Below are 57,671 nucleotides of genomic sequence, written 5' to 3' on the forward strand. Positions count from 1 at the left end.
GATGCAAAGGGCGCCGTCGATCCCCTCACGCTGATCAAGTCTCTAGGGAGGCGGTGCCTGGTAGCTGGTCGCCACCGGCGGCGGCGCCGTGATGTGAAGTCCGAGCAGCGACCCACCGTTCGTCAGCAAGAATGCCCGTCTCTCGTGGGCAACCGGCGTCGTGGAAAGCGCGCCGCCGGTGTCGATTCCGTCGATCACCGCCCCGTCCAGTGGCGAGAACAGGAAGATCCCGTAACGGGAGGTCGTCACCAGGATCGCCCCTGCCACCGCCACGGGCGCCGACATGCCTCCCTCCGGCAGGTTCCGCCGCCACACCGTCCGGCCATCCTCCGGATCGATGGCCCACAGGCCCGAGAGCCCTGAGGCCGCGATGAGCAGCTTGCGCTCCGGCACCATCGGGCCCTTGCCGTTGCGCGGCTGGTGCGCCGGCTGGCGCCAGAGCAGCATCTCCGTCACGCCCACGGCCTTGTCGTTCGACCAGACGCGCGTGCCGTCCTCCGCATCGAGCGCGAACACCCCGGCCGCATAACCCGCGACGAACACCACCTCGCCCGTCGCCGTCCGGTCCACCACCGGCGTCGAGTCGACGTCCAGGTACTTCGGAGCCTCGCCCGTGGCCTGCTCCGCCTCACCGGCCAGATCCACGGCCACCCACTCCTCGGACCCATCCTTGATGTCGTACGCCATCACGGTCCCATCCGAGAATGCCGTGAACACCCGATCCTTCCCGAGCGCAGGCCCCGCGTAGCCCGATACCTCCATCCCGAAGGCCGGCGTCCGGTGCTGGTACCAGCGCATATTGCCGGTCTCCGCATCCAGGGCCACCAGCGTGTCATTCGCGTTCGTCGCGTAGATCACGCCGTCGCGCAGCACCGGGCGCCGCGACACCTCGGCATTCGTCATGAACCGGAACAGGAGCTTCCCGTCCGACGCGCGCACCTTGTAGAGCGCCCCGTCGTTCGATCCGAAGTACACCGTGTCCGTCGCGGCGTCGTAGAGCGGCTCGCTCTGCACCGGCCCCATCGTCTCGAAGCGCCAGAGCACGTCGCCCGTATCCGCACGCACCGCGTACAGGCCCCAGTCGCTCGACCCCACGAAGAGCCGCCGGTGCACGGGATCGAGCGCCGGTTGCCCGTGCTCGTACATCTCGCCCACCTTGCGCGTCTCCGCCGTGATCTCCCGGCGCAGCTCCACCGACAGCGCCGATCCCGGATGGTGGAGCCACAGGGGTGCCTCGGGCGCGCCCAGGGTCCCGATGCTTCCGCAGCCGCCGAGCACCGCTGCGCACGCTGCCCCGAGCGCAGCAGCCTCCCACCGGATCATTCGGGCTGCCCGCCCGGCTGCTCACCCGGCGGAGGCGCCGGAGCCTCGCCAGGCGGCGGTGCAGGGACCTCGCCAGGCGGTGGGTTCATCTGCTTCTTGGCGTTCGCCTTGGCCTGCTCGATCAGCCGGTCCAGATCCTCTTTAGACAGCGCAGGCGCGTTCGCCCCGCCGCCCCCGAGCTGCGTCGGCATCGGCATCTGCGCCGGCACGGCCGACGGATCGATCTGCCGGAGCGCCTCGTCCACCATCGCCGTCAGGAACGGCGGCCCCTTTTCGGTGCTCCCCGGCGCCCCGAGCTTCTCGCGCGCCGCCTTGAGCAGCTCCTTGGCCTTCTCCTTGTCGCCCTTGGCCAGGTGGATGCGCGCCTGGTGGTACAGCCCGAGCTCCTTGTAGCCCCGGCCGTCAATCCCCTCGAGCTCCTTGAAGTGCGCGAGCGCGCCATCCAGGTCCTTCTGACCCTCCTTGGCGAACCCCATCCCTTCCACGGCCCGCCCCTTCACGTCGGGGTCGACGCCCGCCAGCGTCGACGACGCCACCGCGCTGTACGCCTCCAGCGCCGGACCCCACTCCTTCTTGTCGAGCAGCGCCCCCGCCTCACCGAGCCGCGCCAGCACCACTGCGCCGGGGCTCCCCTTCTCCTCCACCACCTTCCGGTAGGCTGCCAGCGCCGCGTCCGCGCGCTCTTCCGGCGTCTTGTAGACCTTCGTCGGATCGAGCGCCTTCTCCTCGTCGCTCCGCTTGTCCTCGGCGAGCACCCGCCCCCGGTCCGCCGCCACCGCAGCGGCCAGCGTCCCCGACACGGCGCCGGACTTCGCGTCCGAGCGGTACAGGAAGAACAGCACCACGCCCGTCACCAGCACGCCGCCGACAAGCACCATCTGGACCAGCGCGAAGTTCTGGCGGATCCACTTCCAGGAACGCGACGTCGCCCGCGCGAGCACGTCCTCGACCATCTCGCCGGTGTCGAGCTGCGACCCCACCCGGCCTTGCCGCTCCGACGCCTGCTCCTGCCGGCGCTTCAGCAGCTCCTTCGCCCGCGCATTCCGGTCCCTCGGCAGGTCCTCCGCCGACTCCCCGCGCCGCTTGCGCACGCCCTCGCGCCGCCGCACCGCCCGGTTCTGCGCGGCAGCCTTCGGCGCCTGCGCCTCCACCGCGGCAGCCTCTTCCTCCTCGGCGTCGGCCGCCTTCCGCTCGCCCTCGTCCACCCCGAGCGCTTCGGCCATCCGCGCGGCGGCCTCGTCCTGCCTCTCGCTCGGGGCGTCCTCCTTCACCCGCGCTCCCGCAGAGCCCTCCTCGGCGGAGTCCTCTGCGGCGGAGTCCTCTGCGGCGTCCTTCCGAGTGGTCTCCTCGTCCCCAGCAATCTCAGGCTTCTCGGCCTTGGGCGTACGTTCCTTGTCCGACACGGGCCGGGACTTTAGTCCCGCCCCCCGTGGCGTCAATCCGACTCTCCAGCCGGCGGCCCCTCTTTTGCTGCGTCGTCCCCTGCCCCGCCCGCATCCACGCCGCCCGCGTCTGCCCCGGCATCCTCCTCCCGCTCCTGCGCGCGCCCCCCCTCCACGCCGCCCTCACCTTCGGCGCCTTCCTCGGGCGACCACGGCTCCGGCGGCGGCGGCGGCAGCTCATCCGCGAGCGGCACCACCGCGCACGCGAACAGCTCCACGTTCTGCGTCGCGTACACCACGAAATCCCCGTGCTCCCCCGCTTTCACCCCGAGGCTCGCCGGCAGCGTCGCCATGACCTCCACCGCCTCGCCTCCCCTGGGGATCGCCAGCGACACCGACCGCTCCGGATCCAGCTCCGGCGCCGCCGCCGGCACGAACGACGACCGGTCTCGCTTCGGCGGCGGCGCCCCCAGGGGCCGCATCCCGAACCGCACCTCCCCCGCCTCGTCGTCGATCACCCGCGCCCTGCACACCACGCGCAGCCCCTTGCCGTTCCCCGCCTTGGGCACCGTGAACCCGACCCCGATCCCGCTCCGCGCAAAGCGCCTGAGCCGCCCCAGATCCCGCTCCCGCGGCCCCCCGATCAGATCCAGAATGTCGGCACGCTCCGCCAGCAAGAGCCCCCCGGGCAACGGATCCGGGATCCCCAGGAACCTCACCAGCGGCGCGCGCAGCTCCGGCCCAGCCCCGAGCTTGACCAGCGCCTCCGCCAGCGCCAGGCGCGCCGTGTGGTAGCGCTCCTCCGCGAACCGCTCCGCCAGCGCCGGACGCGCCGCATCCTCACCCACCGCCGCGAGCGCCGCCGCCGCATACGGGCGCAGCCGCACATCTCCGAGCGCCTTGATCAGCGGCCCGAGCGCCGACTTCGCCCCCAGCTTCCCGAGCGCCTCCACCATCTCCCGCACCCGCTCGAACCCGACGGTCTCCCCGCCCGTCCCCGCCCCGCCCGTCGCACTCCCGTCCCTGCTCAGCGCCTCCCGCAGCCAGGCCGTGAGCACGTCCTCCCCCCGCCGGTCCCCCGCCTCTGCCAGCGCCAGCGCCGCGAGCCTCCGGAAGCGTCGATCCGTCCCCTGGAGCAGCTCCCGCGTCAGCGGCGCCCCCTCCCCGAGCCGCGTCAGCGTCAGCGCCGACCACCGCCGCACCTCCTCGTCCTCGTCCCGCACCAGCGCGAGCCGCAGCGCAGGCGCCGCCTCGGCCCGCCGCAGCTCGAACAGCACCTCCGCCGCCTTCCGCCGGATCGCCACGTCCGCGTCGTCGAGCAGCGCCGCCACCTCCACCACCGCGTCCCCGTCCCCCGCGATCCCTCGCCGCAGCGCGTCCGGCCACCCCTTCCCCTCGCGCCGCAACCCCCGCATCTCGAACCGCCCGTGCGACGCCTCCAGCGCCCGCAGCGCCGCTCGGAGCGTCCCCAGCTCCCCCGCCCTCGCCCCCGACACGTCCCGCTTCTCCAGCGGATCGCTGGCCACGTCGTACAGCGCGCACGCCCCCACCCGCCGCGCGCACAGGAGCCGCAGCGACCCCCGCGCCAGCATCGCCTGCGCATCCGTCTCCGCGAACGCCGTGAACCGCGCCTCCTCCTCCGCGCTCACCGTGCCCGCCAGCAGGGGCCCGAGATCCGCCCCGCGAATCCGCGCCGGCCTCGGGATGGACAGCCCCGCCAGCACCGTGGGCAAGAGATCCGTCAGCCCCACCGCCGCCCCCACCCGCCGCGGCGCGAACAGCCCCGGCGCACTCACCACGAGCGGCACCCGCGCCTGCTCTTCGTACACCGTGGTGCCGTGGTAGCGCCCCCCGTGCTCGCCGAACTCCTCGCCGTGGTCCGCCGTGGCGATCACCACCGCCCCGGGCCGCACCTTCCGCACCGCCGCCACGATCGCGCCGAGCCCCACGTCCGCAGCCTCGATCTCCGCATCGTACCGGTCGACATCACGCTCCCCGAACGGATGATCCGCCCGCGCCTCGTACGGTTCGTGCGGTTCGAACAGGTGCACCCACAGGAAGACCCGCTCGCCCGCGCCGACCTTGCCGAGGTACGCCTCCACCTGCCCCACCCGCTGCGCCGCACTCGCGAACTCCACCCGCCGGTACTCGAAGTCGAGCCCCCGCTCCCGCAGCGGCCCGAACCGCTCCCCGTCGATGAAGAACACCGCCGGCGGATAGAACCCCGCCGTCTTGTACCCGTACCGGCGCAGGGCCTGCGCGAACGTCTCCGAGTCCTCCCCGAGCCCCTGCAGGAGGAGCGGCCGCATGTACTTGCCCGTCATCAGCGAGGCCACCGCATACGAGGTGTGCGGCGTCGGCGTGTACGCCGCCTCGAACACCACGCCCTCCGCCGCGAGCCTGTCGAGGTTCGGCGTCGTCGGCCGGCCATACCCGTACACCCCCACGTGGTCCGCCCGCAGCGCGTCCACGGTGATCAGCACGATGTCCCGCCCCCGCAGGTCGATCGCGTGCCCGCTCGTCAGCTCCTCGAGCGGGGCGTCATCGAGCGGCGCCGGCGGTGAGAGGAGCGTGCCAAGCTCCACCACCCGCCCCAGCACCGGTCCCTTGTCGAGGACCACGAGCCGCAGGTTGTCAGCCCGCGCGAGCCGCGCCGCCGCCCCCGGCGTGAGCGCCGCCGAGAACGCGAACAGCACCAGCGCCCCCGCCACCCGCCCGACCGATCGCCGCTGCGCCCCGAGCGCCACCGGCGCCACACACGCAAGCAGCAGGGTCAGCGCGCCAAGCCCGAGGTGAAACCCTGGATAGAGCCGCGGCAACACCCGCATGTTCACGACGCCCAGCGCCACCATGCCCGCGCCCACCACGAGCAGGAGCTTCACGTGCGCAGGGATGCGCGCCCCCCATCCCCCCCGCTTCCGCAACGCCCGCCGCTCCCGCCGCCCCGGACCTCTGCCCGGCGCCTGGGCGTGCTCCGCGTCCCCTTCCCTGCCCTCCCCGACGTCCGCGCCCCCTGCCCCGCGCTCCGCCGTCCGCAGCGCCCGCGCCACCAGCGGGGCCAGCCAGTACGCCGCGAGCCCAGCGCCAATCACCAGCGCCGCCACGAACGGGACCCTCAGCCCCTCGACCCGTCTGCCCCCCGAGACCGCGACCCCCACGACCCCCGCAAACCCCGCCGCAAACCCCGCAATCCCCACCCTGCCCCGGGGTCTGTCCGCCCACGTCGCCAGCTCGACGACGGCCCCCCCCACGAGCGCCGTCGGCGCCGCCGCCGCAAGCGCCAGCGGAAGCAGATCCCGGAACGCCCAGCCCACCTCGTACCCCCCCGCCAGCTCCCGGTGGCCGACGACGGTGACAACGCCCAGCTCCACAACCGAGAACACCGCGAGCGCGAGGTACGCGTCAGCAATCCGCCACCCGAGCGCCGTGTCAATCCGCGCCGCAAGCGGGTCGTCAGGCCCCCCCGCGCCGCGCCCCCCCTCGGGACCACTGCCAAACGGAGACCGCGGCATGCGTGGCGAGCGCGCCCCTCCACCACCCGGCGCCCGCGGCCGCGAGGGCCCCTGCCCCACCTCGGCATCACCCGCGCCGCTGCCGGAACTCCCCCGCCGCGGCGCCGCCGGAGCCGCCCCACGCTGTCCTTCCGTGATCTCGGGCTGGCTCGGGATCCGCGGCTCGCGCCCCCCATCCTGCGTCCGGGGGTCTTGCCGGCCCGAGAGGCCGCGCCCCCGGGCCCCAGGCTCCGTCATGTATAGCTGATCTCGAGGATCTCGAAGGTGCGCGGTCCCGCCGGCATGTTCACCCGCACCTCGTCACCCACCTCGCGCCCGATGAGCGCCCTCGCCATGGGCGCCGTCACCGAGATCGTCCCCTTCTTCAGATCGGCCTCGTCCGAGCCCACGATCTGGAAGCTCTGCTCCTCGTCGCTGTCCACGTTCATGAGCTTCACCCGCGCCCCGAACTGGATCTTGCTCCCCGAGAGCTTCGAAGGATCAATGACCTCGGCACGCGACAGCGTCTGCTCGAGGTACGAGATCCGCGCGACGATCATGCCCTGCCGCTCCTTCGCGGCGTGATACTCGGCATTCTCGGAGATGTCGCCGTGATCGCGCGCGACCCCGATGTCCTTCACAACCTGCGGAAGCTCAACCTCTTTCAGCCGGCGCATCTCCTCGCGGAGGCGGGCCTGCCCCTCGGGCGTCATCGGTACTTTTTCGGACATGGTGACCCCGCTTGTAGCACGCTCCGCGCGAGTCATGCAGGGGGTGGCGGCGCCTTCAAGCCCTCCACCGGACCACACGCCGGGGCGGCGGCCTGCCCGCCACACCCGCAGCTTTCACCGCCATCTTGAGGAGCGCCGCAGCCTCGCGCTGCATCTCCGCAACATCCCCCGCCCCCTCCGGCATGGTCCTCGCATCGAGCTGCGCGACCGCCGCCCCCGAGGCGCCAACACGCACCTCGAGCGGGAGAGCCGCCGCCGGGAGATACGCAAACCCGCGGTACAAGATGTCCTCCCCCTGGGCCCCCTCGGCATGCTCGACGGCATACCGAACGCCAGAACTCGGGCGGGTCGTGGTCTGGCTCAAGGGACCACCGAGACCGGATCCTGAGCCTTGGGCACGGCCACCGGTCCATCCCCGATGTCATCGAGGAACCGCTTGGCCACCGAGGCAAACGGTCCCCCCCAGTCCTTGACGACCGTCTGGAAGACACCCCGCGCCTCCGGGACCTTCTTCATCTTGAGGAGGGTCTCCCCCTTGAGGACCAGAGCCTCCGGATCGAGCCCCGAATTCGGGTAGCTGCGCAAGGCATAGTCGATGCGCGCAAGCGCCGCCTCGAACCTGTCCACCTTGAGGTAGAAGTGCGCGACATAAAGCTCATGTCTGACGAGGCGCCCCGTGACCGCCTCCAGCATGAACGCCGCTTCGTTGCTGTACCTGTTCCTCGGGAACTGGCGAAGGAAGCTTCTCAGCTCCTTGTACGCATCGAGGGTGACCGCCTGGTCCCGCTCCTCGGTCGGAGGCTGGAGGAAGCCATCATTGATGTCCTCATACAGCGCCTTGCCGATGCGGTAGCGCGCATACGCGACATCCTTGTCCGTGCGGTTGTTCTGGATCCACTCGCGGTACGCCGAGACCGCCTCCGGAAACCTCTCCAGCTCGAAGTCGACATCCGCAATGCGCAGCGCCGCCAGCTTGGCATACCTGCTGTACGGGAAGATCTTCTGGAGGTCCTGAAACAGGGCGCGCGCATCCTCCCACTCCCGCGCCCTGAACGCCGCCATCGCCTCCTGGTACGCCCGCCGCGCATCCTCGGTGTACTTGAGCGTGGCCCTGCTCCCCCCCGTCGACGGCTGGATGTCACACGCCGCGAGCCCCCCCACCGCCAGAAGCCCAGCCAGCACCAGACACCACTTCATCCGCCGCCTCCTACCCAATCCCGCCCCCCACCGCCAGTACTGCGTACCCTGGAGCAGGGACCCAGGGTCCCTACGCTCCCGATGGTCGCTACCCCCTCCAGCCACACACCACGCCCCGCGAAGAACCAGAGGCGCCCGGAAAGGCGGGTCGCCGCCCCCCCAGGGTGAGTGCCGGGCCAGTACTGCAAGGAACGGTCCCGAGACCCCTTGCCCGCAGGAAATCGACGGTCGGACCGCTCCGACCTGTCTTCCTTCTCCTGGTTGTGAGGCGGCAAACTGCGGGGAGGCGCGACCTGCCCCGCGAACGTCACAGAGTGCAGGTCGCGCTCGGGACGAGGCGCACGTCGTCAATGTTCCAGGAGGAGACGATGAACGCGTTGGCTTGCACGACCTCCACCCCGAACCGGATGCGGAAGCCCGCGTTCTTGTAAGCGGTGACGTCGTAGGTGACCTGCTGCCAGCTCGTGTCGTACACGCCACCCAGCAGCGGGTTGAGGTAGATCTGCACCCACGCCGAGCCGTTCCACACCTCGATCGTGCTCCGCATGTACTCCTGCCAGTCGGAGTTGAGCCACCGCCAGAGCTGGAGGTGCACCGGGCCGCTCACGCCGGAGAGGTTGATGGGCGGGCTGGTCAGGTAGTACGGCGCGTGAATGACGGTCGTGGTGTTGCCACCGAGGACCACGCCAGCAACGCCATTGTCGCCCGTGGGGGTGTGATCGGTCGCAGGATCCGGGCCGAACTGGGAGTGCCCCGTGGACGCCAGCGCCGGGCCAATCTGCCACTCGGTCCCGAGCTGCCAGCCGTTGGTGTTGCTGGCAAAGCTTTCGCTGAAATACACGAGCGGCGTCGTCGTGCAGCCCGACGCAGGGTTGCACGCGTCAACGGTGCAGACATTGCCGTCATCACACGAGAGCGGTGTGTGTGCGACGCCAGTCTGGGGGTTGCACGTGTCGGTGGTGCAGGCGTTGCCGTCATCCAGGTTCACCGGGACATGCGAGACGCCAGTCTGGGGGTTGCACCCATCGACGGTGCAAGCGTTGCCGTCATCCGGGTTCACCGGGACATGCGAGACGCCAGTCTGGGGGTTGCACCCATCGACGGTGCAAGCGTTGCCGTCGTCCGGATTCACCGGGACGTTCGAGACGCCGGTCACGGGATCGCACGCGTCGACGGTGCAAGGGTTGTTGTCGTTCACGTTCAGGGGAATGTGCGACACCCCCGTCACCGGGTGGCACCCGTCGAGGGTGCAGGCATTGTTGTCGTTGATGTTGACCTGCATGTGACTCACGCCGAGCACCGGATCGCAGAGGTCGACGGTGCAGGCGTTGCTGTCGCTGATGTCGATCGGGACGTTGCTCACGCCCGTCTGCGGGTTGCAGATGTCGGCCGTGCAGACGTTGTTGTCGTTGGGATTGACGGGGACATGGGTGACGCCCGTCTGGGGGTTGCACCCATCGATGGTGCAGGCATTGCCATCGTCAGGATCGATCGGGGTGTGCGAGACGCCGGTCTGCGAATCGCAAGCGTCGAGGGTGCAGGCGTTGCCGTCAGCAGGATCGATCGCGGTGTTGGCGCACATGACGCCATCACAGGAGTCCTCGGTGCAGGCGTCGTCATCGTCACAGTCGTCCGCCGAGGTGCACGCGATCCCCCCTCCGCTCCCGCCGTCGCCAGCGCCGCCAGCGCCGCCCGCGCCGCCCGCGCCGCCCGCAGCGCCGTGGCCGCCCTGGCCTCCGTGACCGCCGGTCGCCGCGCCGCTCCCCCCTTCACCCGCGCCCCCGTGGCCGCCCTCGCCGCCGTTTCCACCAGGGCCCGCCGTGGTGCTGGTGCTTCCCGGGCTTCCGGTCGTCGCCGGTCCCCCTCCATCGCTACAGCCCGCCGCGAGGCCCGCAAGGAGCCCTGCCGACGCTAGAACGCGACCGCCGAAACGGATGCCAAGCATGATGTCCCTCCAAGCAAGAACCGGGGCCCGAGGCGTACCGGGTCAGGAGGGCCCTTACAGTGGGCGCATGCCAGTGCCAAGTGTTTTGAGGGGTCCGCGTCGCCCTCCTTGACGGGTGCCTCGGGGCTGTCAGCCGTGAAGCACGGTCCCTCGTTCTGGCGGGGTCGGTCCTGCTACCGTGCGGCGCCATGAGCGGGATCGATCCCTCTTCCCAGGCCCAGTCCGATGAGGCTGCAGCCCCGACCATCCTCGTCGTCGACGATGAGCGCAACATCCGGCGGACGCTGGACATGGTGCTGACCGGAGAGGGGTTCCGGGTGGTGGAGGCCGCGAGCGCCGAGGACGCGCTGAAGCTGCTCACCCAGGGCGAGACGCCCGTGGAGATGATGCTGGTGGATCTGATGCTGCCCGGGATGAACGGGCTGGAGCTGCTCGACCGGGTGCGGCAAGACGACGCGACCCGCGATCTGCCCGTGATCGTGATCAGCGGTCACGCGACGGTCCACGACGCCGTGAAGGCCATCAAGCTCGGCGCGGGAGACTTCTTCGAGAAGCCGCTGAACCGGGAGCGGGTGCTGGTCGGGGTGCGCAACGCGCTGAAGACGAGCCGCCTCGCGCGCGAGGTGCGCGACCTGATGGCCGAGGTGCACACGCGCTACGAGATGATCGGTCAGGGGCCCGCGATGCAGCGGATGTTCAAGGAGATCGATCGGGTGGCGCCGACGAAGGCCAGCGTGCTCATCACGGGCGAGAGCGGGACCGGCAAGGAGCTGGTGAGCCGCGCCATCCACCGGCTGTCGCCGCGCGCTGACGCGCCCTTCGTGAAGGTGAACTGCGCGGCCATCCCGAAGGAGCTCATCGAGAGCGAGCTGTTCGGCCACGAGAAGGGGTCCTTCACCGGCGCGATCGGGCGCAAGCGGGGTCTGTTCGAGCAGGCGCACGGCGGGACGCTGTTCCTCGACGAGATCGGCGACATGGAGCTCACCGCGCAGGCGAAGGTGCTGCGGGCGCTGCAGTCGGGAGAGATCTCGCGGGTGGGGAGCGAGCACGTGCTGCACGTGGACGTGCGGGTGCTCGCCGCGACGAACAAGGATCTGTCGAAGGAGGTGTCGACCGGACGCTTCCGGGAAGATCTGTTCTTCCGGCTCGCCGTGTTCCCGATCCGGACGCCCGTGCTGCGCGAGCGGATGGAAGATCTGCGGCCCCTCATCGATGCGTTCCTGTCCGCTTTCTGCAAGGAGAACGGGCTGCCGCAGCGGCGGATCGATCCGGCCGTGTACACGGCCCTGGAGCGGCGCCGGTGGCCAGGGAACGTGCGTGAGCTGAAGAACGTGATCGAGCGGGCCGCCATCCTCTCCGGCGACATGGTGACCGTGGCCGATCTGCCCGAAGACCCCCACGAGAGCCCCTTCGAGGAGGACGGGAGCGGCGCCGACAGCATCCGCGCCGAGGGAGGCTCCGCAGGCGAGGGAGGCTCCGGCGAGCGCTCCATCCTGCCCGAGGAGGGCGACGGTCGGTCCGGAGCCGGGGGCGATGGTCGACGGCTGACCCTGCGCGAGTTCCGCGATCGCTCCGAGCGCGGCTACATCGTGGAGGTGCTCTCGGGCCTCGACTGGAACATCTCCCGCGCCGCCGTGGTGCTGGGCATCGAGCGCACCAACCTCCACAAGAAGATCCGCGCCTACGGCATCAAACGCGGCGAGGACGCTGGGATCCGGCGATGAGGGCGTTCCAACCGAGGGCAATCTGTGGTCCCCTGCGGCGCGTTTCGGAGGACCCACCCGGCCCATGTTGTTCCTCGACAGCTCGAACCCCGCGGAGATCAGAGAGCTTTTTGCGTGGGGCGTCCTCGGCGGCGTGACCACGAACCCGCTGATCCTGTCCAGGGAAGCGAAGGACGCGATCCTGGAAGAGCGGATGCGGGAGGTGATCGCGGCCTCGCACGGTCCCGTGTCGGTGGAGCTGATCGCCGAGACCGAGGCCGAGATGCTGGAGGAGGCGCGGGCCATCCACGCCTGGGATCCAGCGCGGATCTGCGTGAAGGTGCCGTTCGGGGAGGCGGGGCTCCGGGTGACGCACGCGCTCGCGAAGGCCGGGGTGCGCACGAACGTGACGTGCGTGATGAACTTCAACCAGGCCTACCTGGCGGCGCTCGCGGGCGGGACGTACGTGTCCATCTTCAGCGGGAGGATCCGCGACATGGGCTACGACGCGCGGGAGGTCATCGAGCAGACCCGGGCGCGGTTCGACCGGGAGCGGCTCACCGCCGAGGTGCTGGTGGGGTCGATCCGGCACATCGCAGACGTGAACGAGGCGCTGTTCGCAGGGGCGCACGTGGTGACGGTGCCGCCCCCCATCCTGCGCAAGATGCTGCACAACCCGAAGACCGACGAGACGATCCGCGAGTTCAACGCGGCCTGGGCGAACCGTGGGAAGTGACGCGATGGTGGAGGCGCCGCTGCGCTACGTGGTGGAAGAGGTGAACCGGGCCGCCGTGGCCGCGGTGGGGCGGCCGCGAACGGTGCTCGACGTGGGCTGCGGAATCGGGCTGAACGGGGCGGCCATCAAGCGCTCGGGGGCGCGGGTGACGGGGCTGGAGATCGTGCCCGGCTCGATCTCCAGGGCGACGTCGGTGCTCGATGAAGTGATCTCCTGCGACATCACCAGCGACGCGTCGGTGCAGGAGGCGCTCGGGGAAACCGCGGGCGCGCGGCAGTTCGACGTGATCCTGTTCGCCGACGTGCTGGAACACACGGTGGATCCGGCGGGGGTGCTGGGGCGGCTCCTGCCCTACCTCGCCGAAGATGGGCAGGTGATCGTGTCCCTGCCCAACGTGGCGGCGTGGACGGTGAGGCTCGGGCTCCTCGGGGGGAAGTTCGAGTACGCGCAGAGCGGGATCCTGGACGAGACGCACCTCCGGTTCTTCACGCGGGCGTCGGCGGTGCGGCTGCTCGAAGAGGCAGGGCTCGAGGTGCTGCGGATGGACCAGAACCCGATGCTGGTGCGCGCCGGCAAAGAGCTGATCCTGAAGGCGGCAGCGGCGACGGGGACGGTGAACGGGGAGCACGAGGATCCGACGGCGCTCGGTCGCTCCTTGCCCTACAAGCTGTACCAGGGGCTGGTGCGGCCCGTGGAAGACGTGGTGGCGCGGCGGGCGCCGGAACTCCTGGCGTTCCAGCACGTGCTCGTGGCGCGGAAGCCACCACGGGCGCGGGCGATGAAGCTCACGGTCGGGATGCTGACCATGAACGAGGAGGAAAGCATCGCCGAGATGATCGGGGAGATCCGGCGCTACGCACCCGACGCGGCGATCCTCTGCGTGGACAGCTCGACGGACCGGACACCGGAGATCGCGCGGAGCCTCGGGGCGCGGGTGCTGCGGCAGATGCCGCCGCGGGGACACGGGCCGGCGATGGAGCTGCTCATGTACAGCGCGGCCGCGGACAGCGATCTGCTCATCTACCTGGACTGCGATTTCACGTACCCGGCGAGCGACATCCCGCGGGTGCGGCGGCTGGTGGAGGAGGAGGGGTTCGACGTGGTGAACTGCGCCCGGACGCGGACCCGGCCGGCGGCGATGCCGATCCCGAATTACGCCGCGAACCGCACCTTTGCGGCGATGGCGCACGCGATGCACGGGATCCCCACCTGCGACGTGCACAGCGGGATGCGCGCCTACCGGGGGTCGGTGATCCGGGCCTTCGACTTCGACGGGGAGGGCGACGCGCTGCCCATCGACACCCTTCTCTTCCCGGCGAAGTGCGGCTACCGGGTGGTGGAGATCCCGATCGCGTACAACGAGCGGGTGGGGACCTCGAAGCTGCGCAAGCTGGCCGGGACAGTGTGGACGCTCGTCCGCCTGGCCCGTGCTCTCCCCGTCGGCGAGCGGCTCGGCAAGCGCTATACGCGTCGGTGAGGCGCGACGAGGGTCGCGCGGGGCGACATTCGTGCGGGAGGAGATGAAGATGCGCTTGATGAAGCTTCTCGGGGTGCTGGGTCTGGTGACGGTCGGGGGCGCCGGCATGGCGGCGGGCTGCGGGGGGAGCGAGGACGACGGGGGCGGGACGACGACCACCGACCAGGGGTGTGAGCAGACCGAGCCGGCATGTTCGGTCGGTGGGTGCGTGGCGCTCAAGGACAACGCGGGCCAGGAGAAGTTCGGGCTGCGGATGTCGCAGCTCACGGTGACCGCGCCGGAGGCCCTGACGAACCCGACGGTGCAGCAGATCGTGGGGCAAGGGGTGCTGCTGAACCTGGAGTCGTGCCGGCTGACGGGCAAGGGCACGTTCAACTGGCTGTTCGAGATGGATATGACGACGAGCATGGTGCGCACCGGGGGCGCGCTGCCCCGTCAGGACCCGCGGGCCGGAGGCTACTGCTTCCTCGACGAGCAGGAGGGGACGTTCCCCATCAAGCCGGTCACGGTGGCGTACACCTTGGCGGACGGGGAGATCTCGGCGGTCCTGGGCGACCTGCTGGTGCCGATCTACGAGGAGCTGGTGCCGACGAGCACGCCGATCCTGCTGCCGCTCAAGGCGGCGCGGGTGGAGGGGCTCAAGCTGTCGGCCGACAACAACTGCGTCGGGACGTACAACGCCGAGGGACTGCTCCCGCCGGATCGGTGCCTGCCGAGCGTCGACTACCCGGCCTTCGTGGACGGGGCCTCGCTCGAAGCGCACATCCTCCTGGAGGAGGCGGATCAGGTGGTGGTGGAGGATCTCGGCCAGAGCCTCTGCGTGCTCCTCGGCGGGAGCGGGAGCAGCGATGGGGCAAATCCCGTGAGCCGCTGCAAGCGTGACGCGCAGGGGATGATCGAGCTGAAGGGCGACTTCTGCTCGACGACGGGAGCAGCCGGGGGCTGCCAGGACTCGTTCCGGCTCAGCGCGACCTTCGCGGCGAGCGCGATCGCCATCGACGGCATCTGCCCCTGAGCGACGCTGGCGGCGCTGCGCTCGCAGTGGCCTCTCACCTTTGCGCTCTCGCTGATCTCGCGGATCTCCCGCCCCCCGTTTCCTCGCCACGCGCGCGACTGCCGCGGTCACAACGCAGCGCGCAACGAGCGTGAGGCAGGGAGAGAACCGCGAGGAACGAGGCGCTCTTCAGCCCATCCGGCGCTTGCGGCCCGCGCTACCGCGTGCGTACGATCCCACGAAAGGCTCGTTGCTTCCGGAGGGCCGCTTATGCGCCGCATTTTCAGACATCTTGCCGCACCCATTGCCATGCTCGTCGCCGGTTGCACCGCTGGGGGGAGCGGATGCGGCGGCTGTGACGGGGTGACTCCCCTCCCCGAGGGCTTCAAGCCCGAGGCCCGCATCGAGAACGCGGGCTCGGCGCGGCTGACGGCGCAAGGGCTCGACTTCCTGGAGCAGAACCTGGGCAGCCTGGCCGGGTCGGTGCTCGGCGACACGGTGAGCGGCGGCGTGGTCACCTTCGAGGTGCCGACGTCGAGCGGCGACATCGCCCTGGGCACCTCGTACACCGTATGCCCCGACGGGCCGGACGCGACCACCAACCCGCCGCGGTGCGTGGCGGAGATCAACATTGGCGCGGCGCAGCTCCAGATCACCCCGACGGCGCCGCACAACATCGTGGTGAGCGGGCCGCTGCCGATCCGGCTGCAGAACCTGCCGGTCGAGATCGATTACGGCTTCCTGGGGACCGACACGGCCAGGGTGGTGCTGAACGGCAACGGCGCCTGTCCGAACAACGAGCAGACCTACGCCAACATCGACCTCGACGTGAACGTCTCCATCGAGATCGACTCCGACCCGACCCACTCCCGCCGGGGCTACAGCAAGGTGCGGATCCTCCAGCTCAGCGTCGACGAGGACCAGCTCGCGGACCGGCTGAAGCTCAACTGCGGCGACTCGCCCTCGGGCAGCATCCTCAACGCGTTCAAGGGGATCGTGATCGGCTTCCTCCTCGACGGGCTGATCGACACCCTGACCGGGACGGTGAACGAGCAGTTCTGCCAGCAGGCGAACCCGGAGGTGTCGCCGTCGTGCCCGGTGGGGACCACCGACACCGGCGGTACGTGCATGTACCCGGACGGGTCCTGCGCCTCGATCGTTCTCGGCGCGGACGGGAACATCAACCTGGGGCAGCTCCTCGCCAGCATCTCGCCAGGGACGAAGGGGGGGCTCGACTTCCTGTTCGCGGCCGGCGGGCAGAGCGACCGCGGCGACGGGAGGGGCTGGGGTGATCTGAACCCGATCCAGGGCGGCGCGACCCTCGGGCTCTACGGCGGCGCGGAGCCGATGCCGCAGAGCAACTGCGTGAAGCTGTCGGAGCTGCCGCTGCCGGCGGGGATCCCGATCCCGGACGAGCTGCTCGCCAACGAGATCCCGAACTGGCCGGCGGAGATCGCGGGGCCGCACGTGGGGATCGCCCTCTCGGAGCGGTTCACGAACTACGCGATGAGCGGGGTGTACAACAGCGGGCTGCTCTGCCTGGCGATCACCTCGGACGCGATCCCGCTCATCAGCTCGGGGACGCTCAGCCTGCTCATCCCCGGGGTCGACTCGCTGGCGCTCCAGAAGGAGAAGCAGTCGGTGGCGATCGTGGTGCGGCCCGGGACGCCGCCGCGGCTCACGTTCGGCAACGGCACCAGCCTGGAGACCGATCCGCTGGTGAGGCTGCAGCTCGATCAGGCGTCGTTCGATTTCTACCTGTGGTCCACGGACCGGTACATCCGGTTCATGACGGCGACCTACGACCTCGACGTGCCGGTGAACCTGGAGGTGACGCCGGAGGGGCTGGTGCCGGTGCTCGAGGACATCGGGGTGAACAACGGGAAGGTGACGAACAGCGCGCTGCTCAACGCGGATCCCAACGCGATCGCGCAGGGCCTGGCGGAGCTCATCTCGGGTCAGGTGGGGCAGGCGCTCGGCGGGGGGATCGATCCCATCGACATCAACGGGTCGCTCGCGTCGCTCGGGCTGACGCTGACCATCCCGCCGACGGTGGACGGTCAGGGGTCGGCCGGTCTGCGCAAGCTGACCAAGGGGAGCGACAACTACCTCGGGATCTTCGCGAGCTTCGGCCTCGCGACGCCAGCGGCGCTCACCGTGAGCGACACGCACGCGGTGGTGAAGAGCAAGGAGGTCGAGGCCGAGGGCCTCAGGCTCCCGACCATCTCCCGCGACAACGCGCCGAAGGTGCGGCTGGTGATGGGCTCGGACCTCGACGACGGGTCGCGGGCGATGGAGTATCAGGTGCGGGTGGACAACGGGGTGTGGCGGCCGTTCACGCGCGAGCGGATCATCGACGTGCAAGATAGCTGGCTGCGGCTCCAGGGTCGGCACGTGATCTCGGTGAGGTCGCGCATCGCGGGTGAGCCGCTGACGCTCGATCCGACGCCGGCCGAGGTGGAGGTGCTGGTGGACCAGGAAGCGCCGGTGATCCAGGTGGGTGAGGTCGACGAGGCTGGCCGGGCGAAGCTCGTGATCCAGGACCACGTCTCGGGCGCGGAGCGGGCCGAGGTCCGCTTCCGGCTCGACGGCGGGGAGTGGTCGTCGTGGCAGCGCGCGTCGGAGGTCGGCGCGATCGAGGTCGGCGAGGCCGACGATGTCGAGGTGGAGGCCCGCGACGAGGAGGGCAACCTGGGGACGTCGCAGCAGGCGCTGATCCGTGGTCGGGTCGGGTCCGGCGGCGACGCCGGGTGCGGTTGCGAGGTGGCCGGCGGGACGACGCGCACGGGCGGCGCCGCGGGCTGGCTCGCGGGGCTGGTGCTGGCGGCGTTCGGGGCGCGGCTCCGGCGGCGGCGCGGCGCGGGCAAAGGCGGCGTGGGCAAGGGAGAGGCCGAGGGCGCGGAGCGCTCGGTGGTCGGGCAGGGACCGGTGGTGACGGCGGCGCGGGAGGTTCCGCGGGGGCGGCGCACGCTGGGGCGGCAGGCGACGCACGGCGTGCTCGGCGCGCTGATGGTGGTGGCCACGGCCGGCGCACAGGCGGGCTGCAACTGCGGGGACGTGGAGACACCCAACGAGGCGCAGTGCGGCGAGGGCTGCACGACGCTGGAGCCAGGGCTCATCGGGGCGTACACGTCGGTCGCCGTCGACGGGTCGACGGTGTGGGTGGCGGGCTATGCCGAAGGCAACCGGTACCTGGACATGTCGTGGGGTGACCTGGCGATCGGGAGGCTCGACGGCGACGCGGTCTCCTGGAGCGTGGTCGATGGAGTGCCGGCGGAGCCCGCGGTGGATCCGACGCGGTACAACACGAAGGGCTTCCGGGGTGGCCAGACCGAGAAGGGCGAGGACGTGGGCCTGTGGACGTCGATCGCCATCGGGCCCGACGGTCAGCCGGCGGTGGCGTACTACGACCGCACGAACCGGCGGCTGAAGTTCGCCCAGCTCACGGCCGGGAGCTGGGCGGTCAGCGTGGTGCAGGAGGTGGTGCGGGGCGACATCGGTCGGTACGCGAAGCTCGTGTTCCTGAACGGGACGCCGGTCATCGGGTACCTGGCCATCGAGCCGGCTGCGGACGGGTCGGTGGTGTCCAGCGTGCGCCTCGCGCGGGGCGCGTCGGCCGTGCCTCGGGACGGGCAGTGGACGTTCGAGGACGTGGCCTCGGATCCGGCGACCCCCTGCCGGGCGTTCATGTGCGAGATCGGGTCGGCGTGCGTGGCCGCGACGGGGCGCTGCGTGAAGCCGACCGACGAGTGCGGGGAGTGCGGGTCGGACGAGGCGTGCGCCGACGACGGGACCGGGCAGGTGAGCTGCCAGGCGGTCTTCGGCGACGACAAGCTCGACACGTACCCGGACGCGATCGGCGACTACGTGGCGATCGCGCCCGACACGCTGGGCGGGCTCGGGGTCGCTTACTACGACCGCATCCACGGCAACGCGGTGGTGGCGTCGAAGGAGAGCGGGAGCTGGGAGAGCGTGATCGCCGACGGCCAGGCCGCCGACGGGACGGACACCGGCGACGTGGGGATGGGGCTGTCGCTGTTCATCGACGAGTCCCAGGCCTGGCACCTGACCTACGCGGACGGCCTGTCCGAGGGCGTGCGCTACGTGCAGGTGCGGGACGGCATGGTCGGGCAGGTGGAGGTCTTCGATGACGGCCTGCAGATCGAGGGAGCGGCGTTCGAGGACGGGCAGCACATCGTGGGCGACGACTCGAACCTGTTCGTGACGTCGGGTGGTGAGGTGCACGTGAGCTACCAGGACGCGACGAGCGGGACGCTGCGCTACGCCGTCGGGACGCCGAGCGGCGGCGCGCACACCTGGCTCGTGCGGGAGCTCCCGCAGCAGAGCTTCGCCGGCGCGTTCTCGAAGATCGTGCAGGTGGACGGTCAGGTGAGGGTCGCGAACTGGTGGCGCGTGGGCGGCATGGAGCCGAAGGGCGACGTGGCGTTCATCTCGCCCTGACTGAGGTGCCCCGGGGGGGGATCAGGGGCGGGGGGACGGAGGCGCGGCACGCCGCGCCGTGTCGTGCAGGGCGTCAGGCAGCGGCGATGCTGCGCGCGGCTTCTGCGTGGTCGTCGTCGAGGGTGACGATCTCCCGGGTCGCGGGGCCGCTCACGCGGGCGCGCTCGTCGGACACGATGTTGAGGATCTCCATCCGGGTGGCGGTGCCCTGGTCGAGCAAGGCGCGCATGTAGCCGTCCACCTGGCCCTGGGTGCGCGCGATACGGGGGTTCAGCCCCCCTGCTGCGCGCGCCTCGAGCATCTCCCGCACCATCACCCGCAGATCCGCCAACATCTCCGCCTTCGAACGCATGCCCTGCCTCCTCGGCCGAGCCCTATCGAAAGCGGTGGTGCATGGCCAAGTTCGTGCTGGCGCTCCCGCGGCGGGCCCCAGCTCCTCGGCAAAGACGCTCGCTGCAGGCAACGGGGGTAGCGACCATCGGGAGCGCAGGGGCCGACAGGCCCCTGATTTTGGGTACGCAGTACCTAGCCAAGGGGGCGGGGTTCGGTTAATGCCGAGCCGGTTCGCGATGACGCAGGATCGATCCCCCCACGCTGTGCTCGACGAGCTTTCTGGGCATGCCCGCGGAGATGACCTGGCACGCCTGGTGCACACGGCGGCGTTTGCGGCGGCCGATGAGCGGCGGGCGAGCCTTGGGGATGGGGTGTACGAGCTGGCCGAGCTGAGTGGACTCAAGGTCGAGGACGCGGAGACCAGCTACGGGAATGTCATCCGCGCCCTGGAGCGGGGGAGCCTGGAGGCGTCGGGGAGTGCGGCGCGCACGCTGGTGTCGACCTTGCTGGCGCGGGGGGTCGCGCTCTCGCCGCCCTCTGGGGCGGAGGCGGAAGGGCGGGTCGCGGAGTCGCTGATCTGGCTCTCCACGCACACCGCGGTGGATGCCCTCTCGGCGCTGGATGCGGCGATGGGGGAGCGCGCTGCGGGGCTGTGGCACGCGGTGGCCGACCTGGTGCGCCGCGCCGACAAGGGCACGGCGCCGGGGGTGGGCCGGGCCGGCGCGGTGATCGCGGCGGTCGCGCTGCGGATGAGCACCGCGCATGCGGCCAGGGAGGAAGCGGAGGGGCTCGCCGAGGAGGCGCGGGATCCGGTGGTGCGGGCGCTCCTCCGGCAGGGACCTTCGGGGCGCGGATCAAGCGCGGGTGCGGATGATGCCGAACGGCACGGGCCGGCGGGTGCGGCCGGGAGCGAGGGGACGCTGGTCACGGGGGAGATCGTGCCGCCGCCGCGGGGGCCGGTGGTGCTGGTGCTGCTCGCGGTGACCGGGATCCTGTTCGTGGTGCGCCTCGGAAGGCTGCTGGGAAGGCTCCTGTTGCGGTACCGGAAGCCGGCGGAGCTGACCGTGACGCCGCGGGGGCTCACGGTGCGGAGCCGCACGGAGCTGTTTGGGCGCACGGTGAAGGAGCGGGAGACGCACATTCCGGCGGAGGGGCTGCAGCGCGCGACCCGCGAGGTGCGGTATCCGCGGGCGGGGCTCTACGCGGGGCTGGTGGCGCTCGGGCTGGGGACGTACGTGGGCGTGTCGCTGTTCGTCGACGGCGCGCGGTCAGGCTCGCCGGAGCTGCTGGGGATGGGGGCGCTGGTGCTGGCGCTCGGGGCGGCGCTCGACTTCGGGCTGTCGCATCTCGGCGCTGGTCGGCGGGGGCGGTGTCGCGTGGTGATCGTCCCGCGCAAAGGGCCCGCGCTGGCGGTGGGCGGTGCTGAGCCGGCGGTGGCGGATTCAGCCCTGGGTCGCCTGCTGCAGCGCTGAACCAGGCGGAAGCGCCTACCCGGAGGATGAGGGAGGAAACTGCTGTCCTCTCACGGGTTTGCGCACAGGAGTGCACCTGACTTCCAGGGGAGGCCGAAGGGTGAAGGAAACCTTTCGAGCCTGTCCCGAGGGGAGCGATGGAAGCCCTGCGGGGCGCGGGATCTCAGTCGCCGTAGGGCGTGTCGCCGTCTGATGGGCTGGGTTTCGCGGGAGAAGTCGCGGTCGGCGCGGGGGACGAGGGCGGCGCAGCCGGCGTGGGCGTGGTGGTGGTCGTCGTGGGCGGGGCAGCCGTGGGAGCGCTGGTGCTGGTGCTGCGAGGGGATGGCTCGTCGCGGGCTGGCTCGTCACGCCGGGGGCGGGCTGCTGCCTGATCCTTCAAGGCTTGCTCGACGAAGCCCATGATCAGCTTGAGCTGCTTGCTCTGCACGTGGAGGCGCGTCCAGAGGACGTCGCCGTCGGCGGTGAAGGTCACCTCGTCGAGCACGTCGACCTTCATGATGCCGAGATCGGCGGTGCGGACGGCGTTGATGTTGCGGGTGAACTCCTCGGCGTGATCGCGGGCGTCTTCGGGGGAACCGTCGCCCACGGCGAGCGCGAGATCGGCGCCGCCGTCCTTGGTGGGGGTCACGGTGAGGCGCATCCACTTCAAGGTCTTCGGGAGCTTGTAGAGGCCCCTGAAGGCGTTCTGAGGGGTGAGCATCGAGATGACGATACCGACCGCGGAGGAGCGGTTGAAGGGCTTCAGGGACTTGAGCTTGTCGAGTTCTCCTTCCTGATCTGCCGGGAGGATGACGAGGAGCTTCTTGCTGGGGACGAGGGCGAAGACGCGGTCGGCACGATCGGCGCGGGCGCGGGCCGCGGGGATGGGGGCGTCGGGGAGCCACGTGCCGTTCGTGCGCTGGACGATGCCGTCGACGGCCTCGCGGATGGCGGTCTCGGGGACGCGGTAGTCCATGACGGCGATGACGCGGCTCGAGTTGCGGAACTGGGGGCCGGCGAGGAGGAGGTGATCGAGGTCCCGGATGGGATCGACGGAGGAGCCGGAGAAGAAGCTCTGCCACTCGGGGATGAGGGTGAGCACGCGGCCGAACCACGCCCCGAGATCGTGGTTGCGGAGACGGTCGCCGGCGATGAGCACCTGGACGTTGGGGTCCTTGGAAGCGAGCTTGCCAGGGGCGCCAGCAACAGCGAGGGGGTCACGCAGACGGGGTCGGCCGTTGTCGGGCGGAGGCTTGTCGGTGGGGCCGGCGTCGAGCGGGCCGGCGTCGAGCGGGCCAGCATCGGGAGCGCCAGCGTCAGGGGCTGAGGGCTCGACACCAGCGGCGCTCGGCGCCGGGGTTGGCGCGGCCGGCGCGGGAGCTGGTGGAGGATCGGGGGGCGCGGGAGGGGCCGTGGCTGCGGGATCGGCGGAAGGGGCCTGGTTTGCGGCCGTCGGATCGCTCGCGAGCAGATCGAGGTCGAGCGGGATGATGGTCGGCTCGTCGTCGTAGTCGGTGACTTCGCCCTCGCCGAGGGAGAGCAGCATGCTGATCCAGGCAGCGAGCGGGCTCGGGACGAGGGGGATGTGGACGAGGAACGCGACGAGGAGGGCGGCGCGGAGGGCGCGGTGAGAGGCGGCGCGGACGCCCGGGAACTGGAGAGGGAGGGAGGCGCTGGAGGGAGAAACGCCCTGCGGTGTGCCCGGGAGCGCGTCATCCGAGCCACGCTGCTGGGTCGGTTCCGCCACGCCGCTACCCTAGCAGGGGTGTGGCGAAGTTCACCCGAGGAGCACGCGTCCATGCGGGAAAAGAAGGCAAAAGGGCGCGGCGAGAGGACGGCGGGGCGCAAAGATCGCGGCGGTGGCACGGAGTCTGGAAGAGAGCAGGGCGGCGTCAGCGCCACTGCGGAGAGCGCTGGTGTTCGAGGGTAGGCCCCTACGCACAGCCAAGGAGGCTGCAGAGAAGTGGATCGACACGAGAATGACCAGGTACTAAGACCCGAGGGGCCGACGTCTCCGGGGGAGACCTCGGCAGAGGCGCCTTCCGGCGCCCGGATGGATGTGGAGATGACCCGCTTGAAGGCGCCTCGCTCTCCCGCTCAGCGGGACCCCGCCCGGCCCTCGCCGGCCTCGGGCAGCACGGGAAATACGCGCCGCGTGATGACGCGCGCTCACCGTGACGAACCGGCGTCACCGCCGGTGGACGAGAAGGCGGCGGCGCGGTCGTCGCTCGCGTCGAGCGCGGTCGGGTTCGTGGTGGCCGCAGCGCTGGCAGGGGCCGTGGCCTGGGCCAGCGGGTGCCACGGAGAAGCACCTCCGGGCCCCTCCGCCGAGGAGCCGCGGCGTACGAGCGCCGTCCCTGCGCCGCCGCGAAGCACGACCGTGGCCGTGGGGCCGACCGCGCCGTCTGCGGCGAGTGCTCCGCGGGAGGTGCCCTCGGCGAGCAGCGCGGCATCAGCCGCACCCTCGAGCGCGGCGGTGGCCGTGGCGGAAGAAGCGAAGCCGTATACCGGCCCGCTGCTCGGCGCCCAGGCGCTCCAGACACCCGTGTACCCGACGATGGAGTTCTCGAACAAGCGGATCGGCTACCTCCGGCGCGGGGCCAAGGCGCCGGTGGATCCGCGGCCTCTCAAGGGAGGCAACTGCGCGAAGGGGTGGTACCGCCTGCTCGATGGCGGGTACGTCTGCGGCAAGTACTCGACGCTGGACATGTCGGATCCACAGGTGCGGCTCGGAGTCACGGCGCCGAACCTCGACGACGCCCTGCCGTACAAGTACGCCTACAACAACGCGCACGGCACGCCGCTCTACAGGTCGGTCCCCTCCCGGGAGGAGATGAACCGCTACGAGCCGTACCTGGAGGCGGCGCGGAAGAAGAAGAAAGAGGCGGCCGAGAAGAAGAAGGCCGAGGTCGCCAGGAAAGACACCGAGAAGGCCAAGGAAGGTGACGCTGCCGCCGAGGGGCCCGGCGCCGGCACGGGCGCTGCAAAGGACGGGGTGGTCGCGGCGGCTGCGATCGCGACTGCAGGCAACGACAGCGGCGCGGCGCGGAAGCCGGAGAAAGACGCGCTGGGGCCGACGGGCGCGGTGCCCACGGGCGATGGTCCGGGCTCCGCAGCGACGCCGAGCGCAGCGGTGGACGACAAGACGGCGGCGGTGGCGGCGGCGGCGTCGCTCGGGCTCGGGTTGGCCGAGCCTCCGCCGGTGGATGCCGAAGAGGACAAGCCCTGGTGGCAGCGTGAGTACGGCAAGGACAAGCCGTTGAACATCACGCTCGCGGACCTGGACAAGGACGCGGACGGTCCGGTCGCGAAGCGGATGGTGAAGGGGTTCTTCGTCGCCGTGGACAAGTCGTTCGGGTGGAACGACAGGCTCTGGTACAAGACGACCTCCGGGCTCGTGGCGCCGAGTGACCGGATGTACCTGATCAAGCCGCCGAGCTCGCAAGGGATCGATTTCCCCGAGGGCGCGAACCAGATCGGGTTCATCACCTCGACCAAGGCGAGCAAGTACGAGGTCGACCTCGCGGGTGAGAAGGTGAAGCCGGCGGGGGCGCTCCCGAAGTTCAGTGCCTTCGGGCTCACGGGAGAGTCGGCCACCATCAAGACGGTGGTGTACCGCAAGACGACCGATGGCTGGTGGATGCGGGGATCGGACGGGACGTTCGCGGAAGCAGGCCCGCCGCCCCCAGATCTGGCCCCCGGTGAGAAATGGATCGACGTGAACCTGACGCGCAAGACGCTGGTCACGATGGCCGGCGACAAGCCGGTGTTCGCGACGCTCATCTCCCCGGGGCGCCGGTCGAAGACCAAGAAGAAGGATCACCCGACGAAGACCGGGACGTTCCGGATCCGCGAGAAGCACATCGCCGTGACCATGGACGGTGACGGGACCGTCGCGGGGGATCTGCCGTACAGCATCGAGGACGTGCCGTTCGTGGCGTACTACGATGGGTCGTACGCGCTGCACGGCGCCTTCTGGCACAGCGACTTCGGGCGTGAGAAGAGCCACGGGTGCGTGAACCTGTCACCGCTCGATGCGAAGCGGGTGTTCATGTGGTCGGAGCCGAGCATGCCGCGCGGATGGCACGGGGTGTGGTCGACGCCGGAGAAGCCAGGGTCACTGGTGGTGATCCACGACTGAGCGTGCTCGCCGGGGGGGATGCGCTAGACTGGCCGAGGAGCACGAGACCGGACTCGGCCGGCTGCTGTTCGGTCGTTCCGTACCTCTCGGGGACGGGAGCGGCCGAACCAGGATAGAACGTCAGCGTACCTCTTGACTTGAGGCGCCCCTTCGCCCAGTTGTGAACCCGCGATGGACCAGTTCTCGGCACACCTGGACCGTGGTTGGGAGCTCGTGCAACGCGGCGACATCCGCGGGGCGGACGCCTCGGCGAGGAGAGCGCTGGAGCTCGATCCGAACTCACCGGAGGCCCACAACCTCCTCGGCTTCGTCGCAGCGATGGAGGGCGAAGGCGAGGAGGCCATCGAGGCCTACCGCCAGGCCATCGCGCTGGACGACACGTACCTGGAGGCGATGCTCAATGCCGCCGAGGTCTACATCCATCCCATGGGCGAATACGACCAGGCGATCGACATGTGTGACCAGGCGCTGGAGCTGGCCGAGGTCGACGAGGAGCTGATCGACGCCCTGCTGTTGAAGTTCGACGCGCTGCTCGGCAAGGGAGATCTCGACGAGGCGGCGCGGGTGGTCACGAAGATCCCGGAGAGCCCCTACGACAACCCCAACCACACGTTTCTCGTGGGGCGCGCCAACTACGAGGTGGGGCAAGTCGACAAGGCGGCGGAGCTGATCGAAGAGGCCGTGCGGAAGGATCCGCGGCACGCCGAGGCCCACTACTACCTCGGGCTGATCCGGGACGAACGAGGCGACATCCGAGGGGCGACGCAAGCGTTCCTGCGCTCCCGTGATCTCGACGTGGAGCTGGGGATGCCGCCCTGGGCGCCGAGCCGGGAAGGGCTGGTCCAGATCGCGCAGCGATCGATCGCGGTGCTGAACCCGGTGCTCAGACGCTACGTCGAGGACGCGGAGGTCTATGTATCCGACGTGCCGGGCATGGAGCTCGTGGCCGAGGGGGTGGACCCTCGTGCCCTGGTGCTGCTCGACGGGATCGCCTCGGAGGAGCGCGAACGGGGACACCGAGGGCCCGTCGACAACAGGCCATGCGCGCGCGTGTTCGTGTACGCGCTGAACGTGGCGCGCCTGGCGGGGAGCGTCGAGGGGATCGAGCGGGAGATCACCCTCGCGCTGGAGCGGGAGATCACCGCGACCTTCCTCGAGGCGGAGCAAGCCGAGCGAAGCGACAAGGAACTGAACTGAAGGGCAGACAGGCTGGTCGCGCGAACGGCTGGCAGGGAGCCACGCTTCTCGACGCCTCCCCTCCCCTTCGCTCCTGACCGCGGGCCGTGATCGCGACGATGCCTTACGAGGCTGCCCGGACCGAGGCCGAGTTCATCCCCACTTGATGGCCACGATCTCGGTGCTGACGCCAGGTGCGGAGCGGATCACCACCGAACTCATGAGCCGATGCACCGCTCCAAGGCCGATGCCGAGGCCGCCCTGTCCCGGGAGGCGCGGGGGCAAAGAGTTGGCGCCCTCTTCCGTAGCGAAGCGGGGATCGAGACCGGGACCGGAGTCGCGAACGATGACCTCGACGCCCAGCCGGGGGCGATCGGTTCTCTTTCCGGAAGAGGTCCCCGACTGTGACGGTGGATCACCCGCGGGGGCGTGTATGGCGCGGACCTCGATCTCACCGCCGCCCGCGTGGCGCACGGCGTTCGAGACCAGCTCGGCGATGGCGATGGCCAGCTCCTGCTGCGCGCGCTCGGGGAGTCCTGCCCACCGCGCGATGCGTACCCCCTCGGCCGCGCATGCGAACCGATCCTCCTCGCGCCTCACCGGGAGCGTGAAGCTGGGGAGCGGTGAACTCATCCAAGGAACTTCCGGACCGTGACCATGGTGCCCTTGCCAGGGCCCGTCTGGATGTCGAAGTCATCCATCAGCGCCTTGGTGCCGCGGAGACCAGCGCCCATGCCGTGCCGCGAGCGGTACCTGCCACTGAGGATCTCGGGGAGGTTCGTGATCCCAGGTCCCTGATCCTTGGCGCAGATCTCGATGGCTCTCTGGGGGCTCGCGGTCGTACGCACAGTGATCTCGCCGCTGCCAGCATAGCGGACGATGTTGCGCCCCAGCTCCGAGATGGCGGTCACGATCTTGGTGAGGAGCACGTCGCTGACCATCTGCTCGATGCAGAGCTCGCGTCCAGCAGAGCGCGCGCGCAGCACATCCTCTTCGGTGCGGACGTCGATCAGGATCTCTCGGGGCGCCGGTGCTGCGTAGTCGAGCTCGTTGAGCTGCGAGACGCAGCGCTCGAGTTGCACCTGATCGCGCACGAAGAGCTGAACGCCACGCTTCACCTCCACCAGCAGGCGGCGCAGATCGGCCTCTCGCATCGAGTCGCGATCGACGCGTGCCTGCCGCACGCCGCAGTCGATGACGCTTTTGCGCACCGCAGGCGACAGGAACTGCGCGAGCACGCCCTCGATGCGGTCGGTGATTCCGACCACGCCGAGCCGCGTGGGCTGCGTGGATCCTCCGCGAAACGACGGAGGACCAGGACGCACCGACGAGGGTGCCCCGACGTTCGACGAGAGTGCCCCGGGGACCCGCGTCTGCAGCGAGCCGGTGTGCCCCGAAGTCACGCCAGGTCCGCGGATGGATAGCGGGCCTGTATGACTCGGCGGCGCCCGGGAACCGCTGGAGCCGCTGGAGGGCGGCCCCTCAGGAGGGCTCTTCATTGGGCACCTCGTTGACAAGCTCGTCCGGGAGCTCGTCTTCATCCACCGGAGCGAGCATCTCCACGGCTCGCTCGAGGTTCAACGCCGTCACCACGCCGGGGATCTCCAGATCCATCTCGACGAGCGCGATGGCCACTGCGGGTCTGAGACCGCACACCGCAGTGCGCACGCCCATGAGCCGCGCCGTGAGGGCGATGTCTCGGATCGCCCGAGTCAGGTAGCTGTCGAGGATCTCGACGCCTGACAGGTCGACGATCAGCCCGCGAGGAGAGCGGGATTCGATGGATCCGGTAACGTCCTCCCGGAGCTGCTCCACCTGGCCATCCGTGAGCCCTCCCTGCACCGAGACGATGAGGTTGCCGAAAAGGCCGACGATGGGGACTCTACTGGCCTGTATCACGACGATGACTCCTTCCTGAGGAAGCGTTGCTGTCCGGGCCCTGACGAAGGTGCCTCGGAGTGGGCAGAGCGATCTCGCGCCGCGCCCCGCGGATGGTCATTCTTGAATCGGCTCTGACGACGCTCGGCCGGCTCCTCGAAGGGGGTACCCTTCAAAGCGCTGGGGAGCGCTCGCGTCGAGACAAACAGCGAGTCTCGCAGGATGTCTCGCAAGGCATGCTTGAGATTTCGCGAGGCGCGCACGCCACCGAACTCGATACCGAGCTCCACCAGTGTCTGCGCCACCGCAGGCCGGACGCCCGTGATGCGGCAGCGAGCGCCAAGCAAAGCCACGGCTTTGATGAGCTTCAGGAAATAGTCGGCCGTGCGGGTGTCGATGATCTCCACGCCTGTGACGTCGATGATCACATGCCGCGACTGCCGCCGCACAATCTCCTCGAGCAGCCGCTCCATGATCTGCATGCTCCGTCGCGAGTCGACGACGCCGATGAGCGGCAAGGCGAGCACGTCGTCCCAGAGCTCGAGGATGGGCGTGGAGATCTCGTCGATGGCCAACCGGAGTCGCTCGACCAGATCGGTCTTGACCTGTTCACTCTCGGCGAAGGCGCGGTTCTTCGCCTCCAGATCGTCGATGAGGTGTCTCCTGTCCATGGCGTCGCGGAACACCGCGACGGCACCGGAGATCGCTCCATCCTGACCGCGCATGGGGTTCGCGGTGACCGTCAGGTAGACCCCGTCACCCTGGGGCCCCAGAGCGTTCGGGGGCGCAGCGTTACGAAGCGACGGCGGGTCGTTCTCGGCGCGCAGCGGCGCGTGGACCGGTGCTCGGGTGAAGATTTCGAGCTGGTCGACCTCCTCGCCCCGCAAGGCACGCGCAAAAGGATGCGCCGCCTCGGGCAGCTCCGTCTCACCATCTGGCAAGAAGATCGTGGAGCCCGTCACGATCGCAGTCCCCAAGGGCGACATGCCCTCGCCGAAGATCCGCTCCGCGGCAGGGTTCTGCAGCAGGATCTCCCCGCGATCGTTCACCACCGTCACACCGTCGGTCATGCTGTCGAACACGAGCCGGAGGATGTCGGCCTGTCGACGCAGCTCACTCTCGGAGCGCGCGAGCTGCTCGGAGCGCGCCTGGGCCTCTGCGACCGCCTGCTCGAGCTTCGAGGACTGCTGCTGCGAGAGCGCATCCTGGCGGGCGAGGAGCTGCTCCAGCTCTGCTACTCGGGCCTTCAAGCCCGAGATTTCCTGCTTGAGCAGCTCGTCGCTCACGGATGGACCTCTCCCCCCGAGGGTACCTGGCGGAACCTACCCTGGTGGGGGCGTACGGTCATAGACGCTCCCAGCTTATCGCCAACAGAAGCGAGGAGCGTCAAGCAATCGATGCACGCCTCCTTCGCATCACGCCGGGTGCTCCGTCGAATGGTCAGGGATCCCACCTTGCTCCGCCTACTCGCCGAGCCGTTGCCCACGCGCAGGAACCTGTCCGGACAGATCGGCTGCCCCCTGAGCACCTTCACTGCCCCGACTGCGGCGGCGCCTCGGCTTGCGTTTCGGTTCTGCGCGGGGCGTTTCGGTCAAGCCGGCGGCAGGCGCTCCAGCGTCCAGCCAGCGGGACAGAATCATCTGGTCGGCCGTAGCCCCCTTGCGCGCGGCGCGCTTCAGTACTTTTCGCGCCAGCCCGAGGTTGCCGCACCGAGCCAGGGCGTGGGCGTAACTGGTCGCGATCTCGGGCTCGTCAGGCTGGGCGTCGGTGGCCTGTGCGAGCAGCGGCAGCGCTTCCTCGGGGCGGTCGATGGCACGATCTAGCAGGTGTCCCAGGTTGTGGGCATACCAGGGGTTGTCCGGGGCAAGCGCAATCGCGCGCCGGTAGGCACTGACCGCGTACCGGTAGTGACCCAGCAAGGACTGGGCGAGGCCGAGAACGGCCCACGCCACGTCATCCGCGGGGTTCAGCATGACCACCCGCCGCGCGAACAACGAGGCACGCCAGGGGTCGCGTTCCACGCCACGGTGGGCGAGATGGCGGTGCGCGAAGAGCCAGTCTTCACTGCCATGCGGTGCGGCACGGGCGAGACGCGCCAGGAGCGGGAGGAGCCGGTCCGTGTCGAGGTCTGCGGAGAAGGCCCGCTCGACCTCGCGCCGGAGCTGCTGAACTTCACCGGAGCCACCGCGCACCATGACCCCGTGATACGACCTCCCCGCTTCCTTGGCCAGGGTCCTCGCGCCGCCGGATGCTCGCCGCCAGGAGACGCCGTGCTAGCTCACGTCTGGGGGGGATGATGCATCCTCGACCTCCGCCCCGCCGGGTGACCGACCCCGGGCCACCTCGGCATGCGCCTCCTTGCCCACGATGGTCGCCCCGTTCAAGGCGTCGAGCGCCCGCATCAGTTCCGCACGTCGTACGCTGATGAAGGCGTTGCGCTCACGTACGCGAATGCGGCCCACATCGTCCCTGGCAACGTCACCGCGCTCGATGAGGGCACGCTGGAAGTCGGCGGCACGTACACCGTCGCGTCGCCCGAGGTTCACGTAGATCTCGCCATAAGCGTCGGATTCCGTTGCGAGCGCGCCTCCCGGCCCTTCGGCCGCATCCACGCGGCCCACGACAGGCTCGGCGAGGATCGGCTCGTCGTCGCCTTCCTCCTCCGGAGGTTGCCAGGTGACGAAATCGGCATGCCTGGTGAGCGGACGCTCCTGAGGGCTCTCGGACCGTTGCGACGCACGACGTGCACCGGAAGGGGATGCTGTAGGCAGCGCACCCCTGCCCGAAGGCGCACCGGATTCATCTGACCGCGCTTCTCCCCGGTCGCGCCGGCGTTCTCCGGGTTCACCAAGGAGCCGCGCCCGATCCAGGGGCCGAAGCGCAGCAGGTTCGGGCCGAGTCGCGGGCGGCTCCGCTGCGGAAGCCGGGAGTTCCTCGCGGGACTCTCCCCTTCCCTCCCGCGGCTCCCTGCCCTCCCCGGAGCGCCGCCGGCCATCGTCCGGACGGCTACCACGGCGGTCCCCGCGCTCCCGACGCTCCGGATCGCGGTCCCGACTACGTTCCGTCTCCGGCGTCGAAGGTTCAGCGGTATCCCCACGGCGCTGCGGGGCCTGCGGGGCCTGCGGGACGTCAGGTGCTCTCCGGGAAGTGGAAGACGACTGCTGCCTTTGGAAGGCACGCTCGTCGTCGAGGGAGGCTCCTCGTCCCTCGGTCTCCAGAGGTGTCCTGGTCTCGAACGGCGTACCTGGACGGCCCTCGCGCCCACCCCCACGACCCTGGAGAGCATCACGCCCTCCTCGTGGTTCACCCCGCGATTCACCCCGCCCAGCGCGTTCCCGGTCGCCCTCCGGAGGTGCGGCAGGTACCGCAGCGCGAGGAGGTGCAGCCGGTGGACTGACCTGGGCAGCACGCGCCGGAGGAGCCGCGGGTGCGGTGACCGGCTTGGGGGGAGCTGGAGGAGGGGCGGGGCGGGGCAGCGCCGCGCGTCGGGCAGCGCCCGCTTCGTCCTTCGCGCTCGGCCGCGCTCCCAGATGATCGCGGAGCAGCCCTGCCACGATCAGATCTGCCTGATCATGCGTGAGCAGCCTTCGCGCCAGCGCAAGGTCGTCTGCGTGCACCCCCTTCGGAAGAAAGGCCTCTGCGAGCATCGTCACGAGGTCCGCTTCGGCCCGCGTCTTGAGCTCACCCTCCGTGGGGATCTGCTTCTCCAGCGGACGGATTTTGTAGGTGAGCCGCAGCAGGTAGAGCGGCCCCATGTCCTGGGGAGTGATCAGCGAGACCGCCGTCCCGGTGCGTCCGGCGCGCCCGGTGCGGCCGGTGCGGTGGACATAGCTCTCCGAGTCTTGCGGGAAGTCGTAATTGATGACGTGGGTCAGGTGCGAGATGTCAATGCCGCGCGCTGCGACGTCCGTCGCCACCAGGAACCTGAGGCGGCCCTCGCGGGTCGCGGTCATCACCCGCTCTCGGTCGTTCTGCGGCAGATCACCGTTCAGCCACTCGGCGTCGTAGCCCTGGCGCCGCAGCGCCGCCGTCACCGTCTCCGTCTCGTCGCGGGTATTGCAGAAGATGATCGCGCTCTCCGGGTTCTCGATCTCGAGGATCCGGACCAGCGACCCCGCCTTGTCTCCCGTGATGAGATAGACGAAGTGCTGGATCGAGAGCGCCCCCACCGCGTCGCTCGACAGCGTCACGAACTCGGGGTTCTTCAGCCGTTGCTTGGAAATGCGCTCGATGTCCGGGGGAACCGTCGCCGAGAAGAGCAGCGTCTGCCGCTCGGGCGGCAGCTCCGCGAGGATGGCGCTGAGCTCACGCTCGAAGCCCATCGACAGCATCTCGTCGCACTCGTCGAGCACCAGGAGCCGGATGTGCTTGGGGGACAGCGTGCCGCGGCGCAGGTGGTCGAGGACCCGCCCTGGGGTGCCGACGATCACCTGAGCGCCAGCGGCGATGGCGTCGATCTGCCGCTGCATGGGGGCGCCACCGTAGATGGCGATCACCTTCACGCCCTTGCGCCGCCCCAGCCGCTCGATCTCGTTGCTCACCTGCACCGCGAGCTCTCGCGTCGGACACAGCGCGAGCACCTGGGCGTTCTGGTTCGAGCGCTTGACGATGTGATCGACGATGGGCAGACCGAAGGCGGCTGTCTTGCCGGTCCCGGTGCGTGCCTGGACCATCGCGTCGCGTCCGCGGGTGGCAGGCTCCCAGACGGCGAGCTGTACCGGCGTCGGATGGAGGTAGCCGATCTCGGCGAGTGTCTCGCGCAGCTCGCCGGAGAGCGGCAGGACATCGAACGTGGGCGCTTTGACCGGCGCCGGCGGAGCGGCGGGGGAGCCAGCGCCTGCAGCATCGTCCGTGGCCGAGGCGCTGAAGCCAGCGCTGGGCGTGGGAGCTTCGGCGCGCTTCTGCTCCAGTGCTTCGCCCTGAACCGGTTGCGCCATGGGGGCCGCCCCTTCCTGAGTCACGTCGTACTCGTCCTGCGCGGGCCGTTCATCCTGCAGCGCGGTCGGCGCCTCCACAGAAGCCGCCAGGTTGTCGGGACCGTTCAACGAAGGAAGGGTGGAGGGGTCGGTCATGGGCTTTCTGGGTCGCGAGTCGGAGTCGAACGCGGTGCCGACGTGGGGCCAGACGCCCTCGTCGTCGTGATTGTCTTACTTACCTTGGTCCGCCGGGCCGAGCTCACCATTCATGATTGCCCGGACCCGCCGCCGGAGCGGGGCAAGGTCTCCTGCCTCCCTCCGTGCAGCATGCTCTTCCGCATAGCGGAGCCGCTCGATGGCGTCGAGAGCGCGCTGGTCCTCGGTCGAAGCCCGGCAGGTCGCCGCGATCCCGTCCCGGTAGCGCCATTCCGGCTCGAGCGCGCTCCGGAAGCGGGCGATGGCAGCGTCTTCCCCATCGGTTCCTGGCGCGGCGTCCCTGGCCCGCGCCACGGCGCTGGCCAGCATGGCGAGCCCCTCGCGGCAGGTTTTGTAGGGAGAAGGCTCCACGGGGAGAAAAAAGACCTGCCGGACGATCTGCGCGGTCGCCACGACGATGATGACCGCCGCGAGGCCGTAGTACACGGCCAGGGCAATCCGGCGCCCACGCGCGCGGGCAGACGACGGTCGGGGGGCGGGGGCGGACATGGTGCGCTTGCCGCTCCTCTAGCATGCAGAGAGCTGGCACCCCTCCTTATCTATCCTTGCCCCTCCACGCCAGAGAGTATTGACGGAGGTGGGCCGCAGCCCCCCTGCCCCCCGCCCACTTTTCGGATCCCCCATCAGCCTCTCGTGATGTGAGCCCGCCAGTGCTATCAACCTGCCCCGGGCGCGACAAGTCACCGATGGACCGGAGCAGCGACAAGCAGGCCGGGCACCGCCGGGGCCCTGGCGGGGGGATCTTGGGGCCCACAGTCCTGGCGCTCGTGGTAGCCCTGCCGGCGACCGCAGCCGCCGACTCTCTTCCCACCAACGACTACTCCCTGGACCTGTTTCAGGGACCGATCCTCGCGCCGCTCCGCGTCACCGGCATCGCTGGTGCGTACGCCGGGTATGCCGAGGGCATTCCGGGGATGGTCGTCAACGCCGCGGCGCCAGCGCTCCGTGAGCCGTTCAGCATCGGCTGGGTGGACTACGACATCTCCGCGTCTATCTCCATCCCGCTCGAGATGTTCGAGAACAACGACTTCGACAACAGCGGCACCCGCGACGCGGATTACTCGAACTTCATCTACGGGACGCTGGGCGCCATGTTCCAGGTCGGCCCCTTCGGTGCCGGTGCGAACGCGGATCTCTCGCGCTACGACATCGAGATCGGCGGGCAGCGGAGCGCCATCACCCTCGGGCGTTACCACATCCTCGCCGGCATGCACTTTTTCGACGGCCAGTTCGTGGTGGGCGGCGGCGCCCGCGCGGTCACCATGGGCGTCGACGCCCCGAATGCCACCCTCACCCTCCTCGGCATCGGTCCGCAGTTCGGCCTCATGGTGCGGCCTGACTGGTCCTCCTGGCGCTTTGGCGCAACCTTCCGGTTTCCGGTGGACGGCGGCGCCTTCATCCTGGGGGATGACGAGGCCGTGGATGACGACGGCATCCGCAGCGTCGGCGGCCTCGTGCTCCCTGACCGGGTAGTGCTCCCCTGGGAGCTGGAACTCGGAATGGCCATCCAGGTGGGCCCGCGCCCTTTCAACCCCGAGTGGCGCAACCCCCGTGACGAGGAGCGCGATCTGAGGGAGGAGCGAGAGGAGGCGCGCAAGGCCCGGGAGGAGCGCTGGGCCGAGGATCTCCGCGAGGCAGAGAGCCCGGAAGTACGGCGCGAACTCGAGCAACGGCACGCCGCGCTGCGCACCCGCGAAGCCGCGAGGGAGCAGTCCGACCTCGAGCGAGCCTACCACGCGCTGAAAGAAGACCGGCGCGCGCGCGCCAAGAACTGGCCCCGCGAGCACCTGCTGCTCACCGCATCGCTCCTCGTGACCGGCCCCGTGGAGCGAGGCGTGAGCATGGAATGGTTTCTCCGCGGGAATGTCCCCGACGAGCCCTCGAAGGTGGGCAGCTCCGGCGCCGCGGTGAACTTCTCGCCACGCTTCGGCATCGAGACCGAGCCCGTCTTCAACCTGATCGCCACGCGCCTCGGCAGCTACTACGAGCCGAGCCGTTTCGGCCAGGTGGGTCGACAGCACTTCACCTTCGGCGCGGATCTCAAGATGTTCAGCACCACCTTCGGGGGCCTGGTCCCCGAGGTGACCTACTCGCTCCGCACCGCGATGGACTTCGCGCCCCGTTACGAGAGCGTCAGCCTGGGCCTCGGCGTGTGGCGCTGAGATGACCTCCGCGCGCCGTCACGAGAGCCCCCGCGTCGACCTCGCTGCGTGACGCTGAGCGCGCTCGTATCCAGGAACCCACACACGCGGAGAATCTTTCTCCCTTGTCATCCCGCCGCCGCAGGAGCATTCGAATCACCCTCATGCGCAGACGCTCTGTCGCCTCCTGCCCGCTGCTCACCTGTCTGCTCGTAGCCGCGACGCCCGCCTTCGCGCAACCGGCACCCGCGCCGCGACCCGCTGCAGCGCAAACCGCACCCCAGCAGGCCGCAGCCCCTGCGGCTGCACAGCCCACCGGCGCACAGACGCCTGCTCAGCCTGGCAGCTACACGGCCCCTTCGAGCACGGGTGTCTCCGCCGAGCTTTCCGGCCTCCGCCCCCTCAACATCCAGGACCCGGATCTCCAGGCCATCGCACCGGCGACCCGCGTCCTCGGAAGCTGGCGCGAAGCCGTCTCTCTCATCGAGAACCGCGCCCCCGACCTCGCGATCGCCATCCAGGAGATCGTGCGCGCCGAGGGCCTCGCCCGCCAGGCCCTCGCCCAGGCGCTCCCCACCCTCAACGCCTCCGGATCCATCAACCAGTCTCTGCTCGGGACGAACTTCGTGGTCGGCGTCGGCCAGTCCGACCTGCGCATCACCGGCATCAACGCCGGATTCAGCATCAGCCAGCCGCTCCTCGCGCCCCGCATCTGGTACGGCGTCGGCACCGCCAAGCTCCAGGTCGAGATCGCCAAGATGACCGCCGACGATCAGCGCCGCGTCTCGCTCGCCACGGTCGCGGACGGCGTGGTCAACGTGGTCACGGCCGAGCGCACCTCCGAGATCAACCGCGTCGGCCTCCGGGGAAGCCTCGAGCTCCTGGAGCTCACCCGGCGCCGCGCCGATCTCGGCACCGGTACCAAGCTCGATGTCGTCCGCGCCGAGCAGGACGTCGCGCTCGCGCGTGCCCAGATCGTGAACAGCGACGAAGCCCTGAGGAAGACCCGCGAAGCGCTCGGTCTCGCCCTCGGCTTCAAGGATGCGTACGGTGTCCAGCCGAACCTCTCCCTCAACGAGGTCGAGTCCTCGCTCCGCGCCATCTGCGCACCGGGCGACATCGGCACGCGCCCCGACATCCGCGCCGCCCGCGCGCAGCTCGACCTCACGGCCCGCAGCGTCACCGACGCCAAGCTCGCCTTCGCGCCCACCGCCACCCTCTCCAGCAACGTCACCACCAGCCACACCGTGCAGAGCGAGTTCACCAACACCCAGTGGTCCATCCAGGCCCTGCTCACCGTCCCCCTCTGGGACGGCGGCGCGCGGTATGGCCTGCTCAAGAGCTCGCGTGCCCAGGTCGAGCAGCAGAAAGAGCGGCTCGGTGTCGCCGAGCGCGCTGCCGCCGTGGAGCTGACCCAGGCCACGCGAGGCATCGAGGTGGCCGATCAAGCGCGGCGTGTCTCCACGGCTGCCCGGGACCTCGCTGCCGAGACGACCCGCCTCACCCGCGTGGCCTTCGAGGCCGGCACCGCCACCAGCTTCGAGCTGGTCCAGGCGCAGCAGCAGCTCCGTCAGCGAGAGCTGGAGCTCGCCCTGCGCGAGTTCGACGTCGTCCGCGCGAAGATTGCCTCGCTCCTCGCCTCCGCCAACTGCAAGCCCTGACCGCGTCGTCACCGTCGCCCGCGCGGTTGCCCTCACGCGCACCTCCTCTTCCGTCACCTCCTCCCCGCAGCCCCGCATCGCTTTTCCCTGGCAGCCACGAAGCTCCCCCGTATCATCGCGCCGCCTGACGAGCTTTCCTGGACGCGACAGCGGCGCAACAGCGACGCAACGGCGACGCAACGGCGACGGCGACAACGCACGGGGCTCCGTCGGGCGAGGCTTACTGCGACGAGGAGGCGATTCGACGATGGCCAACTATCCCCCTGGCGGCTTCGGCCCCCCTGGTGCTCCCCCTGGTGGCGGCTACCCTCCCGGTGGTGGGCCTCCGGGGGGTGGTCCTCCTGGTGCATATCCACAACCCGGTGCCCCACCGCCGCAACAAGGCTACGGCGCTCCTCCTGGCGGTGGATATGAGCAGCCGGGCGCTCCCCCTGGCGGCGGCTACGGCCCTCCCGGTGCTCCTCCCGGCGGTGCCTTCGGCCAGCCCGGCGCTCCCCCTGGCGGCGGTTACGGTCCTCCGGGCGCTTCTCCCGGCGGTGCCTTCGGCCAGCCGGGAGCCCCTCCGGGTGGCGGGTACGGTCCTCCCGGCGCTCCTTCCGGCGCTCCTCCCGGTGGCGCCTATGGCCAGCCGGGAGCCCCTCCTGGCGGTGGGTACGGTCCTCCTGGCGGTGGCTTCGGCGGCCAGGACGCCCAGCCCCCGGGCGCCTTCGGCCCGCCTGGCGGTGGGTACGGCCCCCCCGGCGTTGCTCCTACCCAGCCCGGCGCGCCTCCCGGCGGTGGCTACGGTCCTCCGGGCGGGCCTCCAGGGGGCTTCGGCGGTCCCGAGATGCAGGGGGGCGGCCCACCTCCGGGTGGTTTCGGCGCACAGCCGGGTGCCTTCGGAGGTCCTCCTCCGGGCGGCTTCGGTGGCCCTGCCCAGGTCCCTGTCGGTACTCCCGTCGGCTCCGGCAAGAGCAGTCCGCTCAAGGTCATCGGCATCGCCGTCGGCGCCGTCCTCGCGGTCGTCCTCCTGGGCGTCGTCTACTTCTTCGCGAGCCGCCCCACGCTGCGCATCGTGAACACCACGGGGACCGACGGCATCACCGTCTCTGTCGACGGGGAACCCCTTGCCCCCTCGCTCAAGAATGCCGCCAAGGAGAACGAGAGCCTCGTCAAGGTCCTCACCCTCTCCTCCGGCGCGCACAAGATCGAGGCCAAGGACGCCACCGGCAAGGTGCTGGAGACCTTCAACCTGGACTTCGAATCCGGCCTCGGGAGCAACTACCTCTACGCCCCTGCACGTCCCAAGGGCGTCTGCTTCTTCGTCCAGACCGACGAGTACAAGACCAACGCCACCGCGGCTGACACCGTGACAGATCGCTTCAAGGCGCTGGAGCAGGATCGCACCATCTGGAAGATGCCCGCGTCCATCGACTACTGGTTCCAGGACTCTCCCGAGAGCGTCACCATCAAGACCAAGAAGTCGTCTTCGGGCAACGTCATCAAGCGCTCCCTGCGGCAAGCAGCCTGCGACGATCCCGAGTTCTCCAACTGACGCTCACGCCGTGGAGGCCAGCGCCTCCGCCGCGTCGTCGAGAAGCACGAAGCGCCGCCCCGCTTGCATCCACGCCTTCACGAACGCTGACAGCGCATCGAGCCGCCTCCCGAGCGACACCTGAAGCTCCGGCTGGTGCGCCGCCAGCGCTCCCAGGCCGTCTGCGGCATCCAGAAAATCCATGCCGTGCAGCTCGAGCTGCACCAGCGCGCCCTCAGGGCACGCCCCCGCCAGCCAGCGCGCGCCGCGCACCCCTGCCCTCCCCACGCTCGTGCCGATGACGGGCAACCGCCCTGCCCGGGTCACCTGGATGGGCAGCTCCAGCAGCTCGCGATCCCCCGGCTCCCACCACCTCACCCCTGGCCGGTACGGCAGCACGGGCGCTCCCAGCACCCGTGGTGAACCCAGGATCGCCGCGGATCGCTTCCCCTGGACACGCTGCGCCTGCAGCACCAGCGCCTTCGCGAGGTAGTACGGTGGACACGGAAACACCGAGCTGTCCCACCGCACCCCGAGCGCCTCCAGCACATCGAACAGGGCATCGTTCACCGTGTACCCGGGCGCCCTGAACCCCCGCGGCGCACGCCCCGTCACCCGCGCGATCTCCGCCGCTCCACGCGCCACCTCCGCACGCATGTCCGCGTGAGACAGCCGCGTCAGATCGTACCGGTGCCTGAACGAGTGGTTCTCCACCGCGTGCCCCGCGTCGCTCAGCGCACGCAACGAAGCCGCGCTCTCGGGGCGGAGGAGATCCTCCCCCACCGCGAACAGGGTCACAGGGATGTCGTGTTCTGTGGCGAACGACGCGATGCGCGGCAGTGCAGCGTCATAGACGGCATGCGCGCCGGCATTGCCGGTGGGGAGAGCGTGAATGGCGAGGTAGTGGTGGACCTCGTCGAGGTCGATGGAGATCGCCGCGAGGCGCTCCCCTTCCGGTCGCGGGTGGGCCCCCCCCATCCGGCCAGATCCGTCAGGCGCTGGCCATCTTCGCGACCTCGGCCGCGAAGTCGTCTTCCTTCTTCGCGATGCCCTCGCCGCGCTCGAAGCGAACGAAGCGGGTCACCGTGACGGAGCCGCCAGCCGCCTTCTCGGCCTCCGCGCGCAGCTTCTCGATGGTCTGCCCCGAGACGCCGCGCGACGCCGCCTCCACGGACTCCTGCTCGAGGAGCACCGCCTCCGAGTACCACTTGTTGAACTTGCCCTCGATGATCTTGGGCCAGGCTGCCTCGGGCTTCGGCTTGGGATCCTCGCGGAGCTGCCCCTCGAAGATCTCCTTCTGCTTCGCCTTGTCCTCGTCGCTGATGTCCTCGCGGCGCAGCGCGACCGGGCTCATCGCCGCCGCCTGCATCGCCGTCTCCTCGAGGAACTTCACCACCTCGCGGTGAGAGGCGACCAGGGCAGTGTCCGTCTCCACCGCCACGATGACCCCGATCTTGCCGCCGAGATGCACGTAGGCCGCAACGGCGCCGTGCTTCCCCTCGGGGATCTCCACCACGTCCCAGCGCCGGGCGTCGATCTTCTCGCCGATGCGCCCCGTCAGCTCCGTCGCGGCGTCGGCGATGGTCTTCCCGCTCGCGAGGGTGACCTCTCCGAGCTTCGCGCCAGCAGACGCCTTCTCGGCGGCCGCGAGGACCTCTCCCACGAAGTCGCGGAAGCTGTCGTTGCGGGCCGCGAAGTCCGTCTGGATGTTGACCTCGACCATGGTCGCGCGCCGCTTGTCGGCCGACACGGACGCGCGCACCTCGCCCTCGGTCGCGGCTGCGCTGGCCTTCTTGGCGCTCTTGGCGAGACCCTTCTTCAGGATGATCTCGACCGCCTTGTCCATGTCGCCCTCGGCCTCGGTGAGCGCGCTCTTGCAATCGCTCATCCCTGCCTGGGTACGCTCACGGAGCTCCTTGATCGCCTGCGCGTTGATGCCGGCCATACTCTCTACCTGCTCTCCTTCAGAAACGTGGTGTCTCGGGGTGGTTGGCTGACGCTGCGTCTCGGCTCAGGAAGCCTGGGGTCCGCGGTCACCGCCGCGGCCACCGCGCCCACCGCGCGACCCCTGGTAGACGCTGAACTCGTCACGCCGACCGCCGGGGGGCGGCTGCGAGCCGTGCCCGTCGCCGACGTCACGGCGGCGCTGCGAGCCTTCGATGCAGGCGTCCGCTGCCCGCGCCGTGATCAGGCGGATCGAGCGGAGCGCGTCGTCGTTGCCCGGGATGATGTAATCGATCAGGTCCGGGTTGCAGTTGGTGTCGGTGATGGCGACGACCGGGATGCCCAGCTTCCGCGCCTCACCGACCGCGATCGACTCCTGGTGCGGATCGATGACGAACATCGCCGCGGGCAGGCCGCCCATGCCCTTGAGGCCGCCCAGGTACTTCTCCAGGCGCTCGCGCTCCTTCTCCAGGCGCACGGTCTCCTTCTTCAGGAGCTGCTCGTACGTCCCGTCCTCCTTCATCCGCTCCACCGAGCGGAGCCGCTCGAGGCCCTGCTTCACGGTGCGGAAGTTGGTCAGCGTCCCGCCGAGCCAGCGGTTCGTGACGAAGTACATCCCGGCGCGGCGCGCCTCCTCCTGCACGATCTCCTGCGCCTGCCGCTTCGTCCCCACGAAGAGGACGTGGCCGCCGCGCCCCACCGCCTCGGTGAGGAAGTCGTAGGCGCGCTTGAACATCCGGACCGTCTGGTCCAGGTCGACGATGTGGATCCCGTTGCGCGCGCCGTAAATGAACGGCCGCATCTTCGGGTTCCAGCGCTTCGTCTGGTGGCCGAAGTGCACGCCCGCGTCGAGCAGCGAGCGGAGCGGCAGGGGATACTCGCCGGGAGCGGCGAAGGTCTGGGTCGGATTCAGGGCGGACTGCATGGAGTCGGCCGCGGGGGCGGGGGTCTCGATCGTGTCGGTCACGGCAGTGTCCTTTCGGTTGTTCCTCCGCTCCCCTCCCCGAAGCCAACCCCGACCTCCTTCCGCTTCGTGGAAGAAGCGCTCGGAAGCGGGGCACCGGGCCCGGGTCGTTGCCGTATGCAGGGGAGCGTGTGGATTTTACTGGACCTTCGCTGGCAGCCTGCCAACGCAAGGGGCGGCACACCTAGCGCGGTCCCCCTACCCTGTCAAGCACGCTCAGGCCGCGTCCGAGCGCCGCCAGCGCGGCATTTCCAGGTGATTTTCCCTGCCGCCGTGCGCCCCTCGCCCCCCTCGGGCCACGTCCCCGCGGTATCATCCCGCCGTGCATCGCTCCGAGTCACGCCCTTTCGCCCGCCTCGTCCGTACCGCGCGCGTGGCTCTCGCCACGGGCGGCCTCCTGGGCCTCCTCGGCGCGTGCATCGCCACGGCCCCCGAGGGCATTCGCCGCCAGACCGACGAGGACCCCGACCCCGGCACCGAGCCTGGCACGCCCGACACCCCGCCTGACGGCCGCCCTCCCATCAACCCGGGCACCGACCCCCACGCCCTCCTCGGCGCCGACCCGCCCCATGGCCCCTTCACCGGCGGCCAGCGCGTGCTCATCCAGGGCAGCGGCTTCAGCTCCACCGTGCGCGTCTGGTTCGGCGACACCGAGGCCGATCCCGGCTCCATCATCCCCGTCGATCCCTCCCGCGTGCAGGTCGTCGCGCCGCCCGGCATCGCCGGCCCCGTGTCCCTCACGGCCCAGAATGGCGACGACGCCTCCACCCGCCGCACCCTCCCGGGCGCTTACACCTACGACGCCCTCTACGCAGTCCCCACGAGCGGCCCTGTCTCGGGGGGCAACATCATCGAGATCCACGGGCAGGGCACGGCGTGGGACAGCGCGACCATCGCCCGCATCGACCAGATCCCCTGCGACCCTTTGGTGGTCGAGGCCGCAGACAGGCTCCTCTGCACCGTCCCCAAGGGGACCCAGGGCGCCAAGACCATCGCCGTTGCCACCGCCGACGTGAGCCACCTCGTGCTCGACGGCTACACCTACGAGGACAGCGAGAACGGCTTCAAAGGCGGCCTGAGCGGCCTGCCCCTCGCCGGCAAGCTGAAGGTCCTCGTCTACAACAACTTCACCGGCGACCCCATCCCTGACGCCCGCGTCATCGTCGGCGACAGCCTCCCCACGGCGCTCGTCCGCGCCACCGACGCGACAGGGGTCACCCTCATCGAGGACACCTCGCTCGACGCACCGCGCACGGTGACCATCGCGGCCACCTGCCACAACCCCATCTCGTTCGTGAACGTCCCCGTCGACACGGTCACCGTCTACCTCGACCCGGTGCTCACGCCTGCGTGCGCCTCGGGCTCCGGCGACATTCCCCCCGTGGGAGGCGGAGGCATCGCGGCCTCCGCCATCGAAGGAGAGCTGGTCTGGGACAGGAACCTGGAGTTCCAGCAGGGCGACTGGCTCAACATCCCCGAACCTCAGGGCCCGAGCGAGCGCCGCGCCGCCTACGTCATGCTGGTCAACTCGGACGCGAGCGGCACCTTCTTCCTCCCGGCTGCCACCAACGCCGTGACCCCCGAGACCGATGGCGAGAACGGCTACCGCTTCAGGCTCTACACCGCCCCTGGCAACCGCGCCCTCTACGCGCTCGCCGGCATCGAGAACCGCGCCGTCAGCCCTCCCCGCTTCACCGCCTACGTGATGGGCGCCGTCCGCGGCGTCCCCGCGCTGCCGGGGAAGACCACGAGCGGCGTCTACATCGCGATGCGCAAGACCCTCGACCAGGCGCTCTACATGGACATCACGGCGCCCGCCCCTGGACCCAAGGGGCCCGACCGCATCCGCGCCAGCGTCTCGATCATGTACGGCAACGACGGCTACATCAACCTGCCCGTCAGCGTGCAGACCCCGCTCATCCCCTTCAACGGCCAGCTCGCCTTCATCGGCCTCCCCTCCCTCACCGGCGACCTCGCCGGCGCGACCTACGTCTCCACGGCGCGCGCCGTCACCGGCCCCAGCTTCCTCACCCCCATGTCGGTCGTGGGCCGCCTGCTCACCACCACCACCAGCCAGCGCGTCACCATCGGCAACTTCGTCGGCGCCCCCGTGCTCCAGACACCAGCGCTCAACACCGCCTGGGATGGCGCGCACCTCGCCCTCACCTACGCGGGCGGCACCCCCGTGGACCTCAGCGTCTACGACCTCGTGAGCGGCAACGGCCTCGTCCGGTGGACCGTGGCCGTCCCCGCCGCCGCGCACGCCATCGAGCTCCCCGATCTGCGCACCCTCGGCCTCGACAACGGCGCACTCCCCTCCGGGCCCATCACCATCAGCGTCTCGGGAGGTCGCATCGACGGCTTCAACTACGGCTCCCTCCGCTACCGCGACCTGCGCACCGGCGGCATGAACGCCTACAGCATCGATACCTTCAACGCGCACCTCTGAACCGCGTGCACCCCTGATGATCGGTCGACACCTCGCCCACCTCGCCCACCGCCGCCCGCCCTCACACCCGCCCGCGCCGTGCCGCGCCTCCGCCGCCTCCGCCGCCCGCGCCGCCTCGTCTCTCCTCCTCGCCTCGCTGCTCGCGCCGAGCTGCTTCGATCGCAGCACCCGGTGGGACATCGTCGACGCCCCCGACGCCCCCCCTGCCTGCGTCGAAGGCACGGTGCGCTGCAACGGCTGGCTCCTCCAGCGCTGTGATGGCGCAGGCCCGCTCGCCGCCTGGACCATCCTCGACGACTGCTCCCAGAGAAGCCTCGTCTGCGGCTCCCCCGCCCTCGGCTGCACCTCCTGCTACCCCGACGAAGACGCCTGCCAGGGCCAGGACGTCGTCGCCTGCAACGCCGACGGCACCTTCGGCGCCCAGCGCCAGACCTGCGACCCTTCCACCGGCGCTGCCTGCCGCAACGGCGGCTGTCCCGTGCTCTGCGACCTCGCCGCCGAGGAGCGAAGCAACGTCGGCTGCGAGTACTGGACCGTCGATCTCGACAACGCCCGCATCGACGCCACCAGCAACGCCGCCGCCCAGCAGTTCGCGCTCGTCGTCTCGAACCCCCAGCCCGACGTCCCCGTCGTCGTGCACATCTTCCAGGACGACGGCCTCCCCGGAGACGCCCCCGCCCCCTTCGAGATCGCCAGCGCCGTCATTGCCCCCCTCAACCTCCGCGTCTTCAAGCTGGGCCCGCGCGAAGTCGACGGCAGCCCCCCCGGCGAGTTCAACACCGGCACGCACACCGCGCTCACCCGCCACGCGTACAAGGTCACCTCCGACTTCCCCGTCGTCGCCTACCAGTTCAACCCGCTCGAGAACGTCAACGTCTTCTCGAACGACGCTTCCCTCCTCAAGCCCCGCGAAGCGTTCGCCTACACCGTCGGCGCCATGAGCACCGCGTACGTCGTCGCGGGCTGGCCGCAGACCATCGCCATCACCGACGATCCCAACACCAACTTCAGCTCCACGAACCCCACGAACCTCCGCGCCTTCCTGACCCTCGTCGGCACCGCCGAGGACACCCACGTCCGCGTCACCACCACCACCGCCGTCGTCCCTGGAGGCCCCGTCCCCGCGACCCCTGCGGGCGGCATCATCGAGGCCACGCTCGGCGCCTTCGACGTCCTCAACCTGGAGACCGGCGACTTCCTGGCCGACTTCACCGGATCGGTCATCGAGGCCGACGGCCCCGTCGCCGTCTTCGTCGGCAGCGAGGCCTCGGACGCCCCCACCTTCGAGACGCTCAGCACCCGCCGCTGCTGCGCCGATCACCTCGAAGACCAGCTCGACCCCCTCCGCACCGCGGGCAAGCGCTTCGCGATCGCCCACACTCCGAGCCGCACGGCGGCGGTCAAGGCCGCGGGCGCCCAGATCGAGCCCGTCCCCGAGCCGGAGTACGTGCGCTTCGTCGCCGCCACCGCGAACGGCGCGACCATCCGCACCACCCTCCCGGCCCCCGATGACGTCTTCTCCCTCGACGCCCGCGGCGCCTTCCGGGAGATCACCGCTTACGGCGACTTCATGGCCGAGAGCACCGAGCCCGTCCTCGTCGCCCAGATCATGGCCAGCCAGGACGCCGCCGGCGTCAAGAACGGCTTGCCTGGAGGCGACCCGAGCCTGCTCATCTACCCGCCCATCGAGCAGTTCCGGCCCGACTACGTGTTCCTCACGCCCGACAAGTACGCCTTCGACTTCGTCACCGTGGTCGCCCCCCCCGACGCGCCCGTCGCCCTCGATGGCGCGATCATCGGCCCGAGCCAGTGCGAGATCACCCCTGCCGACGGACTCTCCGCCGCGGAGCGCGGCGCCGCCACGCCCCCCTTCCTCGTCTACCGTTGCCAGCTCAGCTTCCCGATCATCGATCCGCAGAAGTCAGCCCCTGACAACCTCGGCCTCGGCCAGCAGAACGACGGCGTCCACCGCGTCCTCTCCTCGCAGCCCGTGGGCGTCTTCGTCACCGGCTTCGACGCGTACGTGAGCTACGCCTACGCCGGCGGCACCGATCTCAGGACCATCGCCCCGCCCGAGTGACGCGCTGACCGGCAAAGCTGCTGCGCGCCGGTCAGCGCGTACCCTTCAGGGCACCTGGCAGTAGTCGTCCTGCGAGTTCACCGAGTCGACGAAGACGTTCGAGCCCGCGCGGATCACGAACTCGCTCTCACCCACCTCGCTGCCCGTGTCTGGGTTCCAGTCGTACGTGTACCCCAGCCGCGTCCACGGGTAGCCGTTCTCGCCGTACGAGCTGCCCTTCAGGTCGTTGTACCAGTCGATGTGCTCCTGGTCCGTACCCGTCGGGAAATCCAGCTCCGCGACCGAGTCGGTGATCTCCGGATCGGCCGACGGCCGGAACATCGCGTCGTCCGGCACCCAGAGCTGCACCATCCGGGTCTTCCCGTTGTTGGGCGGCAGCCCGAGCCGCTGCTCCAGCCGCAGGTTCAGCGCATCGCCCGTGAGGCCGGTGTCCTGGCAGAAGGTCTGCACCGCGCGCCCCGGCGTCACCCACACGGCCACCCCGAGCGACGTCTCGTACCCGACGAGCTGGTCGTAGCCGTCGTACGACGTCCAGGTGACCATCAGCACCCGCCCATCCGTGTCACGGACGAGATCCGCATTGTTCGCGTCGATGGCGGTCAGGGTATCGACGATCTCGCTCTCCTCGGCGACCTCGGCGTCAGCGACCGCGTTTGCGTACAGCGTGGCGAGATCCGCTTCCCCTCCGCCCGAGCCGCCCTCGCCGCCCGAGCCGCCTGTCCCGCCAGCGCCGCCGCTCGCCCCTGCGCCGCCGGCACCACCCGAGGCACCCGCGCCACCGTCTCCACCTGCCCCGCCCGAACCGTCGTCGTCGCCGCCGCACCCCACGAGCAACGAGAGCGCACAGCCGAGCAGCAAGCCAAGGTGACCATGGTTCATGAGAATCTCCTTACGGTTACGTGATGCGTGCAACGCGGCACGGCCTCGACCTGCGTCGCGTGGCCGAGCGCCCTCGCGCATCGTAGTCCCTCCCCGCCGTACGAGAAAATGAACAGCAACGATTCCGCGCCCGCCCACACCTGCCCCGCCCACGTCATCCCACCGCCATCCACCGCAGTCACTCCACCCACACCGTGTTCGCGGAGGGGTCGGCCGGATCGTAGAGCACCGTGACCACCTCTCCCGGCAGTGCGCGCTCCACCAGCGCGCGGTCCACGTGCGACAGCCGCCCCTGGTGCGTCACCCCGTGCGCCTCGAACTCCCACACCACCTCGAACGGTGGCACCCCGTGGAACGACGACCCATCGTTCAGGCCTCGCATCAGCACCCGCCCCTTCGCCGGCAGCCCCTCCCGGAACGCCTTCTCCTCGCGCCGGTTCCCGTACGAGGCGAGGAGCAGCAGCGCGAAGCCGCTCCCCAGCAGCGACACGGCATAGATCATCAACTGCACGTAGTTCGGGTCGATGCCTCCGCCCCCGAAGCAGAGCCACCCCATGAACGCCACGGAGACCAGCCCGAGCGCGGTCGCCGAAAGCCCGAGCAGGCGCTGCGTCTTCCGCTTGCCCTGGTAGGCGAAGATCAGCTCTCGCGCCATCTCCGTGGGCTTGCGCGGCGCCCGGGGGATCCGATCGACCCCTTCGCGGTAGGGACTGCGCACCACGATCGGCGACCCGGGCGGGGAGGAAGCGCTCATGGCGCCCATGCTACCTGCTCCGGGCCCGCGCGTTCGTGCTCATTCCCACCGACCCGGATAGGGACGGGCCTGCTTGATGTAGAGGGTGGGCGGCAGATCCGGCGCGGCGTCGTCGTCGAACTTGAACTCCACGTCCATCGCGTACCAGCCGTATCGCCTGGCGTCCCCGTCGACGCGCCCTCCTCGCCCGAGGTCGACGCACACGCGCCCGACAGCAATGCCAGCGCGCCCGCGATTCCCGCGACGCGCGCAATCCCCACGCGCCGTGTTCGACAAGGCACCTCGACGGGAATCAGTCGAACCACACCGTGTTGACGGCGGGGTTGGCGGGGTCGTAGAGCACCGTCACCTCGTTCCCCGGCAGCGCGCGTTCGAGCAGCGCTCCATCCATGTGCGAGAGGCGACCGCGGTGGCGGGCCTGCGCCACCTGGAACTCCCACACCACCTCGTACGGGTGCCGCCCGTTCACTTCCACCGTGGTGTCCTGCCCCCGCTTCACCACCAGCCCGGTTACCGGGATCCCGTGCCTGTACGCCCGGATCTCCCGCAGGTTCGAACGCACCGCGTGGAAGAGCAGACCCGCGCCGACCACCGGGAACACCAGCACCAGCAGCCCCAGAAGCCCGAACGGCGACACCGACGTGCCCTGGACCCGCGCCCACTGCGGATGCACCGGCAGGATCTCCACGGGCACTGGACCTCCGCCGCGCGCGGCGCTCACGATCGACCCGTCGAGCGTCGAGCTCTCTGCCCGGTACGCCTTCCCCCCCACCTCGTACCGGAAAGCGATCTCCGTCGGGTGCTCGCCGTTGATCGAGACCTTGGTGTTCAACCGGGTCGTCTCCACCGTCCCCTGCGCGCGGCGACCTCCGAGGGCGAGCGCCACGTCCACCGGCAGCCCCCAGCAGAAGATCACCGACATCAGCCCCCCCATCGCCATGAAGGCGAGGCCGATGATCCGCAGCACCGCCTGGCTGCCCTGGTAGCTGAAGATGAGCTGCTTCGCGAGCGGGGTCGCGGCCCGCGGAGGCCGAGGTACCCGCTCGTGCGCGGTGCGGTACGCCCCCCACCCCCCCGGCCCCTGGACGCTGCTCATGGGAGGGATGGTACTCCGGGACGCTACCGCCTGCCCCGCTCTCCCGGTATCGTCCCCTCATGCGTCGGTTCGAGTTCGTGCAGGGAACGAGCGCCAAGTTCTGGATGAGCGACGTCCAGGGGAACGCCTTCATCGTCGTCTACGGCCGCCTCGGGACGCCGGGGCAACGCAAGGAGAAGGATTTTCCCTCGCCTGACGCCGCGCGCCGCGAGATGGAGAAGAAGATCGCCGAGAAGCTCCGCGAGGGCTACCACGAGGTCAGCGCGGCGGCCCCCGCGGCGCCCACCGGCGCGAAGGGCGCTGCAGCGGCCTCGGCGCCCCTCGCCCTCCCTCCCCGCCTCGACCTCCGCGAACCGACCCCCGAGCGCGTCAAGGCTGCGGTCGCCGCCCTCGACCGGCTCGAAGCCACCCGCGGCTACCGGAGCTGGGCCCTCGCCCGCCGCGTGCACCATGCCCGCTGCGCCCTCGAACGCATCGCCGGCGTCGACCCCACGGCCCACCCCGACCTCGCCCGTGCCCTCGAAGCCGTCCTCGCCCGCGTCATCGCGCCTCTCCCGAAGGACCGCCTCCCGCTCGTGCACGCGATGCGCCTCCTCGACGAGGTCGACGCCTCCGCCTTCGCCCAGATCGCCGCGGGCTTCTGGAAGTCCCCTCCCCCGTCCCACCCCACCACGCGCGCCCTCACCCTGCTCCAGGAGCAGCTCGCGCAGCTCGTCGATCCCGAGCTGACCCTGCGCGTCGCCTCCCTGCTCCTCGATCGCCCTTCGGGAGACGCCACGGGCTGGAACCGCCGCTGGAAGGCCCTCTCCCCCCACCTCGAGGCCTACCTCGCCCGCTCCGGCACCACGCTCAAGAAGTACCTCGCGGGCCTCGACGCGGGCGGCGATCCCCACCTGGCGGGCCGCATCCAGGCCATGCAAGCCGCCGCCTGATCACATGTGCGGCTTCCCGCCGGTCGCCTTGCGGTAGGCGTCGGTGGTCTTCGAGAAGACCGTGCTCCCCCAGACGGCGGTGGTCTCGTACGTGTAGTCGTAGGACCCGCGCTCCTTGGTCGCCTTCCCGTTCTTGTCGTACCAGTACGTGGTCGTGGGGACGGCGTTGTCGGCGATGGGGCTGCCGTCGACGGTGAAGATCCGGTGGCTCTCGTCCGAGAACTTGAGCCCCTTCTTCACCTTCTCGTGGTTGCTGTAGTTCGTGCCCAGATCCTTGCCGTCCCAGAAGTAAGCGCCGTTCGAGTAGTCGTGCCCGTCCCGGAGCGCGTTGATCGCCCCCTTGATGGCCAGGCGCATCCCGTCGTTGCCCTCGCGCATGTCGACGAGCGTGAGCTGCTTCGCCTTGAAGGCGGCGAACCGCGCGTTCCCGTCCGAGGCCGCGTAGGCGAAGTTCCTGTGCCCCGAGACGAGCCCCGAGATGGATCCGCCGCTCCGCGCCTTCGCCTGGCGCACCAGCACGTTGGCGATGCCGGCCATCTCCTCGTAGACGTTGGCGGTCGACGCCTCCCCGTAGGAGATCGCCGCGAGCAGCAAGAGGTCGCTGTGCTTGCCCGTGATCGGCTTCGGCGGCTCCTTGGGGATCGACTTCGTCTCCTCGCTGTCGAGGATGGGCTTCCTGTTCACGTATTCGCCCGAGCGGTTCGCGTCGACCACCGCCTTGGTCGACAGCCAGACCTCGTCCTCCGCGGGGGGCTTGGTCCCGATGTAGTGCCCCTCGATGTCGTAGGCGACGATCTCCTCGGCCGGACACCCCTGCGTCGTGCAGCCGACCGCCTCTTTCTTCGCGTCCGCTGCCGCCGCCGTCTTCGGGTCTGTCGTGCCCATGCTCAAGCCTCCCCGGCGCGGGTTTCCCCGGCGCTGAACACCAGCGCGTGGACGTGGTCGACCCGGACCGAGGCGCTCTGGCGCTCGTCCTCCAGGATCGCCCGGAGCGCGGCGTGCTCCGGCGCCTCGTCGAAGCCGTCGCCCTTGACCACCATCACCTGGAGGTAGAGACAGACGTCGTACTCGCGCACCACGCCGAAGCGCCCGGCGCGGGTGATGGCGCGCTGGATGCGTTCGCGGAGCGCGGGCTCGGGGGCGCTCCCGCACGCTTCCGGGAAGACCTGGCGGAGATGGGTGACCATCCGATCCTCGAAGTCGGCGACGGCCAGCTCTGCGAACGCTGCGATCTGTGGCTCACGTATCAAGAGCATGACCGTCTCCACGCCTGGGGTTCCGCCCATGAAACCATACCTCCCGACACCTGGAGAAGGCCCTCGCTCCCCTCACCCGAACTCGTCGATCACCACCCCGAGCTCCTCGTCGTCGGCGAACACCTCCGCCACCGCATCTTCCGACTCCAGCAGGGCGATCACCTGCTCGCGGCGCTGCTCCTCGGCGCGCACCGAGAGCGCCTTCACCAGCTTCTTCACGAGCGGCGCCGGATCCACCTCCGGCTCCATCGCGATGAACTGCCGCTCGGCCAGGACGTCGAGCAGGACCTGCGCTGTCCGCTCCGCGCTCACTTCCGGCGCCGGAGGTGGCGCCTTCGGCGGCGCGTCCAGCAGCAGCAACGCCTCCTCGCCCTCGTCCTCGTCCGTGACCACCAGCCCCGCCTCCATGTCGTCGGCGAGCCACGCCATCCACGTCCGCAGGTCGGGCGCCACGTGGGACGCCTCGCCGGTCTCGTGATCCCAGGCCAGCACCTCCGCCGAGCCCGCGTCGACGATCAGCACGTTGCCGCCGCCGTCCTCGCCGAGCACCAGCCACCCCGCGTCCCAGCCGACCCCGAGATCGCGCATCATCCGGTACTGCCGCGGCGCCTCCACGGCGGGCAGCCAGGTCATGAACCGCGCCCACGTCACCCCGCGCGGCGCCCGGTTGGCGCCGAACATCGTCAGTGCCTCCCCCGTCACCCCGTCGTGCGCGCGGTAGGCTTCCAGGAGCGCCTCTGGCAAGGGACGACCCACCGCGTGCGCGTACGCCTCCAGCGCGGCCGGTGTCGCCGGCGCGCGGAGGAGACCGAACACCGCCGGCGCGTGCTCACGCAGCCAGCGATCGATACGCACCCAGGGAGTCCCAGTCGGAGCCGCGCGGTTGCTCATGGCGCTCACGAGTGTATGCCGCGGCCCCTTCTTTGTCCGAAGTCCGAAGCGCCTCCCCCGCGCATTCGCCGTCCCCTCGCGCATCCCGCGCACGCTATGCTCGTGCCCCCTCCCGCGCGACCATCCCCCGGCCGGCGGCGATCGAGACCTGCGCATGACCCTGATGCTCGTCCCGCACGAGGTCACTGACGACGCTGCCACCGTGTGGGTCGGCGCCCTCGGACACGCTCCGCTCAGTTCGACGTCCCCGTCCCCGCCCACGCCCACGCTCCCGACCGCGCTCTCCATCGACACGGACGCCCCCCCCGTCCCCCTCCACGGCCGCTGGCAGCGCTTCGAGGTCGAGCCCGGCGGCCCCACCCTCCACTACCTCCGGCACACCTTCACGGGCCTCGAACCCGCCACGGACTACCGCGTCACCCTCCACGACGACACCGCGTCGCCCCTCACCGCCAGGACCCGCACCCTCCCGCGCCGCCTGCCGCACCGCGGCGAGCCCGCGTTCACCGTCCTCCTCGGCTCCTGCTACTACCTGCAGGGCGCCTCCTCCCGCGCCCTCCAGACCGCCATCAAGCGCCTCCCTGCCGAGCGCCTGCCCGACCTCAAGATCCTCTGCGGCGATCAGGTCTACCTCGACGCGCCGGCCCGGGCCTTCCTCCAGCCTTACCCCCTCGGCGACCAGGAGCTGCGCACCCGCTTCTTCGAGACCTACCGCCGCACCTGGACCGACCCCGGCTTCGCCTCGCTCCTCGCCCTCGGCCCGAACTACTTCACCCCCGACGATCACGAGCTCTGGAACAACGCCCCGAACCCCTGCGCCTTCGCCACCAACACCTGGACCGAACGCGGCCGCAAGCAGTGGATGGCGCACGCCCGCGCCCTCTTCGACGCCTTCCAGGCGGCGCCCCCCCTGCGCATCTTCGACGTCGGTCCCCTCTCCTTCGCGGTGGTCGACACCCGCATGCACCGCGCCGCCGACCGCTCTCGCTTCGTGTCGGAAGACACCATGAAGCGCCTCCGCGCCTGGATCCGCGCTCTCGAAGGCCCTGGCGTCCTCGTCCTCGGCCAGCCCCTCCTCGACGCCCGCGCCGGCCTCCTCGGCAACGTCGTCGACTGGCACCTCGCCGACTACGCGCAGATGCAAGACCTCGTCAGGGCCATCGCCGCCTCCCAGCACAGCGTCGTCGTCCTCAGCGGCGACGTGCACTTCTCGCGCGTCACCACCGTGCACCTGTCGCCGCAGGTGAAGGTCGTCGAGGTCATCTCGTCTCCCATGTCCCTCGTCAAACCCGGCTACCGCCAGGTCGCCAGCGATCCGGTGTGGGCCATCCCCGTCCCCGGCCTCTCCGCCCCCACCATGACCCTCGACCACACCTTCCTGCCCCCCAGTGACCACTTCAAGACCCTCGACTTCACCGCCGAAGGCAAGTCCGTCGAGATGACCGTCCGTTACTGGCCCATCGAGGAGAGCCCCGTGAACCCTCCGCGCACCCTGCCCCCTTACCGGCTCTGGTGAGCGGCGACCGGCTCGCTCGCCCCTGACCCCCCGAGGACACCCATGCTCCCCATCCGCCATTCCCACGAGACCCAGGCCAACCAGGCGATCGTGGAGCAGCCTCCCGGCGAGGACGACAACGTCGCGTGGCTCGCCCGCGCCCCGGTGCACGAAGGCCTGGTGCTCCTCGGCGGCGCCGACCTCGCGCACTTCCGCCTCCGCATCGCCCAGTCCGACGCCCGGCAGGACCTCCGGCCGAGCTACTGGTCGCTGGTCGGCATCCTCCGCGGCGGCACCATCACCTCCGCGCCCCTCGATCATGGCGACGTCGCCGCCGTCCCCAGCCACAACGGCGTCATCACCCGCGCCTTCTCGGAGTACGCGGATCCAGCGCGCTACCCGAACGTCGCCGTCATCGCCTTCGCCGTCGCTCCGGACGAGATCGACAAGGGCATCCAGCGCGTCCGCAGGCAGCGCAGCGTCCCCGACCTGCCCGATCTCATCGTCCGCTGGCTGTCCTACGTGTGGGCCGTGGGCCGCACGCCGAACCCCCTGCTGGATCAGCAAGGCGTCCCGAGCGCCGCCTTCGTCTCCGCCGTCTACGGCCTCGCGGGCCTCGACCTCACCCCGGGCCTCGCCTCCGCCGCGAGCTGCCCCGAGTCCATCTGGCACGCCGCCCGGTGGTGGCACAGCTTCTACGCGGCACAGGCCCAGGACGCGGGCGCGCCCGCGAGCGTCCGCAGCGCCCACGCCCCCGCGAGCGCCCGCATCCCCAGCACGTCCGGAGCCCCCCGCGGCGTGTACTGCATCCGCCAGCGCGCCGCCGCGATCACCTGGGAACCGAACACGGACCATCTGCCTCACTCGCTCCGCGCGACTTGACGCCTCCACCATGCCCGCCCGAAGCTCTCCCCGTGCCCCGCTTCTTCAACACGGCAGGCCCCAGCGATCCCGGGCGTCACTACACCCTCCCGATCCTCGCCCGCTTGCCCCGGGTGCGCCGGCTCCTCGATCAGCAGCACTACGCCGTCCTGCACGCCCCGCGGCAGAGCGGCAAGACGACGACGTTGCTCCACCTCGCCCGCGAACTCACCGCGACAGGGAGCCACGTCGCCGCGCTGCTCTCCCTGGATCACGGCGCCCCCCGCAGCAGTGATCTCGGCGCGACCGAGCTGTCCCTCCTCGACGCCTGGAGCCGCGCCACGGCCATCTCGCTGCCGCCCGATCTCCAGCCGCCTCCCTGGTCCAACGTGACCAGCGCGCCCAGCGCGCCCAGCGCGCCCAGCGCGTCCGAGGCGCCCGCGGGTTCCCGCATCAGCGCCGCGCTCCGGGCGTGGGCCGAAGCCGCCCCGCGCCCGCTGGTCCTCTTCCTCGACGACATGGACGCCCTCCGCGACGACGTGCTCCTGCCCATCCTGCGCCAGCTCCGCGCCGGCTACCCGACGCGCCCCGCCCACTTCCCGCACGCCCTCCTCCTCAGCGGGCTGCGCGACGTGCGCGACGCGCGCGACGTCAGAGGCATCGTGAGCAGCGACGGACGCCCCGGCGCGGCGCACCCGTTCAGCATCAAGGCCGAGTCGATCACCCTGCGCGACTTCACCCGCGAGGAGGTGGCCGCGCTCTACGCCCAGCACACCGCCGAGACCGGGCAAGCCTTCCTGCCCGAGGCCATCGATCGGGCCTTTCACCTCACCCAGGGTCAGCCCTGGCTCGTCAACGCCCTGGCCCGGCAGCTCACCGAGGAGCTGTGCCCCGATCCGGCGAAGCCCATCACCCGCGCCCACGTGGAGGAGGCCAAGGAGATCCTGCTCCTCCGCCGCGACCCCCACCTCGACAGCCTGATGAGCAAGCTCGAGGAGCCGCGCGTGCGCGTGATCCTGGAGCCGATGCTCGCCGGGAGCATGCTCGGGAGCGTCGCCGAGGACGACGTGCGCCACGCCCTCGATCTCGGTCTCGTGCGCATGGACCCCGAGGGAGGTCTGACCGTGGCGAACCCCATCTACCGTGAGAGCATCGTCCGCGCGCTGACCTTCACCCGCCGCGCGTCGCTCCCCCACCTGCCAGCCACCTGGCTGACCCCCGAGGGCCGCCTCGACAAGGAGGCCCTGCTCCACGCCTTCCTCGATTTCTGGCGCCAGCACGGCGATCCGTTGCTCGCCGCCGCCCCCTACCCCGACGTGGCCCCGCACCTGGTGCTGATGGCCTTCCTCCACCGGGTGGTGAACGGAGCCTCCCTCGACCGGGAGTACGCGATGGGCCGAGGCCGGATGGGTCTCTGCGTGCGCGCCCACGACGAGACCCTCGCCATCGAGATCAAGGTCTGGCGCCCCGACCAGAAGACCGACCCGCTCCCCGAGGGTCTGCAGCAGCTCGATACCTACCTCGCCAGCCTCGGCCTCGACACCGGTTGGCTCGTGCTCTTCGACCGCCGCCCCTCCGCCCCCCCCCTCGCCGAACGCCTCAGCGCCGCCCCCCTCACCACCCCCGGCGGCCGCCGCATCACCGTGATCCGTACCTAAGGACCCGGGACGAGGGAGAACGGCCTCCGTGGTCCGCCCTCCCGCCCCGGGAGAGCGCCCTCCGGTCACCCACCCCCGTCCTGTCTGCCTCGCGGTTCCCGGTCCCCTTCACCTTTTCCCCGCTTCCCGGGCCGGCATCCCCCCCTCGACAGCCTCTCCGGGCCTGCGTCGGCCTGGAACAACGCCGGTCGGTCGCCCACCGGCGCTGTCCCGCGCTGGAACAAGACCGGTCGGCCTCCAGCCACCAAGGTTGTTCCCGGGAACAACCTTGGTCGGCCTCCCGCTCACCAAGGTTGTTCCCGGGAACAACCTTGGTCGGTCACCCACCGGCGCTGTCCCGCGCTGGAACAACCTTGGTCGGTCACCCACCGGCGCTGTTCCGCGCTGGAACAACCTTGGTCGGCCTCCGACTTACCAAGGTTGTTCCCAGGAACAAGGCCGGTCGGCCTCCGACTTACCAAGGTTGTTCCCAGGAACAAGGCCGGTCGGTCTCCGACTTACCAAGGTTGTTCCCAGGAACAAGGCCGGTCGGCTTCCGACCAAGGCGCTCCCGGGCCGGAACAAGACCGGTCGGCCTCCGACGGACCCCTGTCCACGGCCGGAGCGATCCGGTGGTCCTCCGCGGCGGGCGTGACCGCTGCCGGTCCGGGGGCTGCCGGACGCCACGGGGCGGGTTCCGCGGCTGGTCCTCCTCCTGCGGAACGCGACCTCCACCGAGACTCGACGAGGCGCCCTGCTGGGCCTAGATCTCCTGCCCTCTGACCCGAAGAGCACAGAGGACAGGACCAGGGAGGAAGCGATGCGCGGCACCAGCCAGGAGACGGATCGGGCGGAGGTGAGGATGCCCTGGACCGGCGCGATGCATGCGCTGAAGGGGACCGTCGAGGGCTTGCTGCACAACGTGCGCGATCGGGTGAGGGGGGCGCGCGGGGTGACGGTCTGGCAGGACGAGGGGCCTTATTACCCGGGTCACGCGGTGGTGGCCGCGACCGGGAGCGATCTCACCCGTGGCTTCAAGGCGTCAGGGAGGCTCTTCGTGCTGAAGGGCCAGGTGACCGACGCGCAAGGGAGCCCCGTCCGCGGCGCCGAGGTGCAGATCTGGCAGACCGACGACCTGCATGGCCGTTACCTGGTCGAGCCGTCGCGCGCCCCGCGGGACCCGAACTTCGCCTACATGGGGACGTGCCTCACCGACACCGAGGGGAGCTTCGCGTTCACCACGGTGCGCCCCAGGGACTACGGGATCGCCTTCGTGCGCCGCGCGCCGCACATCCACGTGAAGGTCTTCGTGGGCGGCCTCTGCAAGCTCACCACGCAGGGATACTTCGACGATGAGCGGGCGATGCTCGGCCGGGACTTCGTGCGCGCGCTGTTCCTCCGGACCGAGCAGGACCGCGAGGCGACGGTGATGAAGGTCGAGAGGAGCCGCGAAGCGACGCAACAGGCCGGCGCCGAGGTGCAGGAAGGATCGTTGCACCTCGTCCTCGCCGGGTGACACCCGGTGCGCATGCCCTGAGCGCTCGATGTCGCCGGGCAGGAGCGCCTG

Annotated in this window: 44 protein-coding genes; 18 read left to right on the forward strand and 26 right to left on the reverse strand. The window is 70.3% G+C overall.

Annotation, left to right across the window (positions count from 1 at the left end; translation table 11 throughout):
- Window positions 1–42: 42 nt before the first annotated feature.
- From CAP_RS35055 to CAP_RS49150, 7 genes are all read right to left on the reverse strand, one after another.
- On the reverse strand, window positions 43–1,323 hold the full coding sequence (locus CAP_RS35055; protein ID WP_044249008.1) for an outer membrane protein assembly factor BamB family protein: 1,281 nt from the start codon (window positions 1,321–1,323) through the stop codon (window positions 43–45).
- Entirely contained in the window at window positions 1,320–2,726 is a 1,407-nt protein-coding gene (locus CAP_RS35060; RefSeq protein ID WP_063748797.1) for a YfgM family protein, read from the reverse strand. Before CAP_RS35060 ends, CAP_RS35055 begins: the two co-directional genes overlap by 4 nt.
- A gap of 32 nt (window positions 2,727–2,758) precedes the next feature.
- Entirely contained in the window at window positions 2,759–6,454 is a 3,696-nt protein-coding gene (locus tag CAP_RS55335; protein WP_269324923.1) for a sulfatase-like hydrolase/transferase, read from the reverse strand.
- On the reverse strand, window positions 6,451–6,927 hold the full coding sequence (greA, locus tag CAP_RS35070) for a transcription elongation factor GreA (RefSeq protein ID WP_044249009.1): 477 nt from the start codon (window positions 6,925–6,927) through the stop codon (window positions 6,451–6,453). Before greA ends, CAP_RS55335 begins: the two co-directional genes overlap by 4 nt.
- A 55-nt stretch (window positions 6,928–6,982) precedes the next feature.
- A complete protein-coding gene (locus tag CAP_RS35075) occupies window positions 6,983–7,291 on the reverse strand; it encodes a hypothetical protein (RefSeq protein ID WP_044249010.1) in 309 nt (102 codons plus the stop codon).
- Entirely contained in the window at window positions 7,288–8,124 is an 837-nt protein-coding gene (locus CAP_RS35080; protein WP_044249011.1) for an outer membrane protein assembly factor BamD, read from the reverse strand. Before CAP_RS35080 ends, CAP_RS35075 begins: the two co-directional genes overlap by 4 nt.
- A 307-nt stretch (window positions 8,125–8,431) precedes the next feature.
- Window positions 8,432–10,069, reverse strand: a complete 1,638-nt coding sequence (locus tag CAP_RS49150) for a hypothetical protein (protein WP_156041425.1) — start codon at window positions 10,067–10,069, stop codon at window positions 8,432–8,434.
- A gap of 188 nt (window positions 10,070–10,257) precedes the next feature.
- On the opposite strand from CAP_RS49150, the gene CAP_RS35090 reads away from it, so the two are divergent.
- From CAP_RS35090 to CAP_RS35110, 5 genes are all read left to right on the forward strand, one after another.
- Window positions 10,258–11,793 (forward strand): sigma-54-dependent transcriptional regulator, encoded by a 1,536-nt coding sequence (locus CAP_RS35090; protein ID WP_044249012.1) that lies wholly within the window; start codon window positions 10,258–10,260, stop codon window positions 11,791–11,793.
- Window positions 11,794–11,857: 64 nt separating this feature from the next.
- Entirely contained in the window at window positions 11,858–12,508 is a 651-nt protein-coding gene (locus CAP_RS35095) for a transaldolase family protein (protein ID WP_044249013.1), read from the forward strand.
- A 4-nt stretch (window positions 12,509–12,512) separates the two neighbouring features.
- On the forward strand, window positions 12,513–13,985 hold the full coding sequence (locus CAP_RS49160) for a methyltransferase domain-containing protein (protein ID WP_081865591.1): 1,473 nt from the start codon (window positions 12,513–12,515) through the stop codon (window positions 13,983–13,985).
- Window positions 13,986–14,034: 49 nt separating this feature from the next.
- Entirely contained in the window at window positions 14,035–15,000 is a 966-nt protein-coding gene (locus tag CAP_RS35105) for a hypothetical protein (protein ID WP_044249045.1), read from the forward strand.
- A 288-nt stretch (window positions 15,001–15,288) separates the two neighbouring features.
- Entirely contained in the window at window positions 15,289–19,440 is a 4,152-nt protein-coding gene (locus CAP_RS35110) for a hypothetical protein (RefSeq protein ID WP_231511877.1), read from the forward strand.
- A 73-nt stretch (window positions 19,441–19,513) separates the two neighbouring features.
- Here the strand turns inward: CAP_RS35110 and CAP_RS35115 are convergent, their stop codons facing one another.
- Window positions 19,514–19,792: a hypothetical protein gene (locus CAP_RS35115; protein ID WP_044249015.1), complete on the reverse strand. Its 279-nt coding sequence runs from the start codon at window positions 19,790–19,792 to the stop codon at window positions 19,514–19,516.
- Window positions 19,793–20,009: 217 nt separating this feature from the next.
- On the opposite strand from CAP_RS35115, the gene CAP_RS35120 reads away from it, so the two are divergent.
- Entirely contained in the window at window positions 20,010–21,245 is a 1,236-nt protein-coding gene (locus tag CAP_RS35120) for a hypothetical protein (protein ID WP_156041427.1), read from the forward strand.
- A gap of 163 nt (window positions 21,246–21,408) precedes the next feature.
- On the opposite strand, the gene CAP_RS35125 is transcribed toward CAP_RS35120, so the two are convergent.
- Window positions 21,409–22,971, reverse strand: coding sequence for a hypothetical protein (locus CAP_RS35125; protein ID WP_044249017.1), 1,563 nt, complete (start codon window positions 22,969–22,971; stop codon window positions 21,409–21,411).
- 411 nt (window positions 22,972–23,382) lie between these two features.
- Here CAP_RS35125 and CAP_RS35130 point away from each other — a divergent pair, with 411 nt between their 5' ends.
- Both CAP_RS35130 and CAP_RS35135 read left to right on the forward strand, forming a co-directional pair.
- Window positions 23,383–25,365 (forward strand): L,D-transpeptidase, encoded by a 1,983-nt coding sequence (locus CAP_RS35130; RefSeq protein ID WP_231511878.1) that lies wholly within the window; start codon window positions 23,383–23,385, stop codon window positions 25,363–25,365.
- A 171-nt stretch (window positions 25,366–25,536) separates the two neighbouring features.
- Window positions 25,537–26,562 (forward strand): tetratricopeptide repeat protein, encoded by a 1,026-nt coding sequence (locus CAP_RS35135; protein WP_044249018.1) that lies wholly within the window; start codon window positions 25,537–25,539, stop codon window positions 26,560–26,562.
- Window positions 26,563–26,694: 132 nt separating this feature from the next.
- Here CAP_RS35135 and CAP_RS35140 read toward each other — a convergent pair whose 3' ends face one another.
- The 7 genes from CAP_RS35140 to CAP_RS35170 form a co-directional block, all read right to left on the reverse strand.
- Complete coding sequence (locus CAP_RS35140; protein WP_044249019.1) at window positions 26,695–27,174, reverse strand: ATP-binding protein; 480 nt, start codon at window positions 27,172–27,174, stop codon at window positions 26,695–26,697.
- Window positions 27,171–27,944 carry an anti-sigma regulatory factor gene (locus CAP_RS35145; protein WP_231511880.1) on the reverse strand — a complete coding sequence of 258 codons (774 nt, stop codon included), beginning with the start codon at window positions 27,942–27,944 and terminating at the stop codon, window positions 27,171–27,173. Before CAP_RS35145 ends, CAP_RS35140 begins: the two co-directional genes overlap by 4 nt.
- Before the next feature lie 79 nt (window positions 27,945–28,023).
- Window positions 28,024–28,440: an STAS domain-containing protein gene (locus tag CAP_RS35150; RefSeq protein WP_231511881.1), complete on the reverse strand. Its 417-nt coding sequence runs from the start codon at window positions 28,438–28,440 to the stop codon at window positions 28,024–28,026.
- The gene (locus tag CAP_RS35155) at window positions 28,437–29,705 is read right to left on the reverse strand and encodes an STAS domain-containing protein (RefSeq protein WP_052376547.1); all 1,269 of its coding nucleotides are present in this window, start codon (window positions 29,703–29,705) and stop codon (window positions 28,437–28,439) included. Before CAP_RS35155 ends, CAP_RS35150 begins: the two co-directional genes overlap by 4 nt.
- Before the next feature lie 177 nt (window positions 29,706–29,882).
- Complete coding sequence (locus CAP_RS35160; RefSeq protein WP_044249023.1) at window positions 29,883–30,614, reverse strand: tetratricopeptide repeat protein; 732 nt, start codon at window positions 30,612–30,614, stop codon at window positions 29,883–29,885.
- A 78-nt stretch (window positions 30,615–30,692) separates the two neighbouring features.
- Window positions 30,693–33,491, reverse strand: coding sequence for a DEAD/DEAH box helicase (locus CAP_RS35165; protein WP_063748798.1), 2,799 nt, complete (start codon window positions 33,489–33,491; stop codon window positions 30,693–30,695).
- A gap of 75 nt (window positions 33,492–33,566) precedes the next feature.
- A complete protein-coding gene (locus tag CAP_RS35170) occupies window positions 33,567–34,040 on the reverse strand; it encodes a hypothetical protein (protein WP_231511882.1) in 474 nt (157 codons plus the stop codon).
- A 197-nt stretch (window positions 34,041–34,237) separates the two neighbouring features.
- On the opposite strand from CAP_RS35170, the gene CAP_RS35175 reads away from it, so the two are divergent.
- From CAP_RS35175 to CAP_RS51355, 3 genes are all read left to right on the forward strand, one after another.
- Entirely contained in the window at window positions 34,238–35,713 is a 1,476-nt protein-coding gene (locus CAP_RS35175; protein ID WP_044249024.1) for a hypothetical protein, read from the forward strand.
- Between the two features lie 143 nt (window positions 35,714–35,856).
- Window positions 35,857–37,353, forward strand: coding sequence for a TolC family protein (locus CAP_RS35180; RefSeq protein WP_081865592.1), 1,497 nt, complete (start codon window positions 35,857–35,859; stop codon window positions 37,351–37,353).
- A gap of 247 nt (window positions 37,354–37,600) precedes the next feature.
- Window positions 37,601–38,887 carry a hypothetical protein gene (locus tag CAP_RS51355; RefSeq protein ID WP_156041428.1) on the forward strand — a complete coding sequence of 429 codons (1,287 nt, stop codon included), beginning with the start codon at window positions 37,601–37,603 and terminating at the stop codon, window positions 38,885–38,887.
- 3 nt (window positions 38,888–38,890) lie between these two features.
- On the opposite strand, the gene CAP_RS35190 is transcribed toward CAP_RS51355, so the two are convergent.
- From CAP_RS35190 to rpsB, 3 genes are all read right to left on the reverse strand, one after another.
- A complete protein-coding gene (locus CAP_RS35190) occupies window positions 38,891–39,844 on the reverse strand; it encodes a polysaccharide deacetylase family protein (RefSeq protein WP_044249025.1) in 954 nt (317 codons plus the stop codon).
- A 13-nt stretch (window positions 39,845–39,857) separates the two neighbouring features.
- Complete coding sequence (tsf, locus tag CAP_RS35195) at window positions 39,858–40,811, reverse strand: translation elongation factor Ts (RefSeq protein WP_044249026.1); 954 nt, start codon at window positions 40,809–40,811, stop codon at window positions 39,858–39,860.
- A 66-nt stretch (window positions 40,812–40,877) separates the two neighbouring features.
- Entirely contained in the window at window positions 40,878–41,777 is a 900-nt protein-coding gene (gene rpsB / locus CAP_RS35200) for a 30S ribosomal protein S2 (protein WP_275936554.1), read from the reverse strand.
- Between the two features lie 319 nt (window positions 41,778–42,096).
- On the opposite strand from rpsB, the gene CAP_RS35205 reads away from it, so the two are divergent.
- Window positions 42,097–44,223: an IPT/TIG domain-containing protein gene (locus tag CAP_RS35205; RefSeq protein ID WP_044249027.1), complete on the forward strand. Its 2,127-nt coding sequence runs from the start codon at window positions 42,097–42,099 to the stop codon at window positions 44,221–44,223.
- Window positions 44,224–44,239: 16 nt separating this feature from the next.
- Window positions 44,240–46,303: an IgGFc-binding protein gene (locus tag CAP_RS35210; protein ID WP_052376549.1), complete on the forward strand. Its 2,064-nt coding sequence runs from the start codon at window positions 44,240–44,242 to the stop codon at window positions 46,301–46,303.
- 45 nt (window positions 46,304–46,348) lie between these two features.
- On the opposite strand, the gene CAP_RS35215 is transcribed toward CAP_RS35210, so the two are convergent.
- From CAP_RS35215 to CAP_RS35225, 4 genes are all read right to left on the reverse strand, one after another.
- On the reverse strand, window positions 46,349–47,182 hold the full coding sequence (locus CAP_RS35215; RefSeq protein WP_231511883.1) for a hypothetical protein: 834 nt from the start codon (window positions 47,180–47,182) through the stop codon (window positions 46,349–46,351).
- 178 nt (window positions 47,183–47,360) lie between these two features.
- Complete coding sequence (locus tag CAP_RS35220; RefSeq protein ID WP_156041429.1) at window positions 47,361–47,936, reverse strand: DUF3592 domain-containing protein; 576 nt, start codon at window positions 47,934–47,936, stop codon at window positions 47,361–47,363.
- Window positions 47,937–47,975: 39 nt separating this feature from the next.
- Window positions 47,976–48,140 carry a hypothetical protein gene (locus CAP_RS51360; protein WP_156041430.1) on the reverse strand — a complete coding sequence of 55 codons (165 nt, stop codon included), beginning with the start codon at window positions 48,138–48,140 and terminating at the stop codon, window positions 47,976–47,978.
- 88 nt (window positions 48,141–48,228) lie between these two features.
- Window positions 48,229–49,032 carry a DUF3592 domain-containing protein gene (locus CAP_RS35225; protein ID WP_044249029.1) on the reverse strand — a complete coding sequence of 268 codons (804 nt, stop codon included), beginning with the start codon at window positions 49,030–49,032 and terminating at the stop codon, window positions 48,229–48,231.
- Window positions 49,033–49,091: 59 nt separating this feature from the next.
- Between CAP_RS35225 and CAP_RS35230 the strand changes: the two genes are divergently transcribed.
- Window positions 49,092–49,964 carry a WGR domain-containing protein gene (locus CAP_RS35230; RefSeq protein ID WP_044249030.1) on the forward strand — a complete coding sequence of 291 codons (873 nt, stop codon included), beginning with the start codon at window positions 49,092–49,094 and terminating at the stop codon, window positions 49,962–49,964.
- On the opposite strand, the gene CAP_RS35235 is transcribed toward CAP_RS35230, so the two are convergent.
- Genes CAP_RS35235 through CAP_RS46245 form a run of 3 tightly spaced genes read right to left on the reverse strand, consistent with a single transcriptional unit; the run spans window position 49,965 to window position 52,075 of the window.
- Window positions 49,965–50,849 (reverse strand): hypothetical protein, encoded by an 885-nt coding sequence (locus CAP_RS35235; RefSeq protein WP_052376550.1) that lies wholly within the window; start codon window positions 50,847–50,849, stop codon window positions 49,965–49,967. It abuts the gene before it with no gap.
- Window positions 50,850–50,851: 2 nt separating this feature from the next.
- Window positions 50,852–51,250: a hypothetical protein gene (locus CAP_RS35240; protein WP_044249031.1), complete on the reverse strand. Its 399-nt coding sequence runs from the start codon at window positions 51,248–51,250 to the stop codon at window positions 50,852–50,854.
- A gap of 42 nt (window positions 51,251–51,292) precedes the next feature.
- Window positions 51,293–52,075, reverse strand: a complete 783-nt coding sequence (locus CAP_RS46245) for an SMI1/KNR4 family protein (protein ID WP_197041495.1) — start codon at window positions 52,073–52,075, stop codon at window positions 51,293–51,295.
- A 190-nt stretch (window positions 52,076–52,265) separates the two neighbouring features.
- Between CAP_RS46245 and CAP_RS35250 the strand changes: the two genes are divergently transcribed.
- The 4 genes from CAP_RS35250 to CAP_RS46250 all read left to right on the forward strand — a co-directional run bounded on the left by CAP_RS35250 (window position 52,266) and on the right by CAP_RS46250 (window position 57,620).
- Entirely contained in the window at window positions 52,266–53,627 is a 1,362-nt protein-coding gene (locus CAP_RS35250; RefSeq protein WP_044249032.1) for an alkaline phosphatase D family protein, read from the forward strand.
- Between the two features lie 42 nt (window positions 53,628–53,669).
- A complete protein-coding gene (locus CAP_RS35255) occupies window positions 53,670–54,488 on the forward strand; it encodes a hypothetical protein (protein ID WP_052376552.1) in 819 nt (272 codons plus the stop codon).
- A gap of 32 nt (window positions 54,489–54,520) precedes the next feature.
- The gene (locus CAP_RS35260) at window positions 54,521–56,125 is read left to right on the forward strand and encodes an AAA family ATPase (RefSeq protein ID WP_044249034.1); all 1,605 of its coding nucleotides are present in this window, start codon (window positions 54,521–54,523) and stop codon (window positions 56,123–56,125) included.
- Window positions 56,126–56,924: 799 nt separating this feature from the next.
- On the forward strand, window positions 56,925–57,620 hold the full coding sequence (locus tag CAP_RS46250; protein ID WP_052376553.1) for a dioxygenase family protein: 696 nt from the start codon (window positions 56,925–56,927) through the stop codon (window positions 57,618–57,620).
- Window positions 57,621–57,671: the final 51 nt, after the last annotated feature.

Source organism: Chondromyces apiculatus DSM 436 (assembly GCF_000601485.1).
Taxonomy (GTDB): domain Bacteria; phylum Myxococcota_A; class Polyangia; order Polyangiales; family Polyangiaceae; genus Chondromyces; species Chondromyces apiculatus.

Excerpts from the sequence above, each read along its gene's own strand:
- CAP_RS35055 (WP_044249008.1), bottom strand. The coding sequence starts at position 1,323 with ATGATCCGGTGGGAGGCTGCTGCGCTCGGGGCAGCGTGCGCAGCGGTG.
- CAP_RS55335 (WP_269324923.1), bottom strand. The coding sequence starts at position 6,454 with ATGACGGAGCCTGGGGCCCGGGGGCGCGGCCTCTCGGGCCGGCAAGAC.
- greA (WP_044249009.1), bottom strand. The coding sequence starts at position 6,927 with ATGTCCGAAAAAGTACCGATGACGCCCGAGGGGCAGGCCCGCCTCCGC.
- CAP_RS35080 (WP_044249011.1), bottom strand. The coding sequence starts at position 8,124 with ATGAAGTGGTGTCTGGTGCTGGCTGGGCTTCTGGCGGTGGGGGGGCTC.
- CAP_RS49150 (WP_156041425.1), bottom strand. The coding sequence starts at position 10,069 with ATGCTTGGCATCCGTTTCGGCGGTCGCGTTCTAGCGTCGGCAGGGCTC.
- CAP_RS35090 (WP_044249012.1), top strand. The coding sequence starts at position 10,258 with ATGAGCGGGATCGATCCCTCTTCCCAGGCCCAGTCCGATGAGGCTGCA.
- CAP_RS35095 (WP_044249013.1), top strand. The coding sequence starts at position 11,858 with ATGTTGTTCCTCGACAGCTCGAACCCCGCGGAGATCAGAGAGCTTTTT.
- CAP_RS49160 (WP_081865591.1), top strand. The coding sequence starts at position 12,513 with ATGGTGGAGGCGCCGCTGCGCTACGTGGTGGAAGAGGTGAACCGGGCC.
- CAP_RS35105 (WP_044249045.1), top strand. The coding sequence starts at position 14,035 with ATGCGCTTGATGAAGCTTCTCGGGGTGCTGGGTCTGGTGACGGTCGGG.
- CAP_RS35110 (WP_231511877.1), top strand. The coding sequence starts at position 15,289 with ATGCTCGTCGCCGGTTGCACCGCTGGGGGGAGCGGATGCGGCGGCTGT.
- CAP_RS35115 (WP_044249015.1), bottom strand. The coding sequence starts at position 19,792 with ATGCGTTCGAAGGCGGAGATGTTGGCGGATCTGCGGGTGATGGTGCGG.
- CAP_RS35120 (WP_156041427.1), top strand. The coding sequence starts at position 20,010 with ATGACGCAGGATCGATCCCCCCACGCTGTGCTCGACGAGCTTTCTGGG.
- CAP_RS35130 (WP_231511878.1), top strand. The coding sequence starts at position 23,383 with ATGACGCGCGCTCACCGTGACGAACCGGCGTCACCGCCGGTGGACGAG.
- CAP_RS35135 (WP_044249018.1), top strand. The coding sequence starts at position 25,537 with ATGGACCAGTTCTCGGCACACCTGGACCGTGGTTGGGAGCTCGTGCAA.
- CAP_RS35140 (WP_044249019.1), bottom strand. The coding sequence starts at position 27,174 with ATGAGTTCACCGCTCCCCAGCTTCACGCTCCCGGTGAGGCGCGAGGAG.
- CAP_RS35160 (WP_044249023.1), bottom strand. The coding sequence starts at position 30,614 with ATGGTGCGCGGTGGCTCCGGTGAAGTTCAGCAGCTCCGGCGCGAGGTC.
- CAP_RS35165 (WP_063748798.1), bottom strand. The coding sequence starts at position 33,491 with ATGACCGACCCCTCCACCCTTCCTTCGTTGAACGGTCCCGACAACCTG.
- CAP_RS35170 (WP_231511882.1), bottom strand. The coding sequence starts at position 34,040 with ATGTCCGCCCCCGCCCCCCGACCGTCGTCTGCCCGCGCGCGTGGGCGC.
- CAP_RS35175 (WP_044249024.1), top strand. The coding sequence starts at position 34,238 with ATGGACCGGAGCAGCGACAAGCAGGCCGGGCACCGCCGGGGCCCTGGC.
- CAP_RS35180 (WP_081865592.1), top strand. The coding sequence starts at position 35,857 with ATGCGCAGACGCTCTGTCGCCTCCTGCCCGCTGCTCACCTGTCTGCTC.
- CAP_RS51355 (WP_156041428.1), top strand. The coding sequence starts at position 37,601 with ATGGCCAACTATCCCCCTGGCGGCTTCGGCCCCCCTGGTGCTCCCCCT.
- CAP_RS35190 (WP_044249025.1), bottom strand. The coding sequence starts at position 39,844 with ATGGGGGGGGCCCACCCGCGACCGGAAGGGGAGCGCCTCGCGGCGATC.
- tsf (WP_044249026.1), bottom strand. The coding sequence starts at position 40,811 with ATGGCCGGCATCAACGCGCAGGCGATCAAGGAGCTCCGTGAGCGTACC.
- CAP_RS35210 (WP_052376549.1), top strand. The coding sequence starts at position 44,240 with ATGATCGGTCGACACCTCGCCCACCTCGCCCACCGCCGCCCGCCCTCA.
- CAP_RS35215 (WP_231511883.1), bottom strand. The coding sequence starts at position 47,182 with ATGAACCATGGTCACCTTGGCTTGCTGCTCGGCTGTGCGCTCTCGTTG.
- CAP_RS35220 (WP_156041429.1), bottom strand. The coding sequence starts at position 47,936 with ATGAGCGCTTCCTCCCCGCCCGGGTCGCCGATCGTGGTGCGCAGTCCC.
- CAP_RS35225 (WP_044249029.1), bottom strand. The coding sequence starts at position 49,032 with ATGAGCAGCGTCCAGGGGCCGGGGGGGTGGGGGGCGTACCGCACCGCG.
- CAP_RS35230 (WP_044249030.1), top strand. The coding sequence starts at position 49,092 with ATGCGTCGGTTCGAGTTCGTGCAGGGAACGAGCGCCAAGTTCTGGATG.
- CAP_RS35235 (WP_052376550.1), bottom strand. The coding sequence starts at position 50,849 with ATGGGCACGACAGACCCGAAGACGGCGGCGGCAGCGGACGCGAAGAAA.
- CAP_RS35240 (WP_044249031.1), bottom strand. The coding sequence starts at position 51,250 with ATGGGCGGAACCCCAGGCGTGGAGACGGTCATGCTCTTGATACGTGAG.
- CAP_RS35250 (WP_044249032.1), top strand. The coding sequence starts at position 52,266 with ATGACCCTGATGCTCGTCCCGCACGAGGTCACTGACGACGCTGCCACC.
- CAP_RS35255 (WP_052376552.1), top strand. The coding sequence starts at position 53,670 with ATGCTCCCCATCCGCCATTCCCACGAGACCCAGGCCAACCAGGCGATC.
- CAP_RS46250 (WP_052376553.1), top strand. The coding sequence starts at position 56,925 with ATGCGCGGCACCAGCCAGGAGACGGATCGGGCGGAGGTGAGGATGCCC.